This window comes from Pseudomonas sp. Snoq117.2 (assembly GCF_900110545.1).
Lineage (GTDB): Bacteria > Pseudomonadota > Gammaproteobacteria > Pseudomonadales > Pseudomonadaceae > Chryseomonas > Chryseomonas benzopyrenica.
Genome location: NZ_FOED01000007.1, coordinates 1 through 57,671, shown reverse-complemented (window position 1 = coordinate 57,671; position 57,671 = coordinate 1). Strand labels below are relative to the sequence as shown.

Annotated in this window: 48 protein-coding genes and 2 pseudogenes (1 of these 50 running past the window's edge); 33 read left to right on the top strand and 17 right to left on the bottom strand. The window is 66.6% G+C overall.

Annotated elements, in window-relative coordinates; genetic code table 11:
* Positions 1-546, bottom strand: partial view of an aldolase gene (locus tag BMZ43_RS17705; protein ID WP_064308437.1) — the 5' portion only. Its footprint begins 237 nt before the window's first position; only the first 546 of its 783 coding nucleotides appear in the window; its start codon is at positions 544-546; its stop codon lies beyond the left edge, outside the window.
* Between the two features lie 176 nt (positions 547-722).
* Between BMZ43_RS17705 and BMZ43_RS26555 the strand changes: the two genes are divergently transcribed.
* Positions 723-890 (top strand): hypothetical protein, encoded by a 168-nt coding sequence (locus tag BMZ43_RS26555; RefSeq protein ID WP_160329272.1) that lies wholly within the window; start codon positions 723-725, stop codon positions 888-890.
* Positions 891-897: 7 nt separating this feature from the next.
* On the opposite strand, the gene BMZ43_RS17700 is transcribed toward BMZ43_RS26555, so the two are convergent.
* Positions 898-1,728 (bottom strand): PhzF family phenazine biosynthesis protein, encoded by an 831-nt coding sequence (locus BMZ43_RS17700; protein ID WP_068383609.1) that lies wholly within the window; start codon positions 1,726-1,728, stop codon positions 898-900.
* Positions 1,729-2,075: 347 nt separating this feature from the next.
* Here BMZ43_RS17700 and BMZ43_RS17695 point away from each other — a divergent pair, with 347 nt between their 5' ends.
* The gene (locus tag BMZ43_RS17695; protein ID WP_017638687.1) at positions 2,076-2,816 is read left to right on the top strand and encodes an SDR family oxidoreductase; all 741 of its coding nucleotides are present in this window, start codon (positions 2,076-2,078) and stop codon (positions 2,814-2,816) included.
* A 43-nt stretch (positions 2,817-2,859) separates the two neighbouring features.
* Complete coding sequence (locus BMZ43_RS17690) at positions 2,860-3,708, top strand: ureidoglycolate lyase (protein WP_068383611.1); 849 nt, start codon at positions 2,860-2,862, stop codon at positions 3,706-3,708.
* Between the two features lie 606 nt (positions 3,709-4,314).
* Here the strand turns inward: BMZ43_RS17690 and BMZ43_RS26550 are convergent.
* A complete protein-coding gene (locus BMZ43_RS26550; RefSeq protein ID WP_177329639.1) occupies positions 4,315-4,452 on the bottom strand; it encodes a hypothetical protein in 138 nt (45 codons plus the stop codon).
* Between the two features lie 60 nt (positions 4,453-4,512).
* A complete protein-coding gene (locus tag BMZ43_RS17685) occupies positions 4,513-5,076 on the bottom strand; it encodes a TetR/AcrR family transcriptional regulator (protein WP_093255316.1) in 564 nt (187 codons plus the stop codon).
* A gap of 73 nt (positions 5,077-5,149) precedes the next feature.
* On the opposite strand from BMZ43_RS17685, the gene BMZ43_RS17680 reads away from it, so the two are divergent.
* From BMZ43_RS17680 to BMZ43_RS17635, 10 genes are all read left to right on the top strand, one after another.
* The gene (locus tag BMZ43_RS17680; RefSeq protein ID WP_093255314.1) at positions 5,150-6,022 is read left to right on the top strand and encodes an alpha/beta hydrolase family protein; all 873 of its coding nucleotides are present in this window, start codon (positions 5,150-5,152) and stop codon (positions 6,020-6,022) included.
* Positions 6,023-6,146: 124 nt separating this feature from the next.
* Complete coding sequence (locus tag BMZ43_RS17675; RefSeq protein WP_093255312.1) at positions 6,147-7,265, top strand: Re/Si-specific NAD(P)(+) transhydrogenase subunit alpha; 1,119 nt, start codon at positions 6,147-6,149, stop codon at positions 7,263-7,265.
* A gap of 39 nt (positions 7,266-7,304) precedes the next feature.
* Positions 7,305-7,619: an NAD(P) transhydrogenase subunit alpha part 2 gene (locus tag BMZ43_RS17670; protein WP_093255310.1), complete on the top strand. Its 315-nt coding sequence runs from the start codon at positions 7,305-7,307 to the stop codon at positions 7,617-7,619.
* A gap of 1 nt (position 7,620) precedes the next feature.
* Positions 7,621-9,057: an NAD(P)(+) transhydrogenase (Re/Si-specific) subunit beta gene (locus BMZ43_RS17665; RefSeq protein WP_017638680.1), complete on the top strand. Its 1,437-nt coding sequence runs from the start codon at positions 7,621-7,623 to the stop codon at positions 9,055-9,057.
* Between the two features lie 392 nt (positions 9,058-9,449).
* Complete coding sequence (locus BMZ43_RS17660) at positions 9,450-10,418, top strand: bifunctional Delta(1)-pyrroline-2-carboxylate/Delta(1)-piperideine-2-carboxylate reductase (protein WP_093255308.1); 969 nt, start codon at positions 9,450-9,452, stop codon at positions 10,416-10,418.
* Complete coding sequence (locus BMZ43_RS17655) at positions 10,415-11,680, top strand: NAD(P)/FAD-dependent oxidoreductase (protein ID WP_093255306.1); 1,266 nt, start codon at positions 10,415-10,417, stop codon at positions 11,678-11,680. The genes BMZ43_RS17660 and BMZ43_RS17655 overlap by 4 nt, the downstream gene beginning before the upstream one ends.
* 82 nt (positions 11,681-11,762) lie before the next feature.
* Positions 11,763-12,578, top strand: a complete 816-nt coding sequence (locus BMZ43_RS17650) for a helix-turn-helix domain-containing protein (protein WP_177344824.1) — start codon at positions 11,763-11,765, stop codon at positions 12,576-12,578.
* A 975-nt stretch (positions 12,579-13,553) separates the two neighbouring features.
* Positions 13,554-14,675 carry a hypothetical protein gene (locus BMZ43_RS17645; RefSeq protein WP_093255302.1) on the top strand — a complete coding sequence of 374 codons (1,122 nt, stop codon included), beginning with the start codon at positions 13,554-13,556 and terminating at the stop codon, positions 14,673-14,675.
* 127 nt (positions 14,676-14,802) lie between these two features.
* Positions 14,803-15,282: a hypothetical protein gene (locus tag BMZ43_RS17640; RefSeq protein WP_093255300.1), complete on the top strand. Its 480-nt coding sequence runs from the start codon at positions 14,803-14,805 to the stop codon at positions 15,280-15,282.
* Positions 15,283-15,350: 68 nt separating this feature from the next.
* A complete protein-coding gene (locus BMZ43_RS17635) occupies positions 15,351-16,166 on the top strand; it encodes an SDR family oxidoreductase (protein ID WP_093255298.1) in 816 nt (271 codons plus the stop codon).
* A 60-nt stretch (positions 16,167-16,226) separates the two neighbouring features.
* On the opposite strand, the gene BMZ43_RS17630 is transcribed toward BMZ43_RS17635, so the two are convergent.
* Positions 16,227-16,727: a GNAT family N-acetyltransferase gene (locus BMZ43_RS17630; RefSeq protein WP_093255295.1), complete on the bottom strand. Its 501-nt coding sequence runs from the start codon at positions 16,725-16,727 to the stop codon at positions 16,227-16,229.
* Positions 16,728-16,892: 165 nt separating this feature from the next.
* On the opposite strand from BMZ43_RS17630, the gene BMZ43_RS17625 reads away from it, so the two are divergent.
* Complete coding sequence (locus BMZ43_RS17625; RefSeq protein ID WP_093255293.1) at positions 16,893-17,453, top strand: carboxymuconolactone decarboxylase family protein; 561 nt, start codon at positions 16,893-16,895, stop codon at positions 17,451-17,453.
* 16 nt (positions 17,454-17,469) lie between these two features.
* Here BMZ43_RS17625 and BMZ43_RS17620 read toward each other — a convergent pair whose 3' ends face one another.
* Complete coding sequence (locus BMZ43_RS17620; protein WP_093255291.1) at positions 17,470-18,639, bottom strand: MFS transporter; 1,170 nt, start codon at positions 18,637-18,639, stop codon at positions 17,470-17,472.
* A gap of 96 nt (positions 18,640-18,735) precedes the next feature.
* On the opposite strand from BMZ43_RS17620, the gene BMZ43_RS17615 reads away from it, so the two are divergent.
* From BMZ43_RS17615 to BMZ43_RS27450, 5 genes and pseudogenes are all read left to right on the top strand, one after another.
* A complete protein-coding gene (locus tag BMZ43_RS17615) occupies positions 18,736-19,629 on the top strand; it encodes a LysR family transcriptional regulator (protein ID WP_093255289.1) in 894 nt (297 codons plus the stop codon).
* A 241-nt stretch (positions 19,630-19,870) separates the two neighbouring features.
* Positions 19,871-23,698 carry an ATP-binding response regulator gene (locus BMZ43_RS17610; protein ID WP_068383640.1) on the top strand — a complete coding sequence of 1,276 codons (3,828 nt, stop codon included), beginning with the start codon at positions 19,871-19,873 and terminating at the stop codon, positions 23,696-23,698.
* 145 nt (positions 23,699-23,843) lie between these two features.
* Positions 23,844-25,262, top strand: a complete 1,419-nt coding sequence (locus BMZ43_RS17605) for a sugar porter family MFS transporter (protein ID WP_093255287.1) — start codon at positions 23,844-23,846, stop codon at positions 25,260-25,262.
* 154 nt (positions 25,263-25,416) lie between these two features.
* Positions 25,417-26,505 (top strand): annotated as a pseudogene (locus BMZ43_RS27455) (cache domain-containing protein); the annotation flags it as partial.
* 87 nt (positions 26,506-26,592) lie between these two features.
* A complete protein-coding gene (locus BMZ43_RS27450) occupies positions 26,593-27,360 on the top strand; it encodes a methyl-accepting chemotaxis protein (protein ID WP_371913888.1) in 768 nt (255 codons plus the stop codon).
* A gap of 172 nt (positions 27,361-27,532) precedes the next feature.
* Here the strand turns inward: BMZ43_RS27450 and BMZ43_RS17595 are convergent, their stop codons facing one another.
* Positions 27,533-28,969: a dihydrolipoyl dehydrogenase gene (locus BMZ43_RS17595; RefSeq protein WP_068383647.1), complete on the bottom strand. Its 1,437-nt coding sequence runs from the start codon at positions 28,967-28,969 to the stop codon at positions 27,533-27,535.
* Positions 28,970-29,201: 232 nt separating this feature from the next.
* Here BMZ43_RS17595 and BMZ43_RS17590 point away from each other — a divergent pair, with 232 nt between their 5' ends.
* Positions 29,202-29,723 (top strand): hypothetical protein, encoded by a 522-nt coding sequence (locus tag BMZ43_RS17590; RefSeq protein WP_068383649.1) that lies wholly within the window; start codon positions 29,202-29,204, stop codon positions 29,721-29,723.
* A gap of 350 nt (positions 29,724-30,073) precedes the next feature.
* Positions 30,074-31,126, top strand: a complete 1,053-nt coding sequence (locus BMZ43_RS17585; RefSeq protein WP_017638666.1) for an acyltransferase family protein — start codon at positions 30,074-30,076, stop codon at positions 31,124-31,126.
* A gap of 19 nt (positions 31,127-31,145) precedes the next feature.
* Here BMZ43_RS17585 and crcB read toward each other — a convergent pair whose 3' ends face one another.
* Positions 31,146-31,523, bottom strand: a complete 378-nt coding sequence (gene crcB / locus BMZ43_RS17580; RefSeq protein ID WP_017638665.1) for a fluoride efflux transporter CrcB — start codon at positions 31,521-31,523, stop codon at positions 31,146-31,148.
* Positions 31,524-31,535: 12 nt separating this feature from the next.
* The gene (nhaA, locus tag BMZ43_RS17575) at positions 31,536-32,705 is read right to left on the bottom strand and encodes a Na+/H+ antiporter NhaA (RefSeq protein ID WP_068383651.1); all 1,170 of its coding nucleotides are present in this window, start codon (positions 32,703-32,705) and stop codon (positions 31,536-31,538) included.
* A 257-nt stretch (positions 32,706-32,962) separates the two neighbouring features.
* On the opposite strand from nhaA, the gene BMZ43_RS17570 reads away from it, so the two are divergent.
* Positions 32,963-34,132: an HPP family protein gene (locus tag BMZ43_RS17570; RefSeq protein ID WP_093255282.1), complete on the top strand. Its 1,170-nt coding sequence runs from the start codon at positions 32,963-32,965 to the stop codon at positions 34,130-34,132.
* A gap of 4 nt (positions 34,133-34,136) precedes the next feature.
* On the opposite strand, the gene BMZ43_RS17565 is transcribed toward BMZ43_RS17570, so the two are convergent.
* On the bottom strand, positions 34,137-35,762 hold the full coding sequence (locus BMZ43_RS17565; protein WP_068383654.1) for a methyl-accepting chemotaxis protein: 1,626 nt from the start codon (positions 35,760-35,762) through the stop codon (positions 34,137-34,139).
* A 156-nt stretch (positions 35,763-35,918) separates the two neighbouring features.
* Between BMZ43_RS17565 and BMZ43_RS17560 the strand changes: the two genes are divergently transcribed.
* From BMZ43_RS17560 to BMZ43_RS17545, 4 genes and pseudogenes are all read left to right on the top strand, one after another.
* Entirely contained in the window at positions 35,919-36,350 is a 432-nt protein-coding gene (locus BMZ43_RS17560; protein WP_017638661.1) for a DUF4398 domain-containing protein, read from the top strand.
* 30 nt (positions 36,351-36,380) lie between these two features.
* Positions 36,381-36,764, top strand: a pseudogene (locus BMZ43_RS17555) (DUF4398 domain-containing protein); the annotation flags it as partial.
* A 105-nt stretch (positions 36,765-36,869) separates the two neighbouring features.
* Positions 36,870-37,877: a zinc-dependent alcohol dehydrogenase family protein gene (locus BMZ43_RS17550; RefSeq protein ID WP_093255279.1), complete on the top strand. Its 1,008-nt coding sequence runs from the start codon at positions 36,870-36,872 to the stop codon at positions 37,875-37,877.
* Positions 37,878-37,960: 83 nt separating this feature from the next.
* Entirely contained in the window at positions 37,961-38,353 is a 393-nt protein-coding gene (locus BMZ43_RS17545) for a response regulator (RefSeq protein ID WP_017638658.1), read from the top strand.
* On the opposite strand, the gene BMZ43_RS17540 is transcribed toward BMZ43_RS17545, so the two are convergent.
* Positions 38,350-38,733 (bottom strand): response regulator, encoded by a 384-nt coding sequence (locus BMZ43_RS17540; protein ID WP_051226123.1) that lies wholly within the window; start codon positions 38,731-38,733, stop codon positions 38,350-38,352. The two genes, BMZ43_RS17545 and BMZ43_RS17540, sit on opposite strands and share 4 nt — an antisense overlap.
* Before the next feature lie 244 nt (positions 38,734-38,977).
* Between BMZ43_RS17540 and BMZ43_RS26935 the strand changes: the two genes are divergently transcribed.
* Positions 38,978-42,319: a PAS domain S-box protein gene (locus BMZ43_RS26935; RefSeq protein ID WP_064308459.1), complete on the top strand. Its 3,342-nt coding sequence runs from the start codon at positions 38,978-38,980 to the stop codon at positions 42,317-42,319.
* 535 nt (positions 42,320-42,854) lie between these two features.
* Here the strand turns inward: BMZ43_RS26935 and yghX are convergent.
* Together yghX and BMZ43_RS17525 are read right to left on the bottom strand one after the other, a co-directional pair.
* Positions 42,855-43,745 carry a YghX family hydrolase gene (gene yghX, locus BMZ43_RS17530; protein WP_017638655.1) on the bottom strand — a complete coding sequence of 297 codons (891 nt, stop codon included), beginning with the start codon at positions 43,743-43,745 and terminating at the stop codon, positions 42,855-42,857.
* Positions 43,746-43,907: 162 nt separating this feature from the next.
* On the bottom strand, positions 43,908-46,262 hold the full coding sequence (locus BMZ43_RS17525) for a DNA polymerase II (protein WP_371913886.1): 2,355 nt from the start codon (positions 46,260-46,262) through the stop codon (positions 43,908-43,910).
* Positions 46,263-46,450: 188 nt separating this feature from the next.
* Here BMZ43_RS17525 and BMZ43_RS17520 point away from each other — a divergent pair, with 188 nt between their 5' ends.
* Both BMZ43_RS17520 and BMZ43_RS17515 read left to right on the top strand, forming a co-directional pair.
* On the top strand, positions 46,451-47,143 hold the full coding sequence (locus tag BMZ43_RS17520; protein WP_093255273.1) for a 3'-5' exonuclease: 693 nt from the start codon (positions 46,451-46,453) through the stop codon (positions 47,141-47,143).
* Between the two features lie 94 nt (positions 47,144-47,237).
* On the top strand, positions 47,238-48,281 hold the full coding sequence (locus BMZ43_RS17515; protein ID WP_093255270.1) for a zinc-dependent alcohol dehydrogenase family protein: 1,044 nt from the start codon (positions 47,238-47,240) through the stop codon (positions 48,279-48,281).
* 4 nt (positions 48,282-48,285) lie between these two features.
* Here BMZ43_RS17515 and BMZ43_RS17510 read toward each other — a convergent pair whose 3' ends face one another.
* Entirely contained in the window at positions 48,286-48,777 is a 492-nt protein-coding gene (locus BMZ43_RS17510; protein ID WP_177344823.1) for a hypothetical protein, read from the bottom strand.
* 386 nt (positions 48,778-49,163) lie between these two features.
* Between BMZ43_RS17510 and BMZ43_RS17505 the strand changes: the two genes are divergently transcribed.
* Positions 49,164-50,183, top strand: coding sequence for a branched-chain amino acid aminotransferase (locus tag BMZ43_RS17505; RefSeq protein WP_093255267.1), 1,020 nt, complete (start codon positions 49,164-49,166; stop codon positions 50,181-50,183).
* Positions 50,184-50,451: 268 nt separating this feature from the next.
* Here BMZ43_RS17505 and BMZ43_RS17500 read toward each other — a convergent pair whose 3' ends face one another.
* The 3 genes from BMZ43_RS17500 to BMZ43_RS17490 all read right to left on the bottom strand — a co-directional run bounded on the left by BMZ43_RS17500 (position 50,452) and on the right by BMZ43_RS17490 (position 53,350).
* Positions 50,452-51,015: a DedA family protein gene (locus BMZ43_RS17500; RefSeq protein WP_064307531.1), complete on the bottom strand. Its 564-nt coding sequence runs from the start codon at positions 51,013-51,015 to the stop codon at positions 50,452-50,454.
* 9 nt (positions 51,016-51,024) lie between these two features.
* Positions 51,025-52,131 carry a calcium:cation antiporter gene (locus tag BMZ43_RS17495; RefSeq protein WP_093255264.1) on the bottom strand — a complete coding sequence of 369 codons (1,107 nt, stop codon included), beginning with the start codon at positions 52,129-52,131 and terminating at the stop codon, positions 51,025-51,027.
* A gap of 118 nt (positions 52,132-52,249) precedes the next feature.
* Positions 52,250-53,350, bottom strand: a complete 1,101-nt coding sequence (locus BMZ43_RS17490) for an acyltransferase family protein (RefSeq protein WP_256563000.1) — start codon at positions 53,348-53,350, stop codon at positions 52,250-52,252.
* 228 nt (positions 53,351-53,578) lie between these two features.
* On the opposite strand from BMZ43_RS17490, the gene BMZ43_RS17485 reads away from it, so the two are divergent.
* The 3 genes from BMZ43_RS17485 to BMZ43_RS17475 all read left to right on the top strand — a co-directional run bounded on the left by BMZ43_RS17485 (position 53,579) and on the right by BMZ43_RS17475 (position 57,406).
* The gene (locus tag BMZ43_RS17485; protein WP_068383669.1) at positions 53,579-54,529 is read left to right on the top strand and encodes an adenosine deaminase; all 951 of its coding nucleotides are present in this window, start codon (positions 53,579-53,581) and stop codon (positions 54,527-54,529) included.
* A gap of 2 nt (positions 54,530-54,531) precedes the next feature.
* Entirely contained in the window at positions 54,532-55,338 is an 807-nt protein-coding gene (hisN, locus tag BMZ43_RS17480) for a histidinol-phosphatase (RefSeq protein ID WP_059316217.1), read from the top strand.
* A 442-nt stretch (positions 55,339-55,780) separates the two neighbouring features.
* Positions 55,781-57,406, top strand: coding sequence for an ArnT family glycosyltransferase (locus BMZ43_RS17475; protein ID WP_093255258.1), 1,626 nt, complete (start codon positions 55,781-55,783; stop codon positions 57,404-57,406).
* The last annotated feature ends 265 nt before the right edge of the window (positions 57,407-57,671 follow it).

Genomic DNA, 57,671 nt, shown 5'->3' with positions numbered 1-57,671 from the left:
TCCGTGATTCTTCAGCATGACCACCGCCGCGTCACCTGCCGCCCGGGCGATGCGCTCGCCCTCGGTCGCGTCCAGCGCCAGGCCGTTGTAGTCCTCGTCCACGCTCAGGCGGTCATAGAACTTCAGCGCGGTCTGCCCAGCCCAGACGAAGGGGTCGCCTTCCAGCAGGCAGAGCGCCGTGGCGTTGGGCATATGGGTGTGGAAGGCCGCCCGGGCGCCCGGATTGAGCCGATGCAGCTGGGCGTGGATATGGAAGGCGGTGGCTTCGGGAGCCCCCTCCCCCACGACCACACCGCCCACAAAGTCGCAGATCAGCAGCGAGGAGGCGGTCACCTCGGCGAAGGCCAGCCCATAGGGATTGACCAGGAAGAGCTCGTCGTGGCCCGGCACCACGAAGGAAAAGTGATTGCAGATGCCTTCGCCCAGCCCCAGGCGGGCGGCCATGCGAAAGCAGGCGGCAAGATCGATGCGCGCCTGGCGGATGGCTGGGGTATTCAGATCAAGCTGATGGGCAGTGGCGTCGGTACTCTCGAAGGCGTGGGCCATGGGTTGCTCCTTGGGAAGAGGCCGGAACGCTGCACAAAGGATGCCGCTCCCTGCCATGGGACTATCATCATGAAGATTCAGCAGTCTCTTGTTATATATCTGCTGTCTTCGCTTCCGTAGAGAGCCCTGGCCCACCTGCTGCCCCTGGAGATCCCAGCCAAGGGGCAACTGGTCGGGTGCTCGGCGAGAGTCTGGAGGGCAACAAGCGGGTCAAGGCCAGCCACCAGGTGCGGCGTGCTGCGCCGGCGGCAAGCGGCCTGGTCGCCGGACTCAAGACCCAGAATGTCGGCAGCACCCGCTACTTCGATGCCGCCGGCTTCAAGGGACGCTCGGTCGGGCTCTGATCCGCGCCTAGAGGGTAAGGGTGCCGCGGATGCAATCCTGCACCGCGCCGCCCACCCAGATGCGGTCGGCGATGCGGGCCACCCGCACCCGACCACGGCGACCCATGGCCGTGCCCTGGCTGGCCAGGTAGCGCTCCGGGGCCAGGCCCGCCGGGATCAGCCACTGCGCCAGACTGGCGTTGAGGCTGCCGGTGACCGGGTCTTCGGCGAATTCCTCGCCCATTAGGGCGCGCACCTCGAACTGCGCCTCGGCAGCGCTGCCCGTCCAGGGTGCGATCAGGCCGACGTTGAGGCCTTCCAGCGCCGCATAGTCCGGGCGGATCGCCAGTAGTTCCTCGCGACACTCCAGCAGCACCGCGACCCAACCAGGGCCATTGTCGGCCCATTGGCTGGCCTGGATGCGTGCGGGCGAAAGGCCGGTGCCACGGGCGATGCACGCCAGCACCTCGGGCGCCACCGACCCGCTCCGCAGCAGTGGCGGCGCGGCGAAGGCCAGTTCCTCCCCGGCGGCGCGGATGGGCACCAGGCCGGCGCCGCACTCCTGGATCACCTCGATGCCCTTGGGTCGTCCGCCTTCGCGCAGCCAGACATGGCAACTGCCCAGGGTCGGATGGCCGGCGAAGGGCAGTTCGCGGACCGGGGTGAAGATGCGCACCCGGTAGTCCGCGGCCGGATCGGTGGGCTCGAGGAGAAAGGTGGTCTCCGACAGATTGGTCCAGCGCGCCAGGGCGGCCATCTGCTCGGTGGAAAGTTGATCGGCACCGCAGACCACCGCCAGGGCATTGCCCTCCAGGGGGTGCTGGGCGAAGACATCGACCTGATGGAAAACGAGGGACATGGCGGCAGGCTCTTGGGGCAAAGAGCCGATTGTCACCGGTGGAGCCCAGGCCGGACCAGCCACAGCCAAGCCGCGAAAGGTCCGTACAGATGGGTGTCGGAAGAGAAGCTGCCCGGCAGCTACTTGGCGGCGGTGAGGACGCGGAGTCGGACAGCGATCTATCGTTGGAACCTGGCCTTTCCGATCACCGAAAGGGGTACTGCCGCCTCGTTCAGGTCGCGCATTGTGTCGCGAAAAAATCCTTGCCTGTGAACCTGGCGGGGTCTAAACAATACGACCGACGGCCTGACCCATGACCATTGGCGGTCAGGCGATCCATAACAAAAGCCAGCCAAGAGGTCTCCCGCATGAGTCATGCAGGCAAACGCGTTCTGGTCACCGCCGCCGGCCAGGGGATCGGTCGGGCCACCGCCCTCGCCTTCCATCGCGCCGGTGCCGAGGTCATCGCCACCGACATCAATGCCGCCGCCCTGGACAGCCTGGATGGCCTGCAGACCCGGGTGCTCGACGTCACCGATGCCGCGGCCGTGTCGGCTCTGGTCGCCGAGCTGGGCAGCTTCGACGTCTTGTTCAACTGCGCCGGCTACGTCCATGCCGGCAGCATCCTCGATTGCGACGAAGAGGCCTGGCGCTTCTCCTTCGAACTCAACGCCACCGCCATGTACCGGATGATCCGCGCCGTGCTACCCGGCATGCTGGCCCAGGGCGGCGGCTGCATCATCAACATGGCTTCGATCGCCTCCAGCCTGAAGGGCGTGGCCAACCGTTGCGCCTATGGCGCCAGCAAGGCGGCGGTGATCGGTCTGACCAAGTCGGTGGCCGCTGACTATGTCGGCCAGGGCATCCGCTGCAACGCCATCTGCCCCGGCACCGTGGACTCTCCCTCGCTGCACCAGCGCATCGCCGACCAGGCCGCCCGTGAAGGCCGCAGCGAAGCCGAGGTGCAGGCCGCCTTCGCCGCCCGCCAGCCGATGGGTCGCGTGGGTCGGCCGGAGGAGATCGCCGCCCTCGCCCTGTATCTTGCCTCCGACGCCGCCGCCTTCGTTACCGGGACCGCCCAGGTGATCGATGGCGGCTGGAGCGTCTGACGCCGTTTTTCGTCCGCACCCTTTTCCCCTCATAGGAGCTCCGATGAAACTCTTGCGCTACGGCCCCCAGGGCCAGGAAAAACCCGGTCTGCTGGATGCCCAGGGCCGGCTTCGCGATCTCTCCGGCCAGGTGGCCGATCTCGCTGGCGAGGCGCTCGGCGCCGAGTCCCTGGCCCGGCTGCGTCAGCTGGACCCGAACAGTCTGCCGCTGGTGGACGGCGCACCGCGCCTGGGCCCCTGCGTCGGTCGGGTCGGCAAGTTCATCTGCATCGGCCTCAACTACGCCGATCACGCCGCCGAATCCGGGCTGGACGTGCCCAAGGAGCCGGTGGTGTTCAACAAGTGGACCAGCGCCATCTGCGGCCCCAACGACGCCGTGCAGATCCCCCGCGACTCGACCAAGACCGACTGGGAAGTGGAGCTGGGCGTGGTGATCGGCAAGGCCGGACGCTACATCGACGAGGCCAATGCCCTGGATCACGTGGCCGGCTATTGCGTGGTCAACGACGTCTCCGAGCGCGAGTGGCAGATCGAGCGCGGCGGTACCTGGGACAAGGGCAAGGGCTTCGACACCTTTGGTCCGCTCGGCCCCTGGCTGGTCACCGCCGACGAGGTGGCCGACCCGCAGAACCTCGACCTCTGGCTGGAGGTGGACGGCCACCGCTACCAGAACGGCAACACCCGCACCATGATCTTCACGGTGGCCCAGATCATTGCCTACCTCAGCCGCTGCATGAGCCTGCAACCGGGTGACGTCATCTCCACCGGCACCCCGCCGGGCGTGGGCATGGGCGTCAAGCCGCAGTCGGTGTACCTCAAGCCCGGCCAGAAAATGCGCCTGGGCATCCAGGGCCTGGGCGAGCAGCACCAGCGCACCGTCGCCGCCGACTGAAAGCGCCCTTCATCCGCGTTGACATCGCCGTGCCCGTTTTGAACGGGCACGGGGGGTGAGGAAATGGTCATGCCGATGAAGAGCACACGTGGAGTAATCAGAGAACCTCACTACGGGGAAAACGCTGCGCAGTTTTCCACCCTACGCCAGACTAAACGTAGGCTGGCGTTGAGCACAGCGAAGCCCAACAAAGGGTGAGCACCCTCACCCCAGCCCTCTCCCAGAGGGAGAGGGGGCGGCTCCGTGGATAGCCTTTAGGTTTGGCGATAGCCGAGAGCAGCAACGCGTGGAAAACGCCCTGCGGTTTTCCACCTTACGCCAGACTCGACGTAGGTTGGCGCTGAGCGCAGCGAAGCCCAACAAAGGGTGAGCACCCTCACTCCAACCCTCTCCCAGAGGGAGAGGGGGCGGCTCCGTGAATAGCCTTTAGGTTGGCGTTAACCGAAAGCAGCAACGCGTGGAGAACGCCCTGCGGTTTTCCACCCTACGCCAGACTCGACGTAGGTTGGCGCTGAGCGCAGCGAAGCCCAACAAGGGGCCGGCATCGTGGCGCCTCGTAGGGTGGACAACGGCGCAGCCTTGTCCACGCGCCAAACACCGAATCCCCTACCGCTTCGGACTCAAGGGACTGTCGTCCAAGTCCTCACGCTCTTCAGTGGTGGTGGTGTCCGCCGAATCCGGCACGTCGCCGTATTCGTCGTAGTCGTGGGGGGTCTGCTTGTCGTCCGCGGGTTCGGGATTCATGAGGTACTCCGATAGAAGAAGTGCCCTCGGTGGAGTCCGCCGGCCCCGGCTACGTTCCCGCTAGATCAGCGCCACCAGACGTTCGGCGACCCGGTCGAAGGGTTCGATGCTGCGCTGCGCACGGCACAGCGGAATCACCCCCTGCACCGCCGCCACCAGCAAGGTGGCCAGCCCCGTGGCCGCATCAATCGAATGCCCATGCTCGACCAGCGCCACCTGCAAGCGCGCCTCCCAACGGCGATAGATGCCCGCCGCCGCGTCCAGCTCGCGCTGGGCGATCTCGTCCACCGGCTCTTCCACCGCCACCGCCATCACCGGGCAGCCGACGCGAAAGTCCGAGTCCAGCAGGATGTCGCGCCAGAGCCGCAAAAAGCCCTGGATCCCCGCCAGGGCCCCAGCCTGCAGCTGCCGCTCCAGATCGCGACTGACCTGGGCACCGGCCAGCTCCACCGCCTCCACCACCAGCTGATGCTTGCCGCCGGGAAAGTGATGATAGGTGGACCCCAGCGGCGCCTCGGCGCGCTTGATGGTCTCGCGGATGCTGGTGGCATTGAGGCCGTGCTGCGCCAGCATGGCCGACGCGGCCACCACTACCCGTTCCCGCACCGTCGACTGCTCGGTCATTCATTCTCCTTGCTATGACAGTCGTCATAATCTACCGTCCAGGCATTATAACAACTGTCATAGGGACCACCCCATGCTCAGCGACGCCCTCGTCGAGGACTTGATCACCGCGGACGGTTATCGCCTCAGCACCAGTCGCTATCTCGCCCAGGAGCCGCTGCAGGGACGGCTGATCGTCGCCGGCGCCACCGCCGTGCCCCAGGGCTTCTACCGGCGCTTCGCCCAGCACGCCGCGGCCCGCGGCTTCGAGACCCTGACCCTGGACTATCGCGGCGTCGGTCGCTCAGCACCCGCCTCGCTCAAGGGCTTTCGCATGGACCTGCTGGACTGGGCGCGCCAGGACCTCGCCGCCGCCGTGGACGCCATGGCCCAGGGCGACGTCCCGCTCTACCTGGTCGGCCACTCCTATGGCGGCCATGCCTTCGGCCTGCTGCCCAATCACGCCAAGGTCGCCGGCTTCTACGTCTTCGGCACCAGCGCCGGCTGGCACGGCTACATGCCGCCGCTCGAACGCCTCAAGGTGCTGGGCATGTGGAAGCTGGTGCTGCCGGTGCTGACCTGGTGGAAAGGCTATTGCCCCTGGAGCGCCCTGGGCCTGGGCGAAGACCTGCCGCGCGACGTCTATCGCCAGTGGCGTCACTGGTGCAGCTACCCCCACTACTTCTTCGACGACCCGGCCATGCGAGGCATCGAGGCCGGCTATGCCGAGGTGCGCACCCCCATCGTCGCGGTCAACGCCCTGGACGACCTCTGGGCCACGCCGCGCTCGCGCGATGCCTTCATGCAGGCCTATCGCAACGTCGACCTCAAGCGCGAAGACCTCGATCCGCGCCAGCACGGCGGCGCCATTGGCCACATGGGCTATTTCCGCGTCGGCGCCCAGCCCCTGTGGGACCGCGCCCTGGACTGGTTCGCCGCCCTGCCCCGCTCACCGGGTCTGAGCTGAGTCCCAAACAGGCCGCCAACACGGCGCGCCTGTCGCTTTTCCAAAAGCTCCCCGTCGTTTCCGGACAGTCATCCCGCTGCCCCAGGTCCCATTGTGGCGGCACGAATAACAAGGAGTGACACCCGTGCTGATCGGCGTCCCGATGGAAACCGGTGCGGGGGAAACGCGCGTGGCCGCGACCCCCGAAACCCTCAAGAAACTGATCGGCCAGGGCCACCAGGTGGTGGTGCAACAGGGTGCTGGCGAGCGCGCCAGCGTGCCCGACGCGGCCTATGCCGCCATTGGCGCCCAGCTCGGCGATGCCGCCGCGGCCCTGGGCGCCGACCTGGTGCTCAAGGTCGCGGCGCCCAATGCCGCCGAGCTGGCGCTGATGAAGCCTGGCGCCGTGCTGATCGGCATGCTCAACCCCTTCGCCCAGGAGACCCTGGAGCAGTTGAACGGCCGCGGCCTCACCGCCTTCGCCCTGGAAGCGGCGCCGCGCACCTCCCGCGCCCAGAGCCTGGACGTGCTCTCCTCCCAGGCCAACATCGCCGGCTACAAGGCGGTGATGCTGGCCGCCGACCACTATCCGCGCTTCATGCCCATGCTGATGACCGCCGCCGGCACGGTGAAGGCCGCGCGGGTGCTGATTCTTGGCGCCGGAGTGGCGGGGCTGCAGGCCATCGCCACCGCCAAGCGCCTCGGCGCGGTGATCGAGGCCTCGGACGTGCGCCCGGCGGTCAAGGAGCAGATCGAATCCCTCGGCGCCAAGTTCGTCGACGTGCCTTTCGAGACCGAGGAAGAACGCCAGTGCGCCGAAGGCGTCGGTGGCTATGCCCGGCCCATGCCGGCCACCTGGATGGAGCGCCAGGCCAAGGCCGTGCACGAGCGCGCCAAGCAGGCCGACATCGTCATCACCACCGCGCTGATCCCCGGTCGCCGCGCCCCCACCCTGCTGCACGAAGCCACCGTGGCCGAGATGAAGCCCGGCTCCGTGGTCATCGACCTGGCCGCCAGCCAGGGCGGCAACTGCCCACTGACAGAGCTGGACCGGGTGGTGGTCAAGCACGGCGTCACCCTGGTGGGCTACGGCAACCTGGCCGCCCGGGTGCCGGCGGACGCCTCGGCGCTCTATGCCCGCAACCTGCTGGACTTCCTCAAGCTGGTGTTCAAGGACGGGGCCTTCCACCTCGACCTGGCCGACGACATCGTCGCCGCCTGCCTGATGTGCCACGGCGGCGAATTGCGCCGCAAGAACGCCTGAGCCCCAGCCCGGCCCCTCTGCCTTTGAAGGACTGCCCCCATGGATCTGATTTCCGACGGCCTCTACAACCTGATCATCTTCGTGCTGGCCATCTATGTCGGCTACCACGTGGTCTGGAACGTCACCCCCGCGCTGCACACCCCACTGATGGCCGTGACCAACGCCATCTCCGCCATCGTCATCGTCGGCGCCATGCTCGCCGCCGCCCTCACCGTCACCCCGCTGGGCAAGACCATGGGCACCCTGGCCGTGGCCCTGGCGGCGGTCAACGTCTTCGGTGGCTTCCTGGTCACCCGCCGCATGCTGGAAATGTTCAAGAAGAAGGCCCCCAAGGCCCCGGTGGAGAAGCCCTGACATGAGCATGAACCTCATCACCCTGCTCTACCTCGTCGCCTCGGTGTGCTTCATCCAGGCGCTCAAGGGCCTTTCCCACCCCACCACCTCGCGCCGCGGCAACGCCTTCGGCATGGCCGGCATGACCCTCGCCGTGCTCACCACCCTGGCGCTGATCCACAAGCTCGGCAGCGAGCTGGCGGTGCAGGGCATCGGCTACGTCATCGTCGGCCTGCTGGTGGGCGGCAGCGCCGGCGCCTACATGGCCAAGCGCGTGGAAATGACCAAGATGCCCGAGCTGGTCGCCTTCATGCACAGCATGATCGGCCTGGCCGCGGTGTTCATCGCCATCGCCGCGGTAGTCGAGCCGCAGTCCCTGGGCATCGTCGCCACCTTTGGCCAGCCGATCCCCAGCGGTAACCGCCTGGAGTTGTTCCTCGGCGCGGCCATCGGCGCCATCACCTTCTCCGGTTCGGTGATCGCCTTCGGCAAGCTCTCCGGCAAGTACAAATTCCGCCTGTTCCAGGGCGCCCCGGTGCGCTTCGCCGGCCAGCATCCGCTCAACCTGGTGATCGGCCTGGCCATCCTCGCCCTGGGCCTGGTCTTCACCTTCAGCGGCAACCTCGGCGCCTTCGCCGTGCTGGTGGCCCTGGCCTTTGTCATCGGCGTGCTGATCATCATTCCCATCGGCGGCGCCGACATGCCGGTGGTGGTCTCCATGCTCAACAGCTACTCCGGCTGGGCCGCCGCCGGCATCGGCTTCTCGCTCAACAACTCCATGCTGATCATCGCCGGTTCGCTGGTGGGATCAAGCGGCGCCATCCTCTCCTACATCATGTGCAAGGCGATGAACCGCTCCTTCTTCAACGTCATCCTCGGCGGCTTCGGCGGGGCGACGGAAGCCGCGGCCAGTGGTGGCAGCGGCGAGCAGCGCCCGGTCAAATCCGGCTCGGCGGACGACGCCGCCTTCCTGCTGGGCAACGCCGACAGCGTCATCATCGTCCCCGGCTACGGCCTGGCCGTCGCCCGCGCCCAGCACGCGCTCAAGGAGCTGACCGAAAAGCTGGTCCATAACGGGGTGACGGTGAAATACGCCATCCACCCGGTGGCCGGCCGCATGCCCGGCCATATGAACGTGCTGCTGGCCGAGGCCGAGGTGCCCTACGACCAGGTGTTCGAGATGGACGACATCAACTCCGAATTCGGCCAGGCCGACGTGGTGCTGGTGCTCGGCGCCAACGACGTGGTCAATCCGGCCGCCAAGAACGACCCCACCTCGCCCATCGCCGGCATGCCCATTCTCGAAGCCTTCAAGGCCAAGACGATCATCGTCAACAAGAGATCCATGGCCAGCGGCTACGCAGGTCTCGACAACGAACTCTTCTACCTGGACAAGACCCTGATGGTCTTTGGCGATGCCAAGAAGGTCATCGAGGAGATGGTCAAGGCGGTCGACTAGGAGATGTGGCTCGCCACTTGGTGGCTTGGCTCCTCAGGCGGCGACGCGGAAGCCGAGCGGGATGCGAGCCGTTTCTCTTCCAGAGAGCTCTCAACCCTCTCCGCTCTCTACTCATTGGCAAGCCAAGCCACCGCGCGTTTCACGATCCGTCCGTCATTGCCCAGTGCAGTGGCCAACCGAGCCGGGAACGCCCTCGGGTTTCGCTCGGCCCGGGTGCCCGGATTCGCTGGACCACTACACCTTGCTCAATTAGCAGTAAGCGGCATGCGGCCGCAGGATCAAAACGCTACTTGTCATAGTTCTGTACGCAAACAGCATAGGTTTGGACAACGCATGACTGGGGTTCGGATGGGAGGGTAGGCGTGAGTCCTCGGCTTTGGAAAACGAACCTCATGTACCTCAATGCGGAAGAACTTGCCTACGCTTTGCCCTGGCCGGAATTGATCGACGCCCTGGCGAACGCCTTTACCAGAACCGTCGAATCCCCCGTCCGTCATCACCACCGCATCGAGGTTCCTGGCGAACCTGATGCGATGCTGTTGCTCATGCCAGCCTGGATAGAAGGTGCCTACCTGGGTGTCAAGCAGGTCACGGTATTCCCCGGCAACAACGCGCGCGGCCAGCCAGGTCTCAGTAGCCACTACCTGCTGAGCAGTGCGGTCGACGGCCGTCCGCTGGCGCAATTCGAGGGCAACGAGCTTACGGCGCGCCGTACCGCGGCGGCCTCAGCCCTGGCCTCACGCTTTCTTTCCCGACCGGACTCGAGTCGGTTGCTCATGGTGGGTGCAGGGCGGATGAGTCGCTACCTGGTGCGCGCTCACCGGACCGTTCGCACCCTCGACAAGGTTGCCGTGTACGATCGTTCAGCGGTAGCGGCACAGGCCTATGTGCAGGAGCTGCAGCGTGAGGGTATCGAGGCACAGGCCGTCGAGCAGGACGATCTGCCCACCGCCGTCGGGACCGCTGACATCATCAGCTGTGCGACCTTGGCGACCGATCCCATCATCCAGGGTGAGTGGCTGCAACCGGGTGTGCATCTGGATCTCGTCGGCAGCTTCACGCCCCGGATGCGCGAGGCGGACGATACCGCCATCCAGCGATGCGTCCTCTTCGTCGATACCCGCAAAGGCGCCCTCGCTGAGACGGGCGACCTCATCATTCCACTCGCGGCGGGGATAATAGGACCTGAGCACATTCGGGCGGAATTGAGCGAGCTATGCGGTGGACGCCATCTCGGGCGCCCCGCCTTGACGAACCCAGACACGGCGCTGACCCTATTCAAGTCCGTAGGCGCCAGCCTGGAAGACCTGGCTGCCGCCATCCTTGCCTACCAGCGCAGTACCGGCGAGCCTACGCCATGAACCCGACCTCGACGGACGCGGTGGCGGTGATCGGTGCCGGACTCCTGGGGCTCTGTACGGCCTTGCAACTGCGTCGACACGGCCAGGACGTCGTCCTGATCGATGTCAATTCGCCGGGCTCCGGGGCGTCGTCCGGCAATGCGGGTTTTCTGGCCACGGAATCCATCGATCCCTTGTCGACCTGGACGACGCTCAAGGCAGCACCAGGGCTCCTGTTACATCCGCACGGCCCCTTGAAAGTGCCGCCCGGCAACCGGCTGGCGGCCTTGCCCTGGCTGGCACGCTTTCTCCAGGCGGCGCAGGGAGAGCGGGTGGCTGCGCACCGAGACGCTCTGGCCGCCTTGAACAGCAGGGCGGTCCAGAGCTGGATTGACTGCTTGACCTTCATCGGGTGCCAGGATCTGCTCGTGCAGTCGGGCTATCTGCTGGCGTGGGAGAAGGCCCAAGGCATGAGCGCTGCCCGCAGCGAATGCGCTCATCTGGAGCGCTGGGGGCTGGAGGTGGAGCTCGTCGAGGCTTCGGCCATCGACATGCTGGAGCCCGCCATGGCGGGGCGCTTTCACCACGGGTTGCACTTTCGCCAGGCCTGGCGGATGCGTGATCCCAGTTGGCTCTGCACGGCGTTGTTCGAGGCCTTCATTCGGCATGGCGGGACCTGGCTGCAGCAGCGGGTGGAGCGGCTGGAGCTCGGAACGGCGGCGCCACGGCTGTACCTGAATGGGCGCTGGGAGCCCTACGCTAAGGTGGTGCTCTGCGCAGGTGCCCAGAGCGCTTCGTTACTGGCACCGTTGGGCATCCACATCCCGCTGATGGCCGAACGGGGTTATCACCTGCAGTGCACGCGCAAGGGCGTCATCAATCGCCCCATCTGTCCTGTGGAGCGAAGGATCTTTCTGAGCCCCCTGGACAGTGGACTCCGCGTCGTGGGAATCAGCGAGCTGGGGGGGACGCGATTGCCCCCGCAGCCGGCGCGGCTGGATACGCTGAGACACCATGGCCAGGCCTTGCTGCCACAACTCGAGGAGGAACTGCGTGATGCCACACCCTGGATGGGCATGCGCCCTACCCTGCCGGACTCGCTGCCGGTCATCGATGTGGTGGCGGACCGACTGGGCCTCGCCTTCGGGAACCAGCACCTGGGCCTCACTCAGGCAGCGATCACGGCCGAGTTGATCGTCAGCAGGCTATTGGCAACGCCGTCAGCCGTCGATTGCCGACCGTTCCGGGTGGCACGATTCAGCGGAGCGCGCCACGGCTATTGACCTGAGGCATGGCGCGGATGACCTGGCTGACCCAGGTTGGCTATAGTGCGGTCCAGGCCTTTCGCTCTCCATGAGGTGCATCGTGCAGACCTCGCTTCACATCAACGCCATTGCCCAGACCTCGGGCGAGCACGTCCACGACTACCAGCAGCTGATGATCGGTTTGAGCGGACGGATGGATTGCGAGCTGTCCACCGCGTCAGCCCCTCTGATGCGCGGCTCCGTGGGTTTCCTGCCCCAGGGAGCGCGACATCGCTATGCAGGACGTGATGCCGACTGCCGCGTGCTGGTGCTGGATTACCACCTGGATGATCCTTTCATCAGTGCGCTGTGTCAGGCGTCCGGCGCTTCGGCTGAATGCCTGGGCCTGCGTGCCGAGGCGAATTTGTCCAGGCCATCCGCCGCCTTGATCGGCTTGCTGGACTGGAATGCCGCTCAGGGCCGCTTCGACCGGCTGCAGGTACCGGCGGTGCGCAACCAGTTGATCGCGAGTCTGCTGACCGAAATCGTCGTGGGCGATAGCCTTCCGATGAGGGAAACCCTGCAGCGTTCCAGGATCAGCCTGGAGGCGCTGCATGCCTGGGTGGATGCCCATCTAGCCGAACCTATAGGTGTCATCGATCTGGCAGCGGCGTTCTGTCTGAGCGAGAGCCATAGCTTCGTGGCCGTCAAGACGCTGGCCGGTTGCTCGCCCATGCAGTTCGTGACGCGGCGTCGAATGCGATTGGCCATCGAACTACTTCGCGGCTCGTCCCTGCGGCTCGAAGAAATCGCCCTGCGGGTGGGCTATGCCGAGCTGAGCAGCTTCAGCAAAACCTTCCGGCGTCATGTCGGCGTAGCACCTGGCTCCTATCGGAAAGAAACAGGCGCTACCGGGGTGCAGATCGCGTCCGAGTGACTCTGTAGCCCTGCAGGCCCACCAGGCGTTTCGAAAGCCTTGCCTAAGCCTCAATGGCCAGCGCCGCATACGGCTTGCCCGGCAGCGCCCAGCCCATGGATAGGCAGATCCAGCGCCACCGCCAGGTAATACCCTGACCAGCGATTGCCGTGCGTCCCTGAAGGGCATCAGCGCACACGGGAAAGAAGCGCCCTGACCACGCGCGTTGACGCTCTCATGCAGCGTCACCCAGATCCTCCGTGACGAGCGCCAGCCTTCGCGCTAACGCCGGATGCGCTGCCACTATGGCGCCGTGCCTCGGGCACAAGAGCTGGCTTCGGCTCCGCGGGGCATGGTGTCGGCCGCCTATCTCACCCAGTACAAGGCAGGGCGAGAGCTAACTCCCGTGCGTACCTCTTCTTCATTCTCCTTCAGCGAAAGCCATTGGGTTCCTAAGTCGGACGGCAGTGGTTCCTGTTTGGCTGTTTGGGATGTGCATGGCAACCGAATTCACTACGGCAGTCTTGCCAGGAACCACCGCAAGGGTTCGGTTGAGTATCAGGAGTGTAGAAAAGGGGCGAAGCAGTGGTTCAAATATGAATATATAAAATTATAAAAGCGTTAAGGAGCGGGGACTATTGAGAGAAACGCATCGCCCTGCAGCAGAGGGGTTTAGAGCAATGAATTGATTGGAGAGTCAGTCTCTGCACCCCATATCGCCAATTGCCCATATCGAAAAAAGATTAGAAAACTAGAGCCTTTTATAGACTGCAAAAAAAAATAACCAGCCAGCTAAAATAAAAACAACCAATTGATCCATAACCAGACAGAGCGAAAGTAAACCTTTAAAACCTTGCAACCCACCGCCAAAAACTCTCGATTTTAAAATCACTACTCCTACCGATTGTGCGTTTAGCCCCACCCGTTAAATTGATCCCTAAGGAATTCCTATGCTCCTCCCATTAATACGACCAACCCCTCACAAGGACCGTCCCCATGCAAACCTCCCGCTCCCTCATGGTCGCGTTGCTGCTGGCCAACACCGGCGCTGCCTGGGCCGAATCTAATACGGCAACGGTGCAGCAAGACGGTGGCTTCAACAGGGTTAACCTGAACCAAGGCAGCGAGCTGTCGGCGCGTAACAAGGCCGATATCCAGCAGAGCGGCATCTTTCTCACTACCCAGGTCACCCAGCAGGACGATGCCGATGACAGCGTGCGGGTGGTGCAGGACAGCGCCAGGAGCTATGCCGAAGTCAACCAGACCTTGGGTTCGCAGCGGCGGGTGGATATCGAGCAGCTCAATGCGGGCTACGGGCGGGTGCAGGTCGATCAGGGGCCGGGCAGTGGCAACGAGACGGTGGTGCGGCAAAGCGGTCTGCGGCTGGACACCTTTGTGCAGCAGGATGGTGGCTTTCACCGCATCGACATCGATCAGACCAGCGACCGGGCAGGTGGTAATACCCTGACGGCACGGCAGGACGGCCTCAACGGCACCCTGGAGCTGGGCCAGCATGGCGATGCGCTGGACCTGCAGGTGGTCAGCTTCGGACTGCGCAATAGCGCCTGGGTGAGCCAGAACGGCAACGACTCGACCACCCTCATCGAACAGCGCGGCAACGACAACTACATCGGCCTCAAGCAGGCCGGCGAGCGAACCGACTCCACCGTGGTGCAACAGGGTAACGGCAACGATGCCCGGGTCCGGCATTCCAGCGGCTATTCGCGGCCCAGCACCGTCGACATCGCCCAGCGCGGTGACCTCAACCGTGCGGACGTGAATTCCTATGGCGTCGGCAGCCAGCTGACCCTGGCGCAGAGCGGTAACGGCAATGGCGCCTCCGCCACCGTCTCGGGCGAGGGCAACCAGCTGGATCTGGTGTCCAATGGCGACGGCAATGGCATCACCGCCTATTACCTCGGTAACGACGGCCAGCTGAAGGTCGATCAGCAAGGCAACGACCTCGGGGTGACGGCCTTCGTGCAGGGCAACGCCTCCAGCATCACCGCCAACCAGATTGGCTACCAGCACACCGCCAATCTGACCCAGAACACGGCGGGCAATGCCATCAACATCACCCAGAGCGGGTTCTCCAACCACGCCGTCATTACCCAGTAACCTGAGATCAGCGGGGCCGGGCACCATGCGCGCTGGCAGCGTATGCGGGTTCCCTCTGCCCCGCCCGCTCTCAATCTTTGCCTCACGCGGCCGCTATCCTTGGGATGTACCTTTCAAGGATTCCGCAATGTCCAGCACGCTGTCGGTGAATGGCATCGGCCATGGCATCTTGCGCCCGGCCACGCTCACGCTGAGTGGCGCACCGGCCAAGTCCACTGCCGAAGATGAAGCGGCCAAGGCCACGCAAGCCAGCGAGACCAAGGGGATCGGCAAGCTCAACTCGCTGAACCAGATCAAGGACCAGGCCGAAGCCGACGCCACCCCTGCCAGCGAGAAGAGCAGCACCGGCAACAAGACCCTGGATACCCTGCAAAAGGCCATCGACATGGCCAAGCGGCAACTGGAGCTGGCGCAAAAGCAGTTGCGCGCGGTGGAGGCCCAGAGCAAGGGCGAGGGCAAGGCCGACGAGGCCAGCCAGGCCGCGCGCGAAGCCGCCCAGGCCAATGTGACTGCCGCTAGCGCGGCGCTGATGAACGCCTATGCCGCCTATACCGAAGCCCTGAAGAAGGCCGGCGACAGCACCGGCGGGGTCAGCGCCCGGGCGTGATGCTGGCCCCTGACCCGACCGCCTGGGCTACCCTCGGAGGCTAGTCACGATCTGGAGGGCGTGCTCGTATGGCAGCCAAACTCAGCGGCAAGACCGCCCTGATCACCGGCGCGGCCCAGGGCATAGGCGCCGCCATCGCCCGGACCTTCGTGGCGGAGGGTGCCTTCGTCTATGTCACCGACCTGAACGCTGACCTCGGCCGCGCCGTCGCCGCCGAGCTGAGGGATGGTGCCTGCTACCTGCCCCTGGACGTGCGCCTGGAAGCCGACTGGCAGCAGGTCACGCGGCAGATCCTCGCGGAGCGCGGTAGGCTGGACGTGCTGGTGAACAACGCCGGGATCACCGGCTTCGAGCAGGGCCTGGTGGCCCACGATCCGGAAAACGCCAGTCTCGAAGACTGGCACGCGGTGCATCGCACCAACCTCGACGGCGTCTTTCTCGGCTGCAAATACGCTATCCGTGCCATGCGCCCGGCAGGGGCTGGCGCCATCATCAATATCTCCTCGCGCTCCGGGCTGGTGGGCATCCCCGGCGCGGCGGCCTATGCCTCGTCCAAGGCCGCCGTGCGCAACCACAGCAAGACGGTGGCCCTCTATTGCGCGGAGCAAGGCCTCGCGATCCGCTGCAACTCCATCCACCCCGCCGCCATCCTCACGCCGATGTGGGAGCCCATGCTCGGCGCCGGACCGGACCGCGCGGCCCGCATGGCGGCGTTGGTGCGGGATACGCCACTACGGCGCTTTGGCCGGCCCGAGGAAGTCGCCGCCGTGGCATTGCTGCTGGCCTCCGACGACGCCGGCTACATGACCGGCAGCGAGCTGAATCTGGATGGCGGCCTGCTGGCCGGTTCGGCGGTGACGCCCGCGACGGCGGAAGCGCCCTAGCCGTTGAGTAGGCAAAGACCGCAGTTTGGCATTCGGCGGGCGAGCGGCCACGCCGATGTCTCAGAGCGGAGTATCTTCCTGCCGGTAGAGCCGCAACCCACGCGCCTGGTAGTTGGCCAGGGCGGCCGGGTGATCGAGGGTGCAGGTGTGCACCCAGACGCGCTCGGTGCCGGGCCAGTCCCAGGCGGAACGCAGGGCATGGCTGAGCAGCGGTCCACCGAAACCCAGGCCCATGAAGGCGCCGGCCAGACCGAAGTAGCGGATCTCGGCATTGCGGCCATCGGGGCGGTACAGCTCGTAGTAACCGGCGATGGCGCCGCGGTGGTAGGCGACCCAGGTACGGTGGCCTTCCTGCTCCACCAGTTCGCGCCATTGAGCGTCGCTCCAGCTGTCGAGATCGCTCCAGTCCCACGCCTGGCCGACCAGGGCATAGAGGAAGCGATTGAGTTCGGGTTGCGGCACCTCGCACTCGACGATCTGCAGGTCAGGCCGTGGCGGTTTCTCGCGCAATTCGGTCGGCGCGGTCATCTCCAGGTAGAAGGTGGTGTAGCTCTGCGTCATCGGCTGATTCCTCTATAACGTCAGGCTCAATTGTGACCAGAGCCAGGGGGATGCCGCCAGCCTGATTGCGACCTCTGGCACGCGGCCTAAGCACAATAGCGAGACCTTGCCCTGGAGACCTGAGGTGGTATTGGATGAGTGCCCTACCTGTCGAGGATGACCATCATGCCCCTCTCATCGCGGCTGACGCCCCTGTCCGAACAGAACACCACGGCAGAACAGCAGCGCGTGCTGGCCGAGATCCAGAGCGGTCCACGGGGCAATCTCGACGGGCCCTTCCTGGCCTGGGTCCACAGCCCGGCGCTGGCCGATCATGCTCAGCGCCTGGGCGCGTTCTGCCGCTACGGCACGCGACTGGAATTGCGCCTCACCGAACTGGCGATCCTCACCACCGCGGCCTGGTGGCGCGCCCAGGCCGAATGGCAGATCCATGAGCCCATCGCCCGTCAGGCGGGTCTCCCTGACCAGGTGATAGAGGCACTCAGGCAAGGCCGCGTGCCGGTCTTCGCGACGCCTGAAGAGGCCTGCGTGCATGCCATTGGCGTCGCGCTCTACGACACCCGGCGGGTTCCCGAGGAGCTCTATCAGCAGGGCGTGGCGCTGTTCGGTGAAGCGGGGATGGTCGAGCTGATCGGCGTCTATGGCTACTACAGCCTGGTGGCTATGACCCTCAACGCCTTCGCGGTGGATCGGGGCGGCGACGCGCCCCTGCCCTTCGCCGAATAGCGCCGGCTGCTCGTGGCTACCCGGCCACCGCCGTACCGGTCGCCCGACCGCGCCAGGCCAGAATCAGGGCCATCGCCAGACCCAGGGCGGCCATGCCGGCGCCGGCCAGAGAGATGGCCGGATAGCCGAGACCGGCGTCGATCACCGCGCCGCCCAGGGCCGCGCCAAGGGCATTGCCCAGGTTGAAGGCGCCGATGTTGACCGCCGAGGCCAGATTGGGGGCGTCCTTGGCGGCTTCCATCACGCGCATCTGCAGCGGCGGCACCAGGGCGAAGCTGGCGATACCCCAGACGAGGATGGCCACAGCGGCCGCCAGCGGCCAGCGCATCAGCACGCTGAAGGCCAGCAGCACCAGGATGAGCACGCCCAGGGAGGCGATCAGAGTACGGTCGATGGATTTGTCCGCGGCCTTGCCGCCCCAGAGATTGCCCAGGGTCAGGCCGACGCCGAACAGCACCAGCATGGCGGTGATGAAGGCCGTGGAGCCATGGGTCTCACGGGCGAGGATGGGCGCGATATAGGTGAAGACGGTGAACATGGCGCCCGAGCCGACCACGGTCAGCCCGAGGGCGGCCAGTACCGGCGGACGACCCAGCACGCGGATCTCGGCCAGCACGCCGTCGCTCGGTGGCAGTGCCACGTTGGGCAGGGCGAACCAGAGCGCGGCCATGGTCAGCAGGCCGAGACCGGCGATGCCCCAGAAGGCCTGACGCCAGCCGAGCAATTCGCCGAACCAGGTGGCCAGGGGCACGCCGCCGATGGTGGCCAGGGTCAGCCCCATGAACATGGCGGCGACCGCCCCGGCGCGCTTGTCCGGTGCCACCACGCTGGCCGCCACCAGGGCACCGATGCCAAAGAAGGCGCCATGGTTGAGGGAGGTCACCACCCGGGCGGTCAGCAGGCTGGTGTAGTCGGTGGCCAGGGCCGACATCAGGTTGCCCAGGGTGAAGATGGCCATCAGGCCGATCAGCAGATGACGGCGCGGAATGCGGCCGGTGGTCAGGGTCATCAGCGGCGCGCCGATCAGCACGCCCAGGGCATAAGCGCTGATCAGCAGGCCCGCCGCCGGGATGGAGACGCCAAGATCGGCGGCGATGCCGGGCAACATGCCCATGGGCGCGAATTCGGTGACGCCGATGCCGAAGGCGCCGGTGGCCAGGGCCAGCAGGGGTGGATTGATACGCATGGGAAAGGCTCCTTATCTATGCGGTGAATGCTAAGCTCCAGCTTCAAGTGCCGGTAGACGGCGGTTTTGGCATGCACCTTTGCTCTGGAGTCACAAGTGGATCTGACTGGTCGCTCGGGCGAGATGGCGGTGTTCGCCCAGGTGGTCGAGGCTGGCAGCCTCTCGGCAGCGGCCAGAGCCCTGCGCCTGACGCCTTCGGCGGTGAGTCGCTCCATCGCCCGCACCGAACAGCGCCTCGGCACGCGGCTGCTGTTGCGCACCACCCGGGCCATCACCCTCACGGCCGAGGGCGCGGCCTATCTGCGCGCGGCACGGCGCATCCTGGCGGACCTGGCCGAGGTGGAAGACGCCATCGCCGACCAGGGCGTGCCCAGAGGGCGACTGAGGGTCAGCGCCGCCCTCGGTCATGGCCGCATGACCCTGGTGCCGCTGGTGGCGGCCTTCAGCGCGCGCTATCCGGATATCGTGGTGGACCTGGCGCTGGGTGACGAGGTGGTGGACATCCTCGCCGGCCAGGCCGATGTGGCGATCCGCTTCGGTCATCTGGCCGACAGCCCCCTGAGTGCCCGCCCCATCGGCGTCACCGGGCAGGTGGTGGTAGCCTCGCCCGCCTACCTCGCCCGCCACGGCACGCCTCAGGTGCCGGAGGACCTGCTCGAACACAACTGCCTGAGATTCAACTTTCGCCGCGCCCTGCCCGACTGGCCCTTCGTCCGCGATGGCCAGGCCTTCGCCCTGAAGATCAGCGGCAACATCGAGTGCAACAGCGGTGAGGCCCTGGCGCTGCTGGCCCGGGAAGGCGCCGGCATCGCCCGTATCGGGGAATTTAGCGTGGCCGACGACCTGCGCAGCGGCGCCCTGGTGCCGCTGCTGGAGGCCTGGAATCCGGGGGATCTGGAACCCATCCATGCGGTGTTCGTCGGCGGCTCGACCATGCCGGCGCGGGTGCGGGTGTTCGTGGATTTCCTGGTGGAACGACTGGGCCGCTGACGCGCCCTTCGACCGGCGTCGCCCTGGTATGGGCAGGCGCTTTGCCGCCTGCGTCATTCGCCAAGCCGGTCCGCTTGTAATAGTCTGAGCAATCAACACGCTTAGATCGGGTCCGCGTCGCGGCGTCATCGCCCACGGCAAGGCCGCTCGCTGCCCGTTGCGGCGGCCCCTCCTGCCTGTCGCTGTCGCTGCCGACGGCGGTACGTCCCAGGCCCTCTTTCCTCACCCCGCAGGAGCTCTCTTGTCCAACCTTCCCTCGCCGCTGGCCTTTCTCGACGTCCCCGGTGAAATGGCCGCGCTGATGCGCCAGAAGGACTGGTCCCAGACGCCCTTCGGCCCCCTGGAGACCTGGTCGACGGCGCTGCGTTCGGCGGTCAGCATCTGCCTCGGCTCGCGCTTCCCCATCGTGCTCTACTGGGGCGAGACCCGCGCCCTGATCTACAACGACGCCTGGAGTCCGGTGCCGGGGCGCAAGCATCCCTGGGCGCTGGGGCGCGCCGGCTGGGAGGTCTGGGCGGAGATCTGGGACATCATCGGACCGATGTTCGATCACGTAATGGCCACCGGCGAGGCGACCTGGTCGGAAGACCAGTTGCTGCCGCTGAACAGATTCGGCTACGTGGAGGAGTGCTACTTCTACTACAGCTACAGCCCGGTGCGCGGCGAGACCGGCGCGGTGGAGGGCATCTTCACCGCGGTGACCGAGACCACCTACCGGGTGCTGACGGAACGGCGCGAGCGATTGCTGCGCAACGTCTCCGAAGCCACCTCGGCGACCCGCGCGGCGGTGGACGCCTGTCGCGAAGGGGTGCGCTGCCTGCATGAGGTGTCGGAGGAAGCGCCCTTCTGCCTGGCCTATCTGCGTGACGCCGCCACCGGCGCCCTGAGGCGCGTGGCCCTGGCCGGGCTGGCCGCAGACGATCCCCTCGCGCCACTGGAGGTCACGGCGGACAGCGACGCCCTGCCCTGGTCCTTTGCCGCGGCCCGCCAGGCGCCAGCGCTGATCGGCGGGCTGGCCGAACGCCTTGGGGGCCGCCTGATCGGCACGCCCTGGCCGGAGCCGCTGGAAGAGGCCCTGGTGGTGCCCATCCCCGGCCCGCCGGGCGAGGAGCCCCATGGCTATCTGGTCGCGGGCATCAGTCCACGACGGCGGGTGGATGCCGACTACCGGAATCTCTTCGTCCGCGCCGCCGGGCACCTGGGCACCGCCATCGCCAATGCCCAGCGCTACGAGGAAGAACGCCGCCGCGCCGAGCAGCTGGCCGAACTGGACCGCGCCAAGACGGCGTTCTTTTCCAACGCCAGCCATGAATTCCGTACGCCGCTGACACTGATGCTCGGCCCCCTGGAAGACATGCTGGCACGCCCGGACCGCACCGCGGGCGAACCCCGGGTCGGTCGCCAGGAGCTGGAACTCATCCAGCGCAACGGCCAGCGCCTGCTGCGCCTGGTGAATTCGCTGCTGGACTTCTCGCGCATGGAAGCCGGCCGGATGCGCGCGAGCTTCGCGCCCCTGGACCTGGCGCTCTATACCGCGGAACTCGCCAGCAGCTTTCGCTCGGCCATGGCCCGCGCCGGCCTGGCCTTCGGCATCGACTGCGGCCCCCTCGACGAACCGGTCTGGGTGGATCGCGACCTCTGGGAAAAGATCGTCCTGAATCTGGTCTCCAACGCCTTCAAGTACACCCTGGCGGGCGAGGTGCGGGTCAGCCTGCGGCGCCAGGATGGCTATGCCGTGCTGGCGGTCGCCGACAGCGGCGTCGGCATCCCGCAGAGCGAACTGGGCAAGGTGTTCGACCGCTTCCACCGCATCGAAGGCCAGATCGGCCGGACCCACGAGGGCACCGGCATCGGCCTGGCGCTGGTCAAGGATCTCACCGAGCTGCATGGCGGCGAGGTGCGGGTCTCCAGCCAGATCGGCGTGGGCACCACCTTCGAGGTGTGGCTGCCGTTCGGCCACGCCCATCTGCCCGAGGCCAACCGGGTCAGCGCGACCCAGGTGTCTACCGCCACCCGCGCCGACACCTTTGTCGCCGAGGCCCTGCGCTGGCTGCCGGACGAGCCGCTCCCCAGCGCCCCCATGACGCGCGACGAACAGGTCGGGGGTGGCCAGGGGCGCGGCGAGCGCATCGTCCTGGCCGACGACAACGCCGACATGCGCGGCTATGTCGAACGGTTGCTCAAGGAGTCCGGCTACCAGGTGGAAGCCGTGGCCGACGGCCGCGCCGCGGTCGAGGCGGTGCAGCGGCAACTGCCGGCGCTGGTGCTGTCCGACGTCATGATGCCGGTGTTGGACGGCTTCGGTGTGCTGCGCGCCCTGCGCAGCGACGAGGGCACCGGCCAGGTGCCCATCATCCTGCTGTCGGCACGGGCCGGCGAAGAGGCCTCCATCGAAGGCATCGCCGCCGGCGCCGACGACTACCTGGTCAAGCCCTTCAGCGCCCGCGAGCTGATCGCCCGGGTGGAAGGCGCCATGCGCCTGGCGCGACTCAGACGCGAGACCGCCGATGCCCTGCGCCAGGCCAACGAGGTCCTGGAAATCCGCGTCCGCGAACGCACTCGCGAGCGTGACCAGCTCTGGGCCTACAGCCACGACCTCATCGGCATCGCCGACAGCCGTGGCATCTGGGTCAGCATCAACCCGGCCTGGACCCGTACCCTAGGCTGGACGGTGGACGAGATCATCGGCAAGACCTCGGAATGGCTGGAGCATCCCGAGGATCGCCAGCGCACCCGCCAGGAGATCGCCCAACTGGCGGCGGGCGCCGCCAGCTTCAATTTCGAGAATCGCTTTCGCACCCGCAGCGACAGCTACCGCACCCTGTCCTGGACCGCCGTGCCCGAAGGCGGCCTGCTCTATTGCGTGGCCCGTGACGTCACCGTCGAGCGCGAACGGGCGCTGGAGCTGGAACAGGCGCGGGACGCCCTGCGCCAGAGCCAGAAGATGGAAGCCATCGGCCAGCTCACCGGCGGCATCGCCCATGACTTCAACAACCTGCTCACGGCGATCACCGGCTCGCTGGAATTGCTGCAGCGCCATTTGAACGGCGAACAGCCCCGCGCCGAGCGCTACATCGGCATCGCCATCGCCTCGGCGCAGCGGGCCGCCGCTCTCACCCAGCGCCTGCTCAGCTTTGGTCGGCGCCAAGCGCTGGATCTGCAGCCGGTGGACGTGAATCGGCTGGTCACCGGCATGGAGACCCTGATTCAACGCACCCTCAACGAGAACATCCGCCTGCAACTGCAGCTCGATGCGGCCACCTGGTCCACCTGCAGCGATGCCAACCAGCTGGAAAACGCCCTGCTCAATCTCTGCATCAATGCCCGGGACGCCATGATCCAGGGCGGCCAGCTGGTGATCACCACGCGCAACCTGCGTGACCCCCGATTGCTGATGCTGCCCGAGCGCCTGAGCGGCGACTATGTCGAGCTGGCGGTAGAGGATACCGGCAGCGGCATCCCGGCCGCCGTGCTGGAAAGGGTCTTCGAGCCCTTCTTCACCACCAAGCCGCAGGGCAAGGGCACGGGGCTGGGCCTGTCGATGGTCTATGGCTTCATCAAGCAGAGCGGTGGCTACATCGACCTCCACAGCGAGGAAGGCCGCGGCACCCGGGTCAGCCTGCTGTTCCCGCGCCATCAGGGTGTCGCCAGCGAAGCCGTGCCGGAGGAAGTGGCGCTGCAACCGGGTCGCGGCGAGCGGGTGCTGGTGGTGGAAGACGAACCCGGAGTGCGCCTGCTGATCGTCGAGGTGCTCAAGGACCTGGGCTATACCGCCCTCCAAGCCGAGGATGCGCCCACCGCCCTGGCGCTGCTGGAGCGCGAGCCGCAACTGGACCTGGTGGTCTCCGACGTGGGCCTGCCGGGGCTGAACGGCCGCGAGCTGGTGGAAGAGATCCGTCGCCAGCGCCCCGGCATCGCCGTGCTGCTGGTGACCGGCTACGCCGAAGAGGCCATGGACGTGCAGCGCTTCCTCGGCCAGGGCATGCAGCTGCTGCAGAAGCCCTTCGCCATCGAGGTGCTCAGCGAGCGCATCCAGGGCCTGTTGCAGGACCGTCGCGAGCACCCCTGACCAGGGTTTGCGCCCTGGGCGGGAAATCCTGGGGCTGACGCCTGTCCTATCCAGCCAGGTCGGACCGACCGCCTTCCGTCGCCAGCGGCGCGGGGGCGGTGCGACCTGGCTTACCCCTCAGGTTTTCAGGATACCCGCGTTCCCTATGTCTTCCTCCCGCTCCACCGCTCCCGCCGCCGACCCTGATCAGAAGGCCTCCGCCCGGCGACTGATCTTTATCACCGTCCTGGTCGCCACCATGGGCGCCCTGGCCTTTGGTTACGACACCGGCATCATCGCCGGCGCCCTGCCCTTCATGACCCTGCCCGCCGACCAGGGCGGCCTGGGCCTCAACGCCTACACCGAAGGCCTGGTCACCGCCGCCCTGATCGTCGGCGCGGCCTTCGGCTCGCTGGCGGCGGGCTATCTCGCCGACCGCCATGGCCGGCGCACCACCCTGCGCCTGCTGTCGATCCTCTTCGTCGTCGGTGCCCTGGGTACCGCGGTGGCGCCCTCGGTGGAGCTGATGGTGGTCGCGCGCTTCGTGCTCGGCCTGGCGGTGGGCGGCGGTTCGGCCACGGTGCCGGTGTTCATCGCCGAGATTGCCGGGCCCAAGCGGCGTGGCCGGCTAGTGAGCCGCAACGAGCTGATGATCGTCAGCGGCCAGCTGCTGGCCTATGTGCTCAGCGCGCTGCTCGCCTGGCTGGTGCACGACAACGGCATCTGGCGCTATATGCTGGCCATCGCCATGGTGCCGGGCATCCTGCTGTTCGCCGGCACCTTCCTGCTGCCCACCTCGCCGCGCTGGCTGGCGGCCAAGGGCCGGATCGAAGAAGCCGAAGCCGTGCTGGAACGCCTGCGCGACACCCCCGAGGAGGTCGAGCGCGAGGTCCAGGAGATGCGCGAGAGCGAGGAGCAGGCCAAGCATCGCCCACCCCTGCGCGAACTGCTCGGCCAGGGCTGGGTGGTCAAGTTGCTGCTGCTGGGCATCGGCCTGGGCTTCGTCGCCCAGTTCACCGGGGTCAACGCCTTCATGTACTACACCCCGATCATCCTCAAGAGCACCGGCATGGGCACCAGCGCGGCCCTCACCGCCACCATCGGCAATGGCGTGGTCTCGGTGATCGCCACCCTGCTCGGCATCTGGGCCATCGGCCGCGCCGGGCGCCGCACCCTGCTGCTGGTCGGCCTGGTGATCGTGGTGCTGGCGCAACTGGCGCTGGGCAGCGTGCTGCTGTGGCTGCCGCAGAACCTCACCCAGAGCTACCTGGCGCTGGCCTGCATCCTGGTGTTCCTGCTGTTCATGCAGATGTGCATCGCGCCGGTGTACTGGCTGCTGATGTCCGAGCTGTTTCCCAACCAGGTCCGTGGTCTGCTGACCGGGGTGGCGGTGGCCGTGCAGTGGCTGTGCAACGCCACCGTGGCCTTCAGCTTTCCGGTGGCTCTGGAAGCCATCGGCAACTACACCTTCTATGTTTTCGCCGCCATCAATGTGGGGTCACTTCTGTTCGTCTATTTCTGCTTGCCGGAGACCCGGGGCAAGTCGTTGGAAGAAATCGAACGCCATCTGAAGAAAGAGTTGTAGCGGGTCGTTAGCTGACCGATCGACGATTTTCCGGCTTGCTGCGGACCAAATGGAATAATTTTTCTTGCCGTATCAAGTCGGAATTATCCAGGCCGATGCAGAGTGAAGGCATGCTGCCGTCACTCTTCGCGCCAGGGCGCGACCGGGGCTTTCGATGAACATCAAACAAAAACTCACATCGCTTTTCGCGGTAACCGCCTGCCTCCCGGTGATCCTGGTGGCGGGCGTGGTCATCATGAACGTGCGCAGCCAGGCCACCGGGGACTTCCTCGACGGTAGCGGGCGCGAAATCCGTCAGATTGATCGCAACATCCAGCAGTTCTTTGCCGGCATCCAGCAGAACGTCGACTACCTGGCCAAGGAGCCGAGCATCCTGGCCCTGGATGGCCTGAAGAACTACCAGGGCGCGGATGCCGCCCAGCAGCCGCAGACCGAAGCCGGCCAGCAAGCGGTGAGCTATTTCACCCGCTTCGCCAAGACCCACCCCACCACGGCCTATCTGTCGATCGGCCTGACCGATGGCAGCTACGCCAGTTGGCCGGACGACGCCAAGCTGGCCAACTACGACCCGCGCGTGCGCCCTTGGTACCAGGCGGCCATGAACAATCCGGGCAAGGTGGTGCGTACCCCGGCCTACTACTGGGCGACCGACGACGTCTCGCTGATGGGCATCGTCCGGACCATGGAAGACGCCAGCGGCAAGGTCCGCGGTGTGGTGGGCCTGGATATCTCGCTCAAGCAGCTCACCGATCTGGTCAAGAGCATCACCCTGGGCCAGAGCGGCTACCTGATGCTGGTGGAAGAGAATGGCAACGTGCTGGTCGACCCGCGCGATCCCAAGCACAACTTCAAGCAGCTCAAGGAGCTGGGCGACGCCTACCAGACCCTCAGCGGCATCCAGAGCGGCCTGGGCGAGGTCACCCTCAATGGCACCGACTACATGGTCAACGTCTATCAGGCCAAGGACCTCGGCTGGAAATTCATCGGCCTGATCGAGCGTAACGAGGTGATGGGCAAGGCCACCGCCCTGACCTGGCAGATCGCCGGCATCACCGCCGTACTGGCGCTGTTGTTCGCCGTGCTCGGTGCGGCCTTTGCCGGCATGATCGTGCGACCGATCCGTGGCGTCTCCGCCGGTCTCGAATCCATCGCCCAGGGCGAAGGCGATCTGACCAAGAGCCTCAACGTCCAGGGCAAGGATGAAACCGCCGCCCTGGCCGGCTGGTTCAACCAGTTCCTCGCCAGCATCCGCCAACTGGTGCAGCGTATCGGCCAGGCCTCCACCGACCTGCAGCAGGCGTCGCAGACCACCACCCAGGCCGCCGCCAGCATGAACGAGGTGGCCGGGCGCCAGCGCGAGGCCGTGGAAATGGTCTCCACCGCCTTCAACGAGATGGTCGCCACCTCCAACGAAGTGGCGCGTTCCTGCAGCCACGCCGCGGCCTCCGCCGACGCCGGTCACCACCGGGTGCAGGAAGGCTACGGCCAGATCGAGAAGGCCACCGGCAACGTCAATCGCCTCAGCAGCAGCCTGGCCGAGTCGGCCCAGGCCATGGCGGTGCTGGAGCAAGACAGTCACAACATCAACACCATCCTCGACACCATCCGCGGCATCGCCGAACAGACCAACCTGCTGGCGCTCAACGCCGCCATCGAAGCGGCCCGTGCCGGTGAACAAGGTCGTGGCTTCGCGGTGGTGGCCGACGAGGTCCGCGCCCTGGCCAAGCGCACCGCCGATTCCACCGGCGAGATCGACGGCCTGCTCGGCAACCTGGCGCGCAAGACCCAGGAGGTCACCCGCCAGATCGAGACCAGCCTGGAGCTGTCGCAGACCAGCGTGGCCTCCATCAGCGAGGCGCGTGGCAGTTTCGAAGGCATCCGCCAGTCGGTGGACGAGATCCGCGATCAGGCGCTGCAGATCGCCGCGGCAGCCGAGGAGCAGCACCAGGTGGCCGAAGACATCAACCGCCACATCGCCCAGATCCAGGACGATGCCCAGCAGGTGGAAGGCCTGGCCCAATCCACCACCCGCGACTCCTCGCGCCTGTCGCAGCTGTCGGGCGAGCTGGATGGACTGGTGAGACGCTTCAAGGCCTGATGGCTGGTTGAGCGAGCGAAAGCCCCGCGGGTGATCCCGACGGGGCTTTTTTGTGTGGCCGAATGGGGCAGAACGTACCGTTGGGCTTCGCTGCGCTCAGCGCCAACCTACGGTGCTGCACCCGTAGGTTGGGTTGAGACGGCCCTATCGTCGAAGCCCAACCCCCCTCACCTCAAGCCCCGGACGGCGAACCCTGGTCGCGATCGCCGCGCAGGCTGCTGTGGGCCGCCTGGCAGATCTCGCGCAGGCCGCTCTTGAGGCCCTCTTCGAGGGTGGGGTGATAGAAGGGCATGTCGAGCAGCGAACTGGCGGTCTCGCCATGGATCAGCGCCAGCACCAGCAGGTGGCCGATATGGTCCATGCCCGGCCCGACCATGGCGGCGCCGGTGAGCTTGCCGGTGCCTGGCTCGGCATAGAAACGGGCGATGCCCTGGTTGCGCGCCTCGACCCGGGCGCGGCCCTGGTCATGGTAGGAAGAGGTGCCGATCAGGCTGTCCTCATCGGGCGGACTGCCCAATACGGCCACCGGCGGATCGGTGAAGATCAGCGAAAACAGCGGCGATCTCGGTGTGGGCCGTACCTCAGGATAGCAGGCGGCATTGTGCCCGGCGATGGCGCCCTCGTCGGAGGCCTCATGGAGGATCGGCCGGTCATGGTCGGCATCGCCAGCGATGAAGATCGACGAGGACCCGCACTGCAACGTCTTGGGGTCGTAGACCGGCGTGCCATGGTCGTCCAGCTCGATGCCGGTGGTTTCCAGGCCCAGGCCCTTGAGTCGCGGCGGACGGCCGGCGGCCACCAGCACATAATCGAAGTCGCCCTCGCCAGTCGCGGCACCGGACCAGGACAGCCGCACGCCCGCGCCCTCACGGCGGGCATCCACCTCAACATTCAGGTACAGGGTCAGATCCTGCGCCAGGATCTTGCGCAGCTCGGCCTTGACCTCGGTGTCCTGGAGCGCACCCAGGCCATCATCCTGACCGAACAGGGTGACGGCCACGCCCAGGCGGGCCATGGCCTGGGCCAGTTCCAGGCCTACAGGACCGGTGCCTATCACCGCCAGGGAACGAGGCAGGTCGGGCAGCTCGAAGATCGTTTCGTTGGTCAGGGCGCGGTCGCCCAAGGCGTCGAAGGGCGCGGGCACCAGCGGATAGGAGCCCGTGGCGATGATGATACTTTTGGCCTGAATAGTTTTACCATTATTCAGTTGCAGTCGATCTGGCGCGATGAAGCAGGCGGTGGCGCGTTGGGCCACACCCTCGGGTAATTTCTCGAAACCCTGCTTGGTCGCCGCAACGAAGTGATCGCGTTCGCGGCGCACCCGCGCCATGACGGCGGCGCCATTGACGTGGACATCGCCCACCTCGATGCCAAAGGTCGCGGCGCGCTGGACGGCATGATGGGCCTCCCCTGCGACGATCAGCAACTTGGAAGGCATGCAACCCACCGAGGCACAGGTAGTACCGGCCCAGTGGTCATCGATCAACAGGGTGCTGGCGCCCTGGCGCCGGGCGGCGCGTTCGGCGGCGAGGCCCGCGGTTCCGGCGCCGATCACGGCGACGTCGCACTGCAGATCGGCGGGGGTCGAAGCGGCTACAGGGTCACTCATCTCATCACCTGAGGTTACGGAGGGTCACCCGACTCGCGCCAGGACTCCAGCTAGTGACCCCAAGCGCAGCGTTGAGGTTGCATCCTCAAGGCGTGACCCACTTCGACAAAAAACCGACAATTCTTGTCAGGACCGTCAAATTCTATGCCACTCGTCACCTTATACTGGCGATCTGGAACCATTGAGGCTTCATATCCTCAATTAGCCAACTTATATGGACGCAGGCATTCACATGGAACGTGACATCAGCAAGATTCCGCTCATCAACGATTGGTCCTACCTGATCGCTCTGGAAACCGGTCTGTTTACCCGTGGTGAACTCAGCGGTACGGTGCTCAAGGCGCTCAACGACCAGGCCCGCCTGCTCTCCCGTCGCTACCTGGTGCAGAAGTCCAAGCTGGACGTACGCAAGCTGTCGCCGGCCGAGACCGAGATCCTCGATACCCTCAGCGACACCGCCGCCAGTCTGAGACGCCGCCAGCGGCTGCCGCACAACATCGTCAAGAGTCTCAGAGCCGGCGGCCTGATCGCCGCCGTCGAGCGCAGCGTCTGCGCCTCGGGCATCCTGCAGTGCCACAACGGCTTCTATGAAGACGGCCTGGAGCCGGGCGCCTTCGAACGGATCGTCATGCGCCACCCACAGGAATTCGGCGATCACGCCCGCCAGAGCGCCGCCCTCTATTTCGCCCAGGAGCCCTTCGCCCTGGAACAAGCGCAAGAAGCGCACGACCAGCCGCTGCAGGCCAGCGCCTGATGCACGAGGCGCGCGCAGCGCAAGGGGCGGCCGGGAGGCCCCAGACCCCGTTCGCCTGCGCGCGTCTCGTCGTCCCCGTCGCCTCTCGCGGTACCGCTCTCCCGGAGTCCTGGCGCATGACGCCCGCTTTCGCGCCGCTCAGCCCCCCATAGCCCCTGCCCTCGCCGGCTGGCCGATCTCGCTGATCGCGTCGGCTGTCGCCCTTTCGTTGCCGGTATAGCCGGCAGCGGCCTTTGCCTGCGTCCGTCGCGCTGACGGGCGTTCCCGCCGATGCCGTGTGCGTCGCCGTCCGCCTGGAGTCCGCTCCCGGGCGGCGGCCGCGGCATGGGCCACGGCTGCGAGGAGCAGACATGACCACCGCCCACGTCCCCCAGGGACGCAACAACTTCGATTTCCTGAGATTCGCCGCGGCCTCCACCGTGGTGATCGGCCACGGCTTCTGGCTCTCGGGTCACATCGGCGCCGAGCCGATCCTCAACTTCACCGGTTTCACCGACGCGGCCAACATCGCCGTATATGTGTTCTTCGTGATCAGCGGCTTCCTGATCACGGCGTCCTTCCAGCGCAGCCGCAATCCGCTGGATTTTCTCGCCAAGCGCGCCCTGCGGATCTTTCCAGCCTTGATCGTTTCGGTGCTCTTCTCGGTGCTGGTGGTGGGCTGGCTCGCCACCAGTCGCGAGACGAGCGCCTACTTCAGCGATCGCCAGACCCTGGGCTTCTTCAAGAACATCCTCTTGATGACGCGCTTCGAACTGCCCGGCGTCTTCACCGGCAATCCCTTTCCCGACACGGTGAACGGCAGCTACTGGACCCTGCCCTACGAGGTCTTCATGTACCTGTCGCTGCTGATCATCGGGGTGCTGGGGCTGCTGACCCGCTCGGTGGTCATGGCCACCCTGGTGGTGCTGGTGGTGGGCAACTTCCTGCTGCTGCCGCAGATGGGCATCGCCAGCTTCGTGCTGCACAAGGTGTTCAGCCTGGGCATGTTCTTTTTCGCCGGTGCCCTGCTGCAACTGGCCGGGCCGCGCATCCCCTGGCGTCTGGACCTGGCCCTGGCGCTCTGTCTGCTGTCGCTGGCAGCCATCGTCTGGCACGTGCTGCCGGTGATCCACCTGGTGTCACTGGCCTATGTGATCATCTACCTGGCCCAGGTACAGGTGCCGGTGCTACACGGCTTCGGCCGCTTCGGCGACTACTCCTACGGCCTCTACCTGTTCAACTTCCCGGTCCAGCAGTTGCTCATGCACTGGTTTCCCGACAGCTTCTCGCTGCCCGGTTTCCTGGTGGTGAGCTACGTCCTGACCCTGGGCCTTGCGGTGCTGTCCTGGCACCTGATAGAGGCGCCGGCATTGAAATTCAAGCCGCGGCGCCAGGCCCCCACCGCGCCGGTGGCCCCCGCCTGACGGGCAACGGCCGGTCGACTCAGCCGAGGCGACCGGCCAGGGCGAACCCGGCCAGGGTCAGCAGCAGCGATCCCAGCACATGGGCGGTGATGGTGAGCGCCGCCCAGCCCAGGCGACCGCTCTGCAGCAGCGTCACCACCTCGGCGGAAAAGGTCGAGAAGGTGGTGAAGCCGCCGCAGAAGCCGGTCACCAGGAGCAGTTTCCATTGCACGTCCAGCCCCGGATAGCGAGCGAACAGCCCCAGCGCCAGACCGATGACGAAGCCGCCGACCAGGTTCACCAGCAGGGTGCCCATCGGCAGCAGCGGGAACAGTGCATTCAGCCGCAGACCGACCCACCAGCGGCAGGCGCTCCCCAGGGCACCACCGAACATCACCGCGAACAGCGCATAGGGCATCTCGAACTCCTCTCAACGACGACGGGCGGCGACCAGCAGCACGGCAATGCCGGCCAGGGCTGACAGCAGCGAGCCCAGCAGCACCCCGATCTTGACCTCGTCGACCAGGAAGGGCGCACCCGGAAAGGCCAGGGCACCAATGAACAGGCTCATGGTAAAGCCAATCCCGCAAAGCAGGGCCACGCCATAGAGCTGCAGCCAGCTGGCACCCTCCGGCAGCCGCGCCAGGCCACTGCGGATAGCCAGCAGCGCCATCAGCGAGATGCCCACCTGCTTGCCGAGAAACAGCCCCAAGGCGACGCCCAGCGGCACCGGGTCCAGCAGATTGCCAAGGGAAATGCCGGCCAGGGAGACCCCGGCATTGGCGAAACCGAACACGGGCACGATGAGGAAGGCCACCCAGGGGTGCAGCACGGATTCCAGCCGGAGCAGCGGCGAGGCGTCGTCGGCCGCGCTATCGCCCAGGGGAATGAACAACGCCAGGATCACCCCGGCCAGGGTCGCATGGATGCCCGAGCGCAGCATGCAGAACCACAGCAGCGCCCCGACCAGCAGATAGGGCAGCAGGGCGGTGACCTTGAGGCGGTTGAGCACGAACAGCACCGCCACCAGCCCTGCCGCGGCCAGCAGCATGCTGGCGGAGAGATCGCTGGTATAGAACAGGGCGATGATCAGCACCGCGCCGAGGTCGTCGAGGATGGCCAGCGCCGAAAGGAAGACCTTGAGCGATACCGGCACCCGCGACCCCAGCAGCGACAGCACGCCGAGGGCGAAGGCGATGTCGGTGGCGGCGGGAATCGCCCAACCTGAGAGGGTCTGGGGATCGTGGCGATTGACCAGGGCATAGAGCAGCGCCGGCACCAGCATGCCGCCCAGGGCCGCGAGGCCCGGCAGGGCGCGATCGCCCCAGCTGGCGAGTTGGCCGACCGCCATCTCGCGCTTGATCTCCAGGCCCACCAGCAGAAAGAAGAGGGCCATCAGGCCGTCGTTGATCCAGTGACCGACGGAGAGCCCACCGACGTACCAATGCAGGCTGGCGAAGTAGCCCTCGGCCAGCGGCGAGTTGGCGACGATGAGGGCGATGGCCGCGGCGACCATCAATACGATGCCGCCGGCGGCCTCGGCGGCGCAGAAGCGCTGAACGAAGGCCAGGGCCTTGGTGGGGGAAGGTAGGGATGACATGGGCAGCAGGACTCCTGCGCGGCGGCCCGACCTGCGCTCGATTCAACCTGTCCTACCGCGCGACTGCGGCGACACCCAGCCGATAATCCTACTACGGCGGACGGCCCCTCGCAGTAGAAAATCCACCTGGGGCGGCAGCCGCTCTGGAGCGCTGCCTGACCGCTGGAAGAGGCGGCACAGGGGCCGGTTCGGTCTTGCCAGGGCGGCGTACAGGGAGGACCATCAGCGCCCTCGTTCTGCCTAGCAGCTGCTTTCCCATGTCCCAGGAACCCCTTACGCCGTCCCCCTCGCCCTCCCTTTCCGCGCGCCTGGTCCAGGGCCTGCGGGCCTTCTGGCCCGCGCCGCTACCCATCGACGGGCGCGAGCGACTACGCGCCAGCCTGGGCGCCGGCCTCGGCATCCTGCTCGCGGCGCTGCTGGCGGCCTGGTGGCTGGAAGGCCAGCCGGTGCATCAGCACGGCGCCCTGGCACTGGCCCTGGTGGCGCCGCTGGGCGCCAGCGCCGTGCTGGTGTTCGCCCTGCCCTCCAGTCCCCTGGCGCAGCCCTGGTCGGTGGTGGGTGGCAATACCCTGGCGGCGCTGATCGGCATCGCCTGCGCGCGGTGGATTCCCGAAGCCAATCTGGCCGCCGCCGTGGCGGTCGCCCTGGCCATCGCCGCCATGTTCACCCTGCGCTGCCTGCACCCTCCGGGCGGCGCCTCGGCGCTGCTGATGGTGCTCATCGGCGCCCAGGACTTCAGCTATGCCTGGAGTCCGGTGGCGCTGGACTCGCTGCTGCTGGTGAGCGCCGGTCTGCTCTACAACAACCTGACCCGGCGCCCCTGGCCCCATGTGCCACGCCCGGCCGAGCCGAGCAGCGAAACGCGCCTGCAGCGCGCCGACCTGGACGCCGTGCTGGCGCGCTACAACCAGGTGCTGGACATCAGCCGCGACGACCTCGCCGAATTGCTCGAACAGGTCGAGGCGCGCGCCTACCAGCGCAAGATGGGCGAACTGCGCTGCGCCGACGTCATGAGCCAGGAACCGGTGACGGCCCGCGCCGAGATGCCGCTGCAGGAAGCCTGGGCGCTGATGCGCGCCCGGCGCATCAAGGCGCTGCCGGTGGTGGATCGCCAGGGCTATCTGCTGGGCATCGTCACCGTCGCCGATTTCATGCGGCAGATCGACCTGGACGTGCACGAGGGCCTCGGCTGGCGCCTGCGCTCCCTGGTCCGGCCGAAGGCGCGCCAGGACGAACACAGCGTCGGCCGCATCATGACCCGCACCGTGCGGGTGGCCAGCGCCGACCGCTTGTTGATCGATCTGGTACCGGTGTTTTCCGAGAACGGCCACCGCCACATCCCCATCATCGACGGCTCGCGCCGCTTGGTGGGCATCATCACCCAGTCGGATCTGATCCGGGCGCTGTACCAGGCGGTGCGCGTCTAACGATTCAGACCTGGAAGCGGTTCACCAGCCCCTGCAGATCCACCGCCAGCCGGGACAATTCCTGGCTGGCGGCACTGGTCTGGCGCGCACCGTCGGCGGACTGGGTGGAGAGATCGCGGATGTTGACCAGGTTGCGATCCACTTCGCGGGCCACCTGGGCCTGCTCTTCGGCCGCGCTGGCGATCACCAGGTTGCGCTCGTACATCTCGCCGATGCGGCTGTTGATCTCGTCCAGCGCCACCCCGGCGGTTTCCGCCAGGGCCCGCGTGGCCTGGGCGCGCTGACTGCTGCTGTGCATGGAACCCAGGGCCTGACTGGCGCCGCTGCGCATGCCCGAGACCATCTGCTCGATCTCCAGGGTGGACTGCTGGGTACGACTGGCCAGGGCGCGCACCTCGTCGGCCACCACGGCGAAACCACGTCCGGCCTCACCGGCCCGCGCCGCCTCGATGGCGGCATTGAGCGCCAGCAGGTTGGTCTGCTCGGCGATGGCGCGAATGACGTCGAGCACCTTGCCGATGTCCTGGGACTGCTCGGCCAGGCGCTGGACCACCGTTCCGGTGGCCGCGACCTCGTCGGACAAGGCGGCGATGGCGCCCAGGGTGTCGGCGACCCGCGTCTGGCCCTGCTGTGCGGCCTGGCTGGAGGCCCGCGAGGCTTCGGAGGTGGAGACGGCGTTGCGCGCCACCTCGTCCACCGCGGTGCTCATCTCGGTGACGGCGGTAGCGGCCTGTTCGATCTCCTGGTTCTGCTGCTGCAGGCCCTGGCCCGCGGCCTCGGTGACCGCATTGAGCTCTTCGGCGGCGGTGGCCAACTGGGTGGAGGAGCCGGCGATGCGCGAGAGGGTCTCACGCAACTGCCCCTGCATCTGCTGCAAGGCGCGCTGCAATTCGCTCACCTCGTCACGCCCCTGCACCGCCAGGGTCTGGGTCAGGTCGCCCTGGGCGACACGGCGGGCGGCCAGCAGCGCTTCGCGTAGCGGTCCGACGATGCTGCGGGTCAGCAGCCAGGCCATGAGCACCGTGGCCAGGGCGGCCAGGACGATCACCGCGATGACGATCAGCCGTGAAGCCTCATAGCGATCCGCCGAGACCTTGCCATCGCGTTCGATACCCTCGGCATAGAGGTCGCCCAACTCGCCCAGCTGCTTGCCGGTGCCGTCCACCACCGGTTTCATGTCCACCAGGGTCAGTTTGTTGAGCGCGACGGTATCGCCCCGCCGCGCCAGGGCGAAGGACTCGGTCATGCCCTGCTGATAGGTGGCGAAATCGCGCTTGAACAGGTCCCAGCGCTGGTGCTCCTCGGGGGTGTCGACAAAGACCTCATAGGCCTTGATGCCCTCCATGAGCACCTTGTTGCGCGCCTCGTACTGGCTGACATAGGTGTCGATGTTGCGCGGTTCCGGGTCCAGCGCCAGCCGCAAGGAGATGGTGCGGATGCGCAGCATGTTCTCGCGGATGGCGTCCACCGCGCGGATGCTCGGCACCCAGTCGCGCTCCGTCACCACCTGGCGTTCGCGGATACCCGCCATCTGCGCCAGGGAAAACAGGCCGAGAAAAGCCACCATCAGGGCGATCAGGCCGAAGCCCAGCGCGGCGCGGGGCGCGATATTGCAGTTGCGTAACAGCATGGAATCTCCGTGGCCGCTGGCCCTGTTGTTGTCTGACAACATATATCGGCCAGGACACCCTGCCCTTTAGCGCAGCGGTTGCAGCGAACCTCGCCGCGTTTTCGTCGTCTCACAGGCACTGTCGCCCATTCCGGGCGACCTGCCAGGAATGTTCGGATGAAAACCGGTCCCTCTCGCGCCTCCCCGTTCTCCGCGCCTCGTGCGCTGCTCGCCAGCCTGGTCCTGGGTGGCGGTCTGCTCCTCGCGGGCTGCGCCGGCAATCCGCCGACCGCGCAGATGGCCGTGACCCAATCGGCCGTCAACGAAGCCGTGAGCGGCGGCGGCAACCAGTTCGCCCCGATTGAGACCAAGTCGGCCCAGGACAAGTGGACCCAGGCCCAGGCGGCGCTTTCCAACGAGAAATACGACGACGCCAAGCGCCTGGCCGAGCAGGCCGAGTGGGATGCCCGCCTGGCGACTCGCAAGACCCAGGCCGCCAAGGCCGCAGCGGCGCTGCAGGATGCCCAGAACAGCATCCAGCAGATCCGCGAGGAAGGTCAGATCAACCTCCAGCTGCAACAGAATCTACAGAAAAAGGTGCAGCAGTAAGGCTGCCCGCTCTCTTGAAGGACGAAACCCATGCGTAAACGTTTTCTGCTTCCGGTACTGTCGGCCCTGACCCTCACCCTGGCCGCCTGCGCCACCCCGCCCAACCCCAACCTGGAAAAGGCGCGCAACGACTACGCCGCCCTCGAATCCCAGCCCCAGGCCACCCAGCTGGCGGCGCTGGAAACCAAGGATGCCGGCACCTGGCTGGCCAAGACCGACAAGGCCTACAAGGACGGTGAGAACGAGCGCACCGTCGACCAGCTGGCCTACCTGACTCAGCAACGCATCCAGACCGCCATGCAGACCATCAAGCTGCGCATGGCCGAGGCCGAGCTGAAGAAGGTCGATGCCCAGCGCGGCGAAACCCGCCTGAACACCCGCACCGAGCAGCTGCAGCAACTGCAGAAGGCGATCAAGTAAGGCCATGGGCGCAGGACTCCTTCGGGAATCCTGCGCCCGGCACCGTGGTCCTCTACAGACCCGCGAGCGTCTTGCTCGCCATAGTCCGGAGGATCTTTCATGCACGCCATACGCCTACGCAAACCCGGTGGTCTGGATCAGCTGGAACACTGTGAACTGCCCGATCCCGGTCAGCCCGGAGCCGGCGAGATCCGCGTGCGGATCAAGGCCAGCTCGCTGAATTTCCATGATCTGGGCGTGGTGCTCGGCAAGATGCCGACCACCGATGGGCGCATTCCCATGTCCGATGGCGCCGGGGTGGTCGAGGCCGTGGGCGCAGGCGTCAGCGAATTCGCCGTGGGCGATCAGGTGGTCTCGACCTTCTTTCCCCAGTGGCTGGACGGCGAGCCGACAATCGACGATTTCTCCACCACGCCCGGCGATGGCATCGACGGCATCGCCTGCGAGGTAGTGGTGCGCCCGGCCACGGCCTTTACCCGCGCGCCCAAGGGCTACAGCCATGCCGAGGCGGCGACCCTGACCACCGCCGGGCTCACCGCCTGGCGTGCCCTGGTGGTGGACGGCAATCTCAAGGCCGGTGACAGCGTGCTGGTCATGGGCACCGGTGGGGTGTCCATCTTCGCCCTGCAGCTGGCCAAGGCCATGGGCGCCACGGTGATCGCCACCTCTTCGTCGGACGAGAAGCTGCAGCGTGCCTATGCCTTGGGCGCCGATCACCTGATCAATTACCGCGACGAGCCGGAATGGGGCGCCAAGGTACAGGCCATCACCGGGGGGCGCGGCGTCGACATCGTGGTGGAAGTGGGCGGCCCGGCGACGCTGGCGCAATCCATCCAGGCCGCGCGTATCCATGGTCATCTGGCGCTGATCGGCGTGCTCACCGGCGTCGAGGGCCAGGTCCCCACCGCCAATCTGATGCGTCGGCACCAACGACTGCAGGGGTTGATCGTCGGCAGTCGCCGCCATCAGCAGGAGATGATCCAGGCGCTGGAGAGTAACGGGATCAAGCCGGTCATCGATCGCGGCTATCCCCTGGCCGAGATCGCCGAGGCCTTCGCCTTCCAGAAGGACGGCAGCCATTTCGGCAAGATCGTCTTGGAGATCTGACAATGGTCAGACGAAAGCCAGACTGAGACCGACAGGGCTCTGCTAGACTTCCGGAATTGCCTCATCGCGTTCCGGATGTCCCGATGACTTCGTCTACCGCCCTGCCCTATGCCGTCGTCATCGAAGACAACAGTCTGCTCGCCGAGCTGCTGGGCAATCATCTCGAAGAACAATTGCAGTGGGCCTGTACCCGCTTCGACAATGCCGACGATGCCCTGGTGCATCTGCTGCAATGCCAGGAAGCGCCGGCCCTGGTCGTTACCGATCACCTGATGCCCGGCCAGTTGCGCGGCGGCGAGCTGGCGCAGATGCTGCTGCAGCGCTGGCCCGAGTTGCCCATGGTGATCACTTCCGGCTACGGCTACGAAATCACCACCACGTTGCCCCCTCAGGTGATCTTCCTGCAGAAGCCCTGGACGCTGGATGAGGTGGATTCGGCGGTACGCCTGGCGCGAGCGCGTCAGGCAGGCGACTAGACGCCCAGCTGCCCGCAGGCCTTCAGCAACTGGTCGATGGTCCAGGGCTTGGGCAGGAACAGCGCCCGGTCTTCGCGTTCGGCATATTGCTGGCCGGTGTATCCAGAGGACACCAGGATGGGCAACTGTGGAAACCGTTGGCGGACCTGTTTGGCCAGGGCGAGCCCGTCCAACCGACCGGGCATGCGCACATCGGTGAACAGCAGATCGGGCGGCAATGGATCGGCTTCGAACCAGCACCAGGCGGCATCGGCGGTGTCGAACGACTGGACGGCGTAGCCTTCCATTTCGAACACCTCCGTCGCCAGCGAGCGCAGTACGGGATCGTCTTCGACGACCAGCACAGTGGTAACGGCTGCGGAAGAAACTACATCGGTCATGGCAACGCTACTTCATTAGTACGACTAAATAGACCGAAATTACTCGAATTGGATCACAACCCTCGGATGGACGGCTGGCCGGTTGGTACTGGCACTTGTCTGATGCCGCAGCGGCTACTTAATTCCCTGTCTGTCGGAAAAAGGTGCCGGCAGATCGCTGGCCGGCGCCCGACTCTCTTACTCTAAGGCTCTCGCTGGACGTCACCGCCGTCTGCTTTCGCTGCCCACCTGTTCGAAAGATCCCATGGCTGAATCCGCTCTCTCTCACGCTGAACTCCAGGCCGAAGTACGCCGCCTGCGCGCCGCGCTCGACCAGTGCACCGCGCTGCCGCCCCAGGACGCCCAACGACGCCTGGCAATCTTCGATGGCGCCATCGATTTCGCCATGATCGTGCTCGATCCGGCCGGAGTGATCGCCGACTGGAACAGCGGCGCCGAGCGCCTGCTGGGCTGGACCGCCGCGGAGATTCGCGGTGCACCGGCGGAGCGCTTCTTCACCCCGGAAGACAACCAGAGCGGCCGCGCCTCGCTGGAAATGCGGCTGGCCCTGCAGGACGGCCGTGCCGAGGACGAGCGCTGGCACCTGCGCCGCGATGGCACTCGCTTCTGGGCCAGTGGCGAGATGCATCCGCTGCACGACGACGCCGGTACCCATACCGGCTTCGTCAAGATCCTCCGCGACCGCACGTCCCAGCACCTGGCCGGCGAGGCCCTGCGCGACAGCCAGCGCTACGTGGGCGAGGTACAGCAGCAGCTGGCGGAGAGCGAGCGCTACTGGCGTGGCCTGTTCGAGCAACTGGACGAGGGCTTCATCCTCGGCACCATCCTGCGCGATGACCAGGGCCGCGGCCGGGATTGGCGCTATGACCAGGTCAACCGGGCCTGGTGCACGCACTTCGGCTTGAGTGCGCAACAGGCGGTCGGCCAGACCGCGCGCAGCCTGTTTCCCGATCTCGAAGACCTCTGGGTGGAAGACTTCACCCGGGTGGTGGATACCGGCCAGTCGTTCAGCTACGTGCGGCAATTCCAGCACAACGGGCGCTGGTACGAAGGCCATGCGCACAAGGCCGGTCCCGACAGCTTTCTGGTGCTGTTCCTGGATGTCACCGAGCGCGAGCAGGCCGCCCAGGCGACCCGCGACGAAGAGCGCTATCGCAGGGCCCTGGCCGAACTCGGTGAAGGCTTCAGCCAGCTGGGCGACATCGAAGCCGTCACCGACCTCGCCTGCGCCACCCTGGGTACCAGCCTGGATGCCCACCTGGTGGGCTATGGCCTGGTGGACGCCGAGGCCGAGACCATCACCGTGGGGCGCGACTGGACGATCCCGGGCGCCCGCAGCCTGATGGGCACCCTGAATTTCCACGACTACGGCAGCTACAGCGAGTCTTTCAAGCGCGGCGAAACCGTGGTGATCGAGGATGTGCACGCGGACCCGCGCGCCCGTGACAACCTCGCGGCGCTGCAACGCCTGGAGACCCGTGCCCTGGTCAACTTGCCGCTGTTCGAGCACGGCAACCTGGTGGCCCTGCTCTATGTCGGTTCCAGTCAGCCGCGGCGCTGGACGCCGGCCGAGCTGCAATTCATCCGCGAGGTCGCCAATCGCACCCGCTCGGCGACGGCGCGGCTGACCGCGGAACGTGCCCTGCGCGACAGCGAACTCAATCTGCGCCTGGTGGCCGACACCCTGCCCTGCCTGATCGCCTTCGTTGATCGCGACCTGATCTATCGCTTCGCCAACGTCGAGGCGCCCAAGTGGTTCAAGGATGCGCCGCAGAGCATCCTCGGTCGCAGCATGGCCGAGGTCTTCGCGCCGGAGCTGTTCGCTGCCCGCCGCCCGGCCATCCAGGCCGCCCTGGACGGCACCCCGGCGCGGCTGGATCTGCCCTGGGCCTGGCCGGACGGCCGGCGACGCATCGCCGACATCCACTATCGGCCGCGGCGGGATGGGCGCGGCGCGGTGGATGGCTTCTATGTCTTCGCCCAGGACGTCACCGTCCAGCGCGACGCCCAGGCGCTAATCCAGGCGCAGAATCTCAGCCTCAGCCAGGAAGTCCAGGCGCGCACCGCCGAACGCGACCGGCTTTGGGCGCTCAGCGAGGACCTGCTGCTCACCGCCGACTTCGCCGGGCAGCTGCTGCGGGTGAGTCCATCCTGGTCGCGCGGCCTGGGCTATTCCGAGGCCGAGTTGCTCAGCCGCCCCTACACCGAACTCATTCACCCCGACGATCTACCGGGGGTGCTGGTAGCGCTGGACGACCTGCGCCGCAGCGGCCTGCCGACCCGGGTGGAGAATCGTGTCCAGGCGGCGAATGGCAGCTGGCGCTGGCTGTCCTGGACGCTGTCGCTAGATACCGATCAGGAGCACGTCACCGGTGCCGGGCGCGATATCACCCGCGAGAAGGACGCCGCGGAGACCCAGGCGCTGCTGGAAGAACAGCTGCGCCAATCACAGAAGATGGAAGCGGTCGGCCAACTCACCGGCGGCCTGGCCCACGACTTCAACAACCTGCTCGCCGGCATCGTCGGCAGTCTGGACCTGCTCACGGTGCGCATCGGCCAGGGTAGGCTGAACAACCTTGAACGCTACACCACCGCCGCCCAGGGCGCCGCCATCCGCGCCGCCGCCCTGACCCACCGGCTGCTGGCCTTTTCCCGCCGGCAGACGCTGGATCCCAAGCCCACCGACGTCAATCGCCTGGTGGCCGGCATGGAAGACCTGATCCGCCGCACGGTGGGTCCGGCGATCCAGATCGAGGTGGTGGCCAGCAGCGAACTCTGGTCGACTCTGGTCGATCCGCCGCAGCTGGAAAATGCCCTGCTCAACCTCTGCATCAATGCCCGCGATGCCATGCCCGAGGGTGGCCGCATCTTCATCGAGACCGCCAATCGGGCGCTGGATGCGCGCATGGCCCGGGTCCGCGACCTGGAGCCGGGCGAATACATCGCCCTCTCGGTGACCGATAACGGCTGCGGCATGCCGCCCGAGGTGATCGCCAAGGCATTCGATCCCTTCTTCACCACCAAGCCGATCGGCGTGGGCACCGGGCTCGGCCTGTCGATGATCTACGGCTTCGTGCGCCAGTCCGGCGGCCAGGCGCGCATCCATTCCCAGGTCGATGAGGGCACCAGCGTCACCCTGTTCCTGCCGCGCCACCGCGAAACGGCGGCGGGTGTGGACCTCATCGCCAGCCAACCGGCGCTGCCACGCCAGGGTCACGGCGAGACGGTGCTGGTGGTGGATGACGAACCCACGGTACGGATGCTGGTGGTGGAGGTGCTGGAAGAACTGGGCTACGCCGCCCTGGAAGCGGCGGATGCCAGCTCCGGGTTGCGACTGCTGGAATCCGATGTGCGCATCGACCTGCTGATCAGCGACGTCGGCCTGCCCGGCGGCATGAACGGCCGGCAGATGGCCGACGCCGCCCGCCAGCGCCGCCCGGGCCTCAAGGTACTGTTCATCACCGGCTACGCGGAGAACGCGGTGGTCGGCAACGGCCATCTGGAGTCCGGCATGCACGTGATGACCAAGCCCTTCGCCATGGACGCCCTGGCGGTGCGCATCCGCGATCTGATCGAAGGGACCTGACTCCGTAGGTTGGCGCTACGCGCAGCGAGGCCCAACGGTGCCGAGGTGCAGCCCGGGCCCTGTTGGGCTTCGACGATGACGCCGTCTCAGCCCAACCTACGTCAGCAACCACCGCAGTTCGACCTCTCATATAGGTTGGCGCTGAGCGCAGCGAAGCCCAACGGTGCCGAGGTTCAGCCGGGGGCCTGTTGGGCTTCGACGATGACGCCGTCTCAGCCCAACCTACGTCGGTAGCCACCACGGTCCGGCCTCTCGCGTAGGTTGGCGCTGAGCGCAGCGAAGCCCAACGGGGCCGAGGCTCAGCCGGGGGCCTGTTGGGCTTCGACGATGACGCAGTCTCAGCCCAACCTACGTCGGTAGCCACCATGGTCCGGCCTCTCGCGTAGGTTGGCGCTGAGCGCAGCGAAGCCCAACGGTGCCTCCCGCCCAACCAGTCGCGACGGGCTAACGCCTCCTTGTCCAGCGTTTCGGGTTGGCCCCGCCCGTGGAAAACGCTACGGCATGGGATCCCGGCACCCGGGATAGCCCAGAGCGCTCAGGCCAGGTAACGCCCGAACCAGTCCAGGGTGCGCTGCCAGGCCAGCTGGGCAGCCGCCTCGTCGTAGCGCGGGGTGGAGTCGTTGTGGAAGCCGTGGTTGGTGCCGGCATAGCGCTGCACCTCGTAGGTCTTGCCGGCCGCCTTGAGCGCCGCTTCGTAGGCGGCGGCGCCCTCGTTGATGCGCGGATCGTTTTCGGCGTAGTGGATCAGCAGCGGCGCCTTGATCGCCGCCACCTCCTCGGCGCGCGGTTGACGTCCATAGAAGGGCACCGCCGCGGCCAGCTCGGGATAGGCCACGGCGGCCGCGTTGGCCACGCCACCGCCATAGCAGAAGCCGGTGATACCGACCTTGCCGGTGCTGAATTCGTGGCTCATCAGGGTTTCCACGGCGGCGAAGAAGTCGTTCATCAGCTTGGCCGGATCGACCTGCTGCTGCAACTCACGGCCCTTGTCGTCGTTGCCGGGATAGCCGCCCATGGACGTCAGGCCGTCCGGTGCCAGCGCCAGATAGCCCGCTTTGGCCAGACGCCGGGCCACGTCTTCGATATAGGGATTGAGGCCACGATTCTCGTGGGCCACCACCACTGCCGGCACCTTGCCGCTGGCCTTGGCCGGCCGCACCAGATAGCCACGCACCCGCCCATGGCCCTTGGGCGAGGGGTAATAGACGTACTCGGCGATGATGTCCGGGTCGGTGAATTCCACCTGGCTGGCCAGGGCATAGTTGGGGCTCAGCGCCGCCAGCACGCCGGTGGCCGACAGCCCCAGCACCGCGGCACAGGCCCCGGCGCGGTCGAGGAAGTCGCGGCGGCTGATGCGACCGTGGACATAGAAGTCATAGAGTTCGAGCAGTTCGGGCGAGAAATCCTGGGCGGTGAGGCGGGTCATCGCAGCGCTCCTCTGGCGGGAAAGGGGACCGCCAGCCCAGCTGGGTAGGCGCCCCGGTGGCCCCCGAGTGTGCCGCGAATCGTCTGACTATGCCATGGCCTCGCGCGGGTGCCGCGCTGGGCGTGCAGCTCGGCGATCAACGCTTCGAAACGACCGCCCTGTTCAGAACAACCCCATCTGCCGATCCAGCAACCGGTCGAAGCGGTCGCCGACGAAGGGCAGGATGGCGTCGGCCACCGGGGCCAACTGGCGCTGTACATAGTGATCGTATTCGGGTGGTGCATGGGGCAGCTCGACCGGCTCGGCGCCGGCGGTGGTGATCAGGTAGCTGATCCAGCCGCCACGGCGAAAGCGGCTGCGGCGTCCCAGCCGGGCGTTTTCCGCCTCCAGCAGGCGCGCCGCGCGTACCTGGGGCGAGAGATTGCTCTGGTACTCCTCCAGCGGTCGGCGCAGGCGCTTGCGATAGACCAGCAGGTCGTCGAGGTCGCCGGCGCGGGTGCGGGCGACGAAGTCGCGCACATAGTCCTCATGGGGCTCACCGGTGAAGATCAACAGGTACAGCTCGCGCTGGAAGCGCTGGGCCAGCGGCGACCAGTCGCTGCGTACCGTTTCCAGGCCCTTGAACACAAGCTCGGGCTGGCCGTCGGCTCCGGGTCTGAGCCCGGCGTACCGCTTCTTGCTGCCCTCCTCCGCGCCGCGAATGGTAGGCATGAGAAAGCGGCTGAAGTGGGTCTCGTACTGCAGCTCCAGATGGCTTTCCAGCCCCAGCTCCGCCTGTAGCCACTCGCGCCAGTGGGCGTTGACCGCCGCCACCAGCTCGCGACCGATACGCTCGGCCTCGGCCTCCTCATGGGCAGCCCCGAGCCAGACGAAGGTGGAGTCGGTGTCGCCATAGATCACTCGATGACCACGCGCCTCGATCAGCTCGCGGGTCTGGTGCATCACCGCGTGGCCACGCAGGGTGATGGACGAGGCCAGGCGGTGATCGAAGAAACGGCAGTGCGGCGTGCCCAGCACGCCATAGAAGCTGTTCATGATGATCTTCAGCGCCTGAGCCAGGGGCGCGTTGCCCGCGCGCTTGGCGGCATCGCGCCCCTCCCAGACCCGCGCCACCATCTCCGGCAGGCAGTGCCGGGTGCGGTGGAAGCGCGCGCCACGAAAGCCCGGCACCGTCTCGTCCTCGGGCAATGCCAGGCCCTCCACCAGCCCCACCGGATCGATGAGAAAGGTGCGGATCAGCGAGGGATAGAGACTCTTGTAGTCCAGCACCAGCACCGAGTCGTAGAGCCCGGGCCGGGAATCCATGACGAAGCCACCGGGGCTGGCCTCGGGTGGCTGGGCACCGAGATTGGGCGCGACGAAGCCCTGGCGGTGCATCAACGGCAGATAGAGATGGTAGAAGGCGGCGATGGAGGCGCCATGGCGCTCCAGCGGCAGGCCGGTGACGCTGGCCCGTTCCAGGAGGAAGCGCAGCAGCTCGGTCTTGGCGAAGATGCGGGTGACCAGTTCGCAATCCACCAGGTTGTAGCGCGCCAGGGCGCTCTTTTCGCCCGCGAACATGCGATTGATCGAGGCCATGCGGTCGTGGGGATTGTCGATGGCCTTGCCTTCGCCCAGCAGGGTACGGCTGACGTTCTCCAGGCTGTAGGAGGGAAATACCCAGGTCGCCGACTTGAGTGCCTCCACCCCGTCGATGATCGGCCGCCCGGCCAGCAGCGCCTGGAAGGGCCGGCCCTGGCCGCCGGGTTCGTAGCGATCGTCCTCCAGTGCACCACGCCCCAGGTGCAGGGGCACGCCCAGTTTGCGCGCGTGTTCGTGGAGCACGCGGATGTCGAACTGCAGCACGCTCCAACCGATGATGACGTCGGGATCATGGCGCGCCATCCAGGCGTTGAGACGCTGGAGCAGGGTGGCGCGGTCGGCGACGTATTCCAGGTCGAAGTCCACCGCCGCATCCTCCCCGGTGGGCGGGCCGAGCATGTACACCTGGCGCTGGCCGCAGCCATGCAGGCCGATGCTGTAGAGCTCGCCGCGCTCGCTGGTCTCGATGTCCAGCGACAGGGTGCGCAGCGAGGGGCGATAGTCGGGATCGGGCCGCAGTGGCCCGCCGTCTGCCGTGGGCAGCGTCACCGGCGCGGTGATGAAGCGCTCCATGAGAAAGCGATCCGCCGGGGCGATGTCCGTCTCGTAGACCTCGATGCCGGCGGCGGGGAGGCGCTGCTCCAGTTCGCGCAGGGTGCGATAGCGCGGCGCATAGAGCCCCAGGACGGGGCGCCGCTGGAAGTCCTGCAGCGCCAATTCGCGGATCTCCACCCCGGCCGGCAGCAGGCGCTCGATGTCCGCCCGTCGCGCGGCCGGGGCGAAGGCCACGGCCTGTTGCGCCGGCACCCGCAGCTGGCGCGGACCGCTGTCGGTGGCGAACCAGAACACCAGCTCCATCCCGGTGGAAGTCTCGCGCCAGAGGCGTGTCAGCAAGAAACCCTGGACGGCGGCCAAAGCAGCAGCGCTCCTCGACATGGATGAAGGCCCATTCTCGCAAGGCCAGACCGCGCCGGCGACCCCGGCGCGCCGGGTGGTCCGCTCGTCGCTCCCGCCGAACGGCCTGTGTCCTGTGGCGATGATCTTGCATCGAATGCCCACACCCGTCGTAGAGCCGATTCCCCAGCTCTTGGGCGCACCCTTGGTTTCAGCTGTCAGGCCGTGTCATGAATTCCTTGTCGTCGTCTTTTTCCACCGCTGCCGTCACCGGCTACAACGCCCAGCAAATGCGGGTGCGCGAGCAGGCGCGTCGCTGGCTGGAGCAGGACGTGCTGGTGCTGGATACCGAGGCGACCGGTCTGGGGGAAGAGGCCCAGCTGATTGAAGTGGCGGTGATGACCCTCGGAGGCCGGGTGCTGCTCGATACCCTGGTGCGCCCCAGCATCGCCGTGCCGCGCGAGGCGACCCTGATCCACGGCCTGACCGATGCCCACCTGAGCCAGGCGCCTTCCTTTCCCGAGGTGTTCGCCCAGCTCTGGCCGCTGCTGCAGGGCCGCACCGTGCTGGCCTATGGCATGGCCTTCGACTATCGCCTGCTCGGGCACGATGCCCAGCTCCACGGTCTGGCGCTGCCGCCGGAACTGGAGCGGGAGACGCCGCCGGTGCAACTGGTGGATGGCACCCGCCTGCACTGCCTGATGCAGCTCTATGCCCAGTTCTGGCAGGAGCCGAGTCTGGACAGCCGCAGCCAGGACGGCTGGCGGCGCAAGTCCCTGGCCATGGCCGCTCGCCAGCAGGGCGTCGCCGTGCAGGAAACCCACCGCGCCCTGCCCGATTGCCGCCTCAAGGCCGCCCTGGTGCAGGCGCTGGGCGAGGACGCGCCGGCTACCTGGAGCGGGCTGCAGGCCCTGGCAGGCTAGCCGAGCGGCAGTCCGCCGGCCGCACCGGCAAGCAGACAGGCTAGATTCGCGCGGCTTGCCATACTGGAGGTCTCATCCCACCCGAGGCCCCGCTATGAAAGCCGTCGTCTACGAAGCCTTTTCCGCGCCACCCTGCCTGTGCACGGTGCCGGACCCTACCCCCGAGCCGCACGGCGTGGTGCTCAAGGTCATGGCCACCGGCGTCTGCCGTAGCGACTGGCACGGCTGGGTCGGCCATGACACCGACATCGAACTGCCCCATGTGCCGGGCCACGAACTGGCCGGGGTGGTCGAGGCGGTAGGCAAGGACGTCAGGAGGTGGCGGGTCGGCGACCGGGTGACGGCGCCCTTCGTCGGTGGCTGCGGCGCCTGCCCGCAGTGCCATGCCGGCCACCAGCAGGTCTGCGACCATCAGTTCCAGCCCGGCTTCACCCACTGGGGCTCCTTCGCCCAGTACGTCGGCATCCACCAGGCCGATCTCAACCTGGTCGGCCTGCCCGAGCAGCTGGACTTCGCCACGGCGGCGAGCCTGGGCTGTCGCTTCGTGACGTCCTTTCGCGCCGTGGTCGACCAGGGCAAGGTCAGCGCCGGCCAGTGGGTAGCGGTGCACGGCTGCGGTGGCGTCGGGCTCTCGGCGATCATGATCGCCAGCGCCCTGGGCGCCCAGGTGGTGGCCATCGACATCACCGCCGACAAGCTGGCCCTGGCCCGCAGCCTCGGGGCCGTGGCCACCCTCGATGCTACCCAGGTGGCCAGCGTGCCCGAGGCGGTGCAGGAACTCACCGGCGGCGGTGCCCACGTCTCTCTCGACGCCCTGGGCCACCCCACCACCTGCTTCAATTCCATCGCCAGCCTGCGCAAGCGCGGCAAGCACGTTCAGGTCGGGTTGCTGCTGGGCGACCAGGCGACGCCGGCGCTGCCGATGAATCTGGTGATCGCCAAGGAGCTGGAAATCCTCGGCAGCCACGGCATGCAGGCCCATCGCTACGACGTGCTGATGGCCATGCTGCGCCAGGGCACCCTGGCACCGGAGCGGTTGATCGGCCGCGAGATCAGCCTGGCCGAGTCCAGCGAGGCCCTGATGCACATGGACAGGTTCGAAGGTACCGGGGTGACCGTCATCACCCGCTTCGACTAGCCCGCTAGCCGGACTCCGCCGCCTGCAACACCCAGCGCAGCCCCTGCAGGTCCTCGGCGGACAGGGTTGCGCGCAGGCGGCAGAGGCGATAATTGACCCGGGTATTCATGGCCACCCATTCCAGGTCCTGGCGGCTGGGCTGGCCGATGAAATACTCGCCGTAGCGCTCGTCCAGCCCGGCCATGCGGTACTGGCCCTTGAGTGGCAGGTAGAGCTGGCCGTTCATTTCCCAGCGACTGGCACTGCAGCCGTGGAAGCGCACCTTGTCGCCAAAGGTAGACAGCTGGGTGCGGAAATCGGTGGTGGCGTTGCCGGCGCTGGTCTTGAACTGGCTGGCGATTACGCTGAAGACGATCCCGTCGGACGAGGGTGCCCCACGCCATTCGATGACCCGACGATTGAGCGCCGTGTCGAACTTGTCGGTGAAGATGCCGGCGGCCTGCGCCGTGAGCGTTGGCAGGGTCAGGGCACCCAGCAACGCCATTATTGTTTTCAAAACAGACTCCTGGTGGCGACCCGCACACCCAGCCTGAAGCAACAGGCAGAGGCGGCAAAGGGCCAGCTTCAGTCTTTGGAGACCCGATTGGCTGAAAGGTGCCCCCAGAGGTCCGGATAAGCGGTATCTTTCACAGTCTAGGCTCTGTACGAAAAGTGCCTGCGCTCGGTAATGCTGCGTTAAAAATCAGCTCGGAATGCTCATTTACCACTCGTAAACTCCGCTTCCTCGCTGATTTTTGCCTTGCCTGACCTTCGCTCGGCGACTTTTCATACAGAACCTAGCGACGAGCCCGCCTCGTCCACCCCTTTTAACCGTCGCCAGTGAGGCGTACGGCCCGACCACGAAACGACCGGCCAAACCGCCGGAGAGCACTGCGAGGATCTATGAGCGCTGCGGACATCGATTGGAAGACCCTCGGTTTCGACTACATCAAGACCGACTTCCGCTATATCGCCACCTATCGCAACGGCAGCTGGGGACCCGGCGAGCTGACTCGCGACAACCAGTTGCACATCAGCGAAGGCTCCACGGCCATCCACTACGGCCAGCAGTGCTTCGAAGGCCTCAAGGCCTATCGCTGCCAGGACGGCTCCATCAACCTGTTCCGCCCCGACCGCAACGCCGCGCGCATGCACAAGAGCTGCGCCCGCCTGCTGATGCCGCCGGTCCCCACCGAGATGTTCATCGATGCCTGCCAGCAGGTGGTCAAGGCCAACGAGGCCTGGATCCCGCCCCACGGCACCGGCGGCGCCTTCTACCTGCGGCCCTTCGTCATCGGCGTGGGTGACAACATCGGCGTGCGCACCGCCCCCGAGTTCCACTTCGTGGTATTCGGCATCCCGGTCGGCGCCTACTTCAAGGGCGGCATGACCCCGCACAACTTCGTGATCTCCGGCTATGACCGCGCCGCGCCCCAGGGCACCGGTGCCGCCAAGGTCGGCGGCAACTACGCCGCCAGCCTGATGCCCGGCGCCCAGGCCAAGGCCGAAGGCTTCGCCGACTGCATCTACCTGGATCCCCTGACCCATCGCAAGATCGAGGAAGTCGGTTCGGCCAACTTCTTCGCCATCACCGGCGACGGCAAGTTCGTCACTCCGCGCTCCGAATCCGTGCTGCCGGGCGTGACCCGCATGTCGCTGATGGAGCTGGCCCGCGAGCGGCTGAACCTGGACGTGGTCGAGGGCGACGTCTTTATCGACCAGCTCGACCAGTTCGTCGAAGCCGGCGCCTGCGGCACCGCGGCGGTCATCACCCCCATTGGCGGCATCCAGTACGGCGAGAAGCTGCACGTCTTCCACAGCCTGACCGACGTCGGCCCGGTGACGCGCAAGCTGTACGAGGAACTGACCGGCATCCAGACCGGCGACAAGCCGGCTCCGGAGGGTTGGATCGTCAAGGTCTGACTTGGGTTGGTTTAGTGTGAAAAAGCCGCCTCAGGGCGCCTTTTTCGTTTGGGTAAATCAGATTGATGCCATTGCCGCCGCCCTGGCTGTTTATCGAGCGATCTGCCGAAACTCGTTTCGCCTCGCTGGCGACTCACCTATCGCGGCCATGGGCCGCTCCTACAGGATGACCAGCTGCCGTAGGAGCGGCCCATGGCCGCGATTCCAGCGAGGTTCAGGTCTACGCACCGTTGGGCTTCGCTCCGCTCAACCCAAACTACAAAGCCCCCTACACCCCCTCCCGCCGCCGCAACACGGCGCGGGCGCCGATGAACAGCACCACCACGCAGATCGCCGCCGCGATCAACCAGTGCGTCGACACATGATGCTCGGCGAAGAAGTCCCGCAGGATCTCCCCAACCGCATAACCGATGCCGGTCATGACGAAGCCCCACAGCAGGGCGCCGATGATGTTGAAGAACAGGAACCGCCGCGGCCGCACGCCGCTGGCGCCGATCAGCAGCGGGCCGATCAGGCGGAAGCCATAGGCGAAGCGGATGCCGATGATCCACAGGGCCTCGTGGCGATGAATGCGGCTGCGCAACCAGTCGATGCGCGCTTGCTGGCGTTTGAAGCGGCCGAGGATGCGGTCGCCGTAGCGGCGACCCAGGTAGAACAGCGTCTGATCGCCGATGAAGCCGCCCAGGGCCACGCACAGCGCCGTGAGCGGAAACAGCAGGTAGCCGTGGCGCGCGGCGATGCCGGCCAGGATGGCGACGCCGTCGCCTTCCACCAGAGCACCCAAAACCGCCGCGCCGTAGCCGTAGTTGCTGATGACCTCGCTGTCGATCATGGCACCGCCCTAGAGACCGAGGATGGTCAGCATGATGAAGGTACCGAACAGCACGAAGTGGGTCATGCCCTCAATGGCGTTGGTCTCGCCATCGTTGAGGTTGATGGCGGCGACGATCAGGGTCACGGCCATCATCACCGTCTGCACCGGCGTCATGGCCATCTGGATCGGCTGGCCGTTGTACAGGGCGATGGCCTCCACCACCGGTACGGTGAGGATCACCGTGGACAGGCTGGCGCCCAGGGCGATGTTGATAACCGACTGCATGCGATTGGCCATGGCCGCGCGCAGGGCGGTGAGGATCTCGGGGCTGGCGGAGATCACCGCCACCACCAGCGCCGGGACCAGGGCCGGTACGGCCAGGCCTTCCAGCCCAGTATCCAGCGACTTGGACATCACCTCGGCCAGGGCTCCGGTGGCGACGATGCCGACGATCAGCATGGCGATGGACAGGGTGGCGCTGCTTTCACCATGGCCGGCGGTGGCGGCTTCGCCCTCGGCCGCCGGGCGCTTGCGCTTCTTGTCCGGGTAGTTGTAGCTGAAGAAATAGCTGTGCGGGCCGGTCTGCATGCGCAGGAACAGGGTATAGAGCAGCGCCATGGCGCCGATGGTGAAGAAGGAATAGACGTGCCACTGGGCCGAGGGAATGAATTCCGGTACCAGCATGGAGATGCTCACCGCGGTGATGATCATCACCCCGTAGCTGCGGCTGGAGTCATCGTTGTAGGCCTGCTCGCCGTGCTTGAGGCCCCCGAGCAGCGCAGTCAGGCCGATGATGCCGTTCATGTCCAGCATCACTGCGGCATAGATGGTGTCGCGGGCCAGGGTCGGCGAGTGGTCGTGGCTCATCATGATCGCCAGGATGATCACCTCCACCAGCACGGCGGAGAGCGTCAGGATCATGGTGCCATAGGGATCGCCGACCTTTTCCGCCAGCAGTTCGGCGTGATGGGCCACGCGCATGGCCGCGCAGATGATGGCAGCGATCAACCCGCCGGCGGCGATCAGCGCCAGGGTCTGGCCACCGCCGAGCAGGGCGTGTTCGAACACATAGGCCAGCACCGTGGCACCGATGGCGACCAGCAGCAGGGTTTCGTCTTTGAGGGCGGCGAGCATGGAAAGGAGCGTCCTTGGTTGAGCAATGCCTTGTTACGACCGCCCTGGAGGGCAAAAGGCTCGCATCCTGTTACACCCCGGCGCTGGCCACCCAGGCTACCGCCGCCTGACAGGCCGCTCAGCCAACCCGAGCACGCGGTGCCAGGCGCTTCCACACGGCCTTGGTGCCGGTCGCGCAGGCCTGGCGATAGCCCAGGGCATGGCGTTCCACCAGGAACCAGGACACCACCGCCAGCGGCAGGGTGATGCCGATGGAAAGCAGCACCATGGTCCAGGCCTCGATGCCGGGGATCACCGCCGCCAGGGTCTGCTGCACGGGAAAGGAGTAGATGTAGAGGCCGTAGGAGTAGTCACCCACTTCGTTGAAGGCACGGATGCGGCCGGCCGGCACGAAGGCGAGATAGAGCAGCACATAGCCCAGCGTCAGGTTGTAGACCAGGTAGAAGCTGTCGCGGTCGGGCATCGCCACCGCCAGCAGCGCCACGGCGACGACGAAGGCCGCCCGTGACAGGGGGATGTAGCCACGCAGCACATAGAAGGCACCGCCCAGGAAGAACATCTGGAACAGCCGCAGCAGGTGCGATTCGCTGGCGAAGAAATAGTAGGCGAACAGCTTGAACAGCGCCGCGCCCACGGCGAACAGCAGGATGGCGCGCTGGAAGTGGCGACTGTCCAGCCGCAGCCAGAGCACGAACAACCAGAGCAGCGCCAGGGCGCCGTACATGCCCACCTCGAAAGGCAGCGTCCACAGCGAGCCATTGACGATGGTCTGCAAGGGATTGCCCTCGAACAGCCCGGGCAGGTCGAATTCGGCGCCAGCGATCAGGCCGGTGTTCTTGAACAGATAGAACCAGGTCTGGGGATCGCTCAGGTAATCCTGCAAGGGTGCCCGGGTCAGCCAGGCACCCAGGCCCAGCACCGTCAGCACCAGCATCACCAATAGGCCCGGTACCACGCGCAGGGCGCGGCCCCAGACGAAGTCGATGATGTCGGCGCGGCTGAGCAGACTCTTGGTGACCAGAAAGCCGCTGGTGATGAAGAAGATGTCGACCGCAATGTCGCCCAGGGTCATGCCCAGGCTCTCGCGTCCCGGTTCCGCCGTGGCCGTGCCACTGGAGATAGCGAAGCTGTGACTGAAGACCACGGCGAGCGCCGCGATCATGCGAATCAGATTGAGATTGTTGTTCTTGCCGCCAACGTAATCCTGAACGGTCTGCACGGATACCTCACGCCTGGTGTTTGGAGCCATGCGTCCCGATTGTAGTCAGATCCAGACCCAATGCAGGCGTTATGGCCCTTTGCTGGCCCAAAGCGTGGAACGCTGGGAATTTCTGACCGCCCAAACCACCGTACATCGGTCAGCGGGAACCCGGATGCCTGCGGAAAACCCGGCAAAGCGTGCGACAATCGTCCATCTTTTTCTGATTCAAGCTATCCCGAGGCTCCCATGTACGACTGGCTCAATGCCCTGCCCAAGGCCGAACTGCACCTGCACCTGGAAGGCACCCTGGAGCCCGAGTTGCTGTTCAAGCTGGCCGAGCGCCATGGCGTCGCCCTACCCTGGGGTGATGTCGAAGCCCTGCGCGCCGCCTACAACTTCGGCAACCTGCAGGAATTCCTCGACCTCTACTACGCCGGCGCCGACGTGCTGCGCACCGAGCAGGACTTCTACGACCTGACCTGGGCCTATCTGCAGAAGTGCAAGGAACAGAACGTCATCCACACCGAGCCCTTCTTCGATCCCCAGACCCACACCGATCGCGGCATTCCCTTCGAAGTGGTGGTACGTGGCATCACCCAGGCGCTGAGCGACGGCGAGCGGCAGCTGGGCGTGACCAGCGGGCTGATCCTGAGCTTCCTGCGTCACCTCTCCGAAGACGCCGCCCAGGCCACCCTGGACCAGGCGCTGCCGTTTCGCGACCACTTCGTCGCCGTCGGCCTGGACAGCTCGGAAAAGGGTCATCCGCCGAGCAAGTTCAAGCGCGTCTTCGCCCGTGCCCGCGCTGAGGGTTTCCCGGCCGTGGCCCACGCCGGCGAGGAAGGCCCGCCGGAGTACATCTGGGAAGCCCTGGACCAGCTCGGCGTGGTGCGGATCGACCATGGCGTGCGCGCCTTCGAGGACGAGCGCCTGATGGATCGCCTGGTCGACCAGCAGATCCCGCTCACCGTGTGTCCGCTGTCCAACACCAAGCTCTGCGTGTTCGACGACATGAGCCAGCACACCATCCTCAAGATGCTCGACCGCGGCCTCAAGGTCACCGTCAACTCGGACGATCCAGCCTACTTCGGTGGCTACGTCACCGAGAACTTCATGGCCCTGCACGAAGGCCTGGGCATGACCCAGGCACAGGCCCAGCGCCTGGCACAGAACAGCCTCGACGCCCGCCTGGTGAAATGAGCATGAGCCTGACCGCTGCCGAGATCTCCTACTACGAACGCTTCGCCGAGCGCCTGGCCGATGCCGCCGCCGTGGCCATCCAGCCCTACTTCCGCGCCCAGCTAGCAGTGGACGACAAGGGCGATGCTGCCATCGCCGGCCGCCGCTACGACCCAGTGACCATCGCCGACAAGGCCGCCGAACGGGCCATGCGTGAACTCATCCAGGCCGAGCACCCGGATCACGGCATCCTCGGCGAGGAAGAAGAGAACGTCGCCGGCAGCAGTCCCCTGAGCTGGGTGCTGGATCCCATCGACGGCACTCGTGCCTTCATTACCGGCCTGCCGCTATGGGGCACCCTGGTGGCGCTCAACGACGGCAGCCGCCCGGTGATCGGGGTGATGAACCAGCCCTTCACCGGCGAACGCTACCTGGGCACCCCGGCCGGCGCCTGGCGCAACGGCGCGGCCCTGCGCACCCGCGCCTGCGCCAGCCTGGCCCAGGCCCGGCTGATGTGCACCAGCCGCGACATCTTCGACACCCCCGAGCGTCTGGCGGCCTTCGACGCCGTGGCCGCCGAGGTGCAGCTGGCCCGCTTCGGCGGTGACTGCTACGCCTACTGCATGCTGGCCTCGGGCTTCGTCGACGTCATCATCGAGGCGGGCCTGCAGCCCTACGATGTCCAGGCGCTGATCCCCATCATCGAAGGCGCCGGCGGCCGCATGACCGCCTGGGACGGCGGCGATGCCCAGCAGGGTGGTGCCATCCTCGCCTGCGGTGATCCGGCGCTGCATGCGCAGTTGGTGGAAAGGCTCAAGCACCTGGCCTAGGACGCCCACTTTCGTAGGTTGGCGCTGAGCGCAGCGAAGCCCAACATTACAGTTCGTCCAGCCTGGCTTATCGGCGCTCTGGCTGCTTATCGAGGTTTGGGGGAGAGGCTGTTCGAGACAAGAACCACCAGCAGCCCTCTGTAACCCGCCAGGGCCCTATAGCTAACCCTCAGCAATCGCGGCCATGGGCCGCTCCTACAGGTTCGACTAGACCTGTAGGAGCGGCCCATGGCCGCGATTGGCAGTGCTCCGTTTTCCGTAGGAACAGCAATATCGGCGGAGAATCAGTCAGCCCCGCCGTACCCATGCACGTTGCCTCGGGCAACCTCTTAAGCCCCCTCTAAGCCAACTCCCGTATACCGGCAGGATTCCGCCAAGAGTCTCTGCCGTGCTCCCCTCTTCTTCCCCTGCCTCCCCAAGAGCCGCACAGCTGGAGCGGGCCTTGCTGCTCGGCTGCCTGGCCGCCTACCTGCTCGCCGGACTGTTCGGCCGTGGACTGTGGAAGGCCGACGAGCCCTATTCCTTCGGCATGGTGTGGAATTTTCTCACCACCCCGGACTGGCTGACTCCTCGCGTCGGTACCGCGCCCTTCATGGAAAAGCCGCCGCTGATGTACTGGACCGGCGCCCTGGCCGCGCGGTTGTCCGCGCCCTGGTTGAGCGCGCCCGACGGTGCACGGCTGGCGGTACTGGGCTGGATGCTGGTGACCCTGGCCGCTCTTGCCTGGCTGACCGGACGACTGCTGCCCGGCCGCCAGCGCGAGGCGGTGCTCGCCCTGCTGGGCATGCTCGGGGTGGTGCAGCACAGTCATCTGCTGATCGCCGACGTGCCTCAGCTGGCCGGCGCCACCCTGGGCCTCGCCGGGCTGGCCGCGCACCTGCACGACAACCGCCACCCCTGGCGCCAGGGCCTGCTGTTCGGCAGCGGCCTGGGTATCGCCTTCATGAGCAAGGGCCTGCTGGTGCCCGGGGTGCTGGGCCTCACCGGACTGCTCTGCGCGCTCTGCTGGCCGCGGCGGCTGGTCGAGCCGGAAGGGCGTCGCTGGCTGCTCGCCGCCAGCCTGGCCGCCCTGCCCTGGCTGCTGGTCTGGCCGGCGCTGCTCTGGCACCGGGCGCCGGAGCTGTTCCATACCTGGCTGTGGATCAACAACATCGGCCGCTTCTTCGGCCTGGAGGTGCGCAACAGCGATACCGATGGCCTGGCTTCCAGCCTGGCGGATCTGCTGGCGCTGTCCTTTCCTACCGGGTTGATCCTGCTCGGCGCCACGCTCTGGCAGCTGTATCGCAGTGGCGGCAGCCCGCTGAAGCGCCTGGGTCGGCATCCAGGACTGGCTACGGTGGTGCTCTATGCCATCGTCTGCCTGGCGGTGCTGCTCAAGTCGGCGGTGTTCCGCAGCCTCTATCTGCTGCCGCTGTTTCCGGCCCTGGCGCTGCTTGCCGCGCGCCTGCAGCCTCCGCCCGTACTCGCCGCCCTTGGGCGCACCCTCGGGCTGGCCTTCTGGACGCCGATCATCGCCTTGCTGGCCCTGGGCGGTTTCGGCCTGGCGCTGGGCTGGCCGCTGCCCTGGCCAGCGCTGGTCCGGGACCATCTGCCGCTCACTGAACGGCTGCCGGTAGGCCTGCTGGCCTGGATCCTCGCCGCGCTGGCGCTGCTCGGCTGGGGACTGGCGCTAGGGCTGCACAGACGCCTGGCACCCAGCAGTCTCTGGTTCGTCGGCCTCACCGTGAGCTGGAGTCTGGCCAACAGCCTCTGGCTACCCTGGGTCGACCTGGGCAACGGCTATGCCCGGCCGTTCACCGCGCTGCAGCGGGTGCTGCCACGGACGGATTGCGTGGCCAGCTACGGCCTGGGCGAATCGGAGCGCTCCATGCTGCACGTCTACGCCGGCTATCCCCCGGTGGAGCTGACCGCGCTGCGCCAGGTGCCCTGCCAGGTGCTGGTGGTGCAGGACGAATGGCACGAAGCCGTGGCGGTACCACCAGGCTGGCAGCTGCTCTGGCAGGGCGCACGGCCCGGCAATCTCAAGGAGCGCTTCCGCGCCTTCATGGTGTCGCCGAGGGTGCCTTGAGACGTTGGGCTTCGCTGACGCTCAACCCAACCTACGGTAGCTTCAGCTCCCACGTAGGTTGGGTTGAGACGGCTCCATCGTCGAAGCCCAACATGCGGGATCTGGCCCTGGGCACCGTTGGGCTTCGCTGCGCTCAGCGCCAACCTACAAGAACCCATTCCCCTTGTAGGTTGGGTTGAGACAGCTCCATCGTCGAAGCCCAACACGCGGGGGCTGGCCTTGGGCACCGTTGGGCTTCGCTGCGCTCAGCGCCAACCTACAAGAA

Coding starts and splice junctions, on each gene's coding strand:
- BMZ43_RS17670 (WP_093255310.1), top strand. CDS start 7,305: ATGGATCTGATTTCCGACGGCCTCTACAACCTGATCATCTTCGTGCTG.
- BMZ43_RS17655 (WP_093255306.1), top strand. CDS start 10,415: ATGAACCCGACCTCGACGGACGCGGTGGCGGTGATCGGTGCCGGACTC.
- BMZ43_RS17525 (WP_371913886.1), bottom strand. CDS start 46,262: ATGTCGAGGAGCGCTGCTGCTTTGGCCGCCGTCCAGGGTTTCTTGCTG.
- hisN (WP_059316217.1), top strand. CDS start 54,532: ATGAGCCTGACCGCTGCCGAGATCTCCTACTACGAACGCTTCGCCGAG.
- BMZ43_RS17505 (WP_093255267.1), top strand. CDS start 49,164: ATGAGCGCTGCGGACATCGATTGGAAGACCCTCGGTTTCGACTACATC.
- crcB (WP_017638665.1), bottom strand. CDS start 31,523: ATGCCCTATGCGCTGTTCGCGGTGATGTTCGGTGGTGCCCTGGGGAGC.
- BMZ43_RS17595 (WP_068383647.1), bottom strand. CDS start 28,969: ATGAGTGACCCTGTAGCCGCTTCGACCCCCGCCGATCTGCAGTGCGAC.
- BMZ43_RS17550 (WP_093255279.1), top strand. CDS start 36,870: ATGCACGCCATACGCCTACGCAAACCCGGTGGTCTGGATCAGCTGGAA.
- BMZ43_RS17660 (WP_093255308.1), top strand. CDS start 9,450: ATGTACCTCAATGCGGAAGAACTTGCCTACGCTTTGCCCTGGCCGGAA.
- BMZ43_RS17605 (WP_093255287.1), top strand. CDS start 23,844: ATGTCTTCCTCCCGCTCCACCGCTCCCGCCGCCGACCCTGATCAGAAG.
- BMZ43_RS27450 (WP_371913888.1), top strand. CDS start 26,593: ATGAACGAGGTGGCCGGGCGCCAGCGCGAGGCCGTGGAAATGGTCTCC.
- BMZ43_RS17495 (WP_093255264.1), bottom strand. CDS start 52,131: ATGCTCGCCGCCCTCAAAGACGAAACCCTGCTGCTGGTCGCCATCGGT.
- BMZ43_RS17640 (WP_093255300.1), top strand. CDS start 14,803: ATGTCCAGCACGCTGTCGGTGAATGGCATCGGCCATGGCATCTTGCGC.
- BMZ43_RS17645 (WP_093255302.1), top strand. CDS start 13,554: ATGCAAACCTCCCGCTCCCTCATGGTCGCGTTGCTGCTGGCCAACACC.
- BMZ43_RS17560 (WP_017638661.1), top strand. CDS start 35,919: ATGAAAACCGGTCCCTCTCGCGCCTCCCCGTTCTCCGCGCCTCGTGCG.
- BMZ43_RS17590 (WP_068383649.1), top strand. CDS start 29,202: ATGGAACGTGACATCAGCAAGATTCCGCTCATCAACGATTGGTCCTAC.
- yghX (WP_017638655.1), bottom strand. CDS start 43,745: ATGACCCGCCTCACCGCCCAGGATTTCTCGCCCGAACTGCTCGAACTC.
- BMZ43_RS26935 (WP_064308459.1), top strand. CDS start 38,978: ATGGCTGAATCCGCTCTCTCTCACGCTGAACTCCAGGCCGAAGTACGC.
- BMZ43_RS17585 (WP_017638666.1), top strand. CDS start 30,074: ATGACCACCGCCCACGTCCCCCAGGGACGCAACAACTTCGATTTCCTG.
- nhaA (WP_068383651.1), bottom strand. CDS start 32,705: ATGTCATCCCTACCTTCCCCCACCAAGGCCCTGGCCTTCGTTCAGCGC.
- BMZ43_RS17570 (WP_093255282.1), top strand. CDS start 32,963: ATGTCCCAGGAACCCCTTACGCCGTCCCCCTCGCCCTCCCTTTCCGCG.
- BMZ43_RS17680 (WP_093255314.1), top strand. CDS start 5,150: ATGCTCAGCGACGCCCTCGTCGAGGACTTGATCACCGCGGACGGTTAT.
- BMZ43_RS17485 (WP_068383669.1), top strand. CDS start 53,579: ATGTACGACTGGCTCAATGCCCTGCCCAAGGCCGAACTGCACCTGCAC.
- BMZ43_RS17620 (WP_093255291.1), bottom strand. CDS start 18,639: ATGCGTATCAATCCACCCCTGCTGGCCCTGGCCACCGGCGCCTTCGGC.
- BMZ43_RS17520 (WP_093255273.1), top strand. CDS start 46,451: ATGAATTCCTTGTCGTCGTCTTTTTCCACCGCTGCCGTCACCGGCTAC.
- BMZ43_RS26550 (WP_177329639.1), bottom strand. CDS start 4,452: ATGAATCCCGAACCCGCGGACGACAAGCAGACCCCCCACGACTACGAC.
- BMZ43_RS17690 (WP_068383611.1), top strand. CDS start 2,860: ATGAAACTCTTGCGCTACGGCCCCCAGGGCCAGGAAAAACCCGGTCTG.
- BMZ43_RS17695 (WP_017638687.1), top strand. CDS start 2,076: ATGAGTCATGCAGGCAAACGCGTTCTGGTCACCGCCGCCGGCCAGGGG.
- BMZ43_RS17515 (WP_093255270.1), top strand. CDS start 47,238: ATGAAAGCCGTCGTCTACGAAGCCTTTTCCGCGCCACCCTGCCTGTGC.
- BMZ43_RS17665 (WP_017638680.1), top strand. CDS start 7,621: ATGAGCATGAACCTCATCACCCTGCTCTACCTCGTCGCCTCGGTGTGC.
- BMZ43_RS17625 (WP_093255293.1), top strand. CDS start 16,893: ATGCCCCTCTCATCGCGGCTGACGCCCCTGTCCGAACAGAACACCACG.
- BMZ43_RS17565 (WP_068383654.1), bottom strand. CDS start 35,762: ATGCTGTTACGCAACTGCAATATCGCGCCCCGCGCCGCGCTGGGCTTC.
- BMZ43_RS17545 (WP_017638658.1), top strand. CDS start 37,961: ATGACTTCGTCTACCGCCCTGCCCTATGCCGTCGTCATCGAAGACAAC.
- BMZ43_RS17685 (WP_093255316.1), bottom strand. CDS start 5,076: ATGACCGAGCAGTCGACGGTGCGGGAACGGGTAGTGGTGGCCGCGTCG.
- BMZ43_RS17540 (WP_051226123.1), bottom strand. CDS start 38,733: ATGACCGATGTAGTTTCTTCCGCAGCCGTTACCACTGTGCTGGTCGTC.
- BMZ43_RS17635 (WP_093255298.1), top strand. CDS start 15,351: ATGGCAGCCAAACTCAGCGGCAAGACCGCCCTGATCACCGGCGCGGCC.
- BMZ43_RS17700 (WP_068383609.1), bottom strand. CDS start 1,728: ATGTCCCTCGTTTTCCATCAGGTCGATGTCTTCGCCCAGCACCCCCTG.
- BMZ43_RS17500 (WP_064307531.1), bottom strand. CDS start 51,015: ATGATCGACAGCGAGGTCATCAGCAACTACGGCTACGGCGCGGCGGTT.
- BMZ43_RS17630 (WP_093255295.1), bottom strand. CDS start 16,727: ATGACGCAGAGCTACACCACCTTCTACCTGGAGATGACCGCGCCGACC.